Source organism: Bradyrhizobium lablabi (assembly GCF_001440475.1).
In the GTDB taxonomy this organism is placed as follows: Bacteria; Pseudomonadota; Alphaproteobacteria; order Rhizobiales; family Xanthobacteraceae; genus Bradyrhizobium; species Bradyrhizobium lablabi.
Genome location: NZ_LLYB01000123.1, coordinates 143,521 through 198,615 on the forward strand (window position 1 = coordinate 143,521; position 55,095 = coordinate 198,615).

Here is a 55,095-nt window from a genome sequence, read left to right on the forward strand (position 1 = left end):
CCAGCGTATATTGTGAAACCAGGGCCTACCGGGGCTCAGGGATACTTCGGTTCGCTCGGCGGAAATCGGAGAATGCCTTGGTTTTCAGGCGTTTCCGTCGTTCTCACCAGGCCGAAAAAGTGGCTAGACATCGAGTCGTGTGGTCCTGATGTCGCGGTTTTGGCATGAAGCTGCGCGGAGTTTTCTGCGTAGCGACGGTGGCAAAAGAGCCGTTCTCCGGGGAGCTCGTGATACGCCGTAAAACCATTGCGCAGGGAAAGCCGGAGTGTTTCCGCTGAACCTGCATGCTCGTGTGCGTTTTTATTTGCGCACATTCTACACGAGACCGCGGATGCAGCGCGCACCCGGTCTTCCCTTCGCCCTCTGAATCAGAGGGCGGACAAAAAAATGCAGGCCTCGGGCAGAACATGTCGCGAGAACGCGAAACTATATCAGCGTCATTGCGAGCGCAGCGAAGCAATCCATTGTCACCTCACGCGCGGAAAGATGGATTGCTTCGCTTCGCTCGCAATGACGTGGATGAACCGCGGCGCACTCGATCTGCCGCATGTACGGGGACGACACTTCATAATGCAGCGGCCGCGACACTGGCCCACTTCCCACTACTCGCTATCAGGATGCCATCTCGCCATAAAACAACCGGCGTCAACGTCGCGGTAACTAATTTCTTTTACCCTCTGCCAACCATAAGCCCCATGTGGCGGGCTTATGGCGAGTGGGTAGCGTGTCATGTTGCGTTTGAAAGTCCTGGTCTCCGTGGTTCCGCTGGCGATTGTCGCCCTGTTCGCGCGGAGCGAGCTTTTGGGCGGTCCGCGGCCCTGCATCGAAATTGCGGGCACTTCCGTCCAGATCGCCGCCCTCTCCTGGGAGGCGCACCACCACGTCAGCTTCACCAGCGATCCGTCCCGCGCGACGGTTCGGGTCCAGATCTCCGACAGCCCCGAAGCCGCCGACTTCACCGTGATCGACGACATCGATACGGCGGAGGCCGGTGCCTGCGAGAGCAACACGCCGCCGCGGCTGGTCGCGATTTCCCGAAAGCCCTCCGGCTCCGATCCGGTGATCTATCTCTCCCGGGACGGGCCGGCCGATTACCGCATCTTCGTATCCTCGAAGACCTTTTCGCTGCTCGATGCCGCCGCCCTGATCGTCGGCGCCCGCGGCGAGCGCCACCGCATCCAGGCAGCGGCGCTTTAACGTTTCATTCACCCTGTTCTCATCGCGGCCGTTTCGCGCTGAGCACCTCAAGCACTTTGCAACGTCGGCGACGCATCGTCTGTCTAAGGCATACGGCGCAGCGGGCCGGTTCAGTTCAAGCAGCAAGCTCAGGGTCATTGGCGATGGGGCGGACATTCCGGATCAAACTTCGCTTTCGCCGTTTTGGCCGGCGTCACCCCTGGCTCACCTTCGCGCTTCGCTCTTTCATGATCTTCTCGGTCGTGTTCGGCGCGGCCTATGGCTTCATCGCCGGAGCCCGGACGGAAAATTCCGGCTATGATCCGCACTCCTTTGCAATCGGGGTCGCCTTCCTGTTTGCGCTCGCCTGCGTCGCGCTCGCGGCCTTGAGCTTCCGGCTGCGGCTGCTGCGCAAGAAGATGCGCAAGGTCGCGCTTCATAATGAAGCGCTCGCCGACCGGAACTGGGAATTGCAGGAAGCCGAGCAGCGCGCCCGCCGCCTGTTCGAAGCGCAGGGCGACCTGATCGTGCTGCGCGACGCGGAAAGCCGCATCACCTATGCCAACGACGCCTATTGCGAGCTCGCGCAAATGCCGCGCGAGGCGCTGATCGGCAGCCGCTTCGCGCTCAGAGTTCTCGAACAGGGCGACACCGCGCTGGAGCCGAACGGCACCCGCGTTCACGACCAGAGAGTCGAGGGGCCGCTCGGCCCGCGCTGGATTGCGTGGCGTGAGGGTCTGGTCCGCAACGACGCCGGAGAGCGCGCGGAAATGCAAAGCGTCGGTCGCGACGTCACCGACCGCACCGAGAGCGAACGTGCGCTGACCGAGGCGCGCGACCAGGCCGATGCCGCGAGCCGCGCCAAGTCGCGCTTCCTCGCCATGGCGAGCCACGAGATCCGTACCCCGCTCAACGGCATCATCGGCATGAGCGGCCTGTTGATGGATACGCCGCTGACGCCGGAACAGACGACCTATGTCAAGGCGGTGAAGACCTCCGGCGACGCGCTGCTGTCGTTGATCGAGGAATTGCTGGACTATTCCAAGATCGAGGCCGGCAAGATCGATCTCGACCATCGTCCGTTCGCGCTATCCCGCCTGATCGAGGACATCACCGAATTGCTGGCGCCGCGCGCGGAGGCCAAGAAAATCGAGATGGCCGCCTATGTCGACGAGCGGTTGCCAAGCGAGGTGGTCGGCGACGCGGCGCGACTGCGCCAGGTGCTGCTCAATCTCGCCGGCAATGCCATCAAGTTCACCTCGACCGGCGGCGTCGCGCTGATCGTCGAGCCCGGCATCTGGCCCAATGAAATCAGTTTCCTGGTGCGCGACACCGGCATCGGCATCGCGCCCGAGGCGCGCGAGCGGATCTTCCGCGAGTTCGAGCAGGCCGACGACAAGATCTCCCGCAGCTATGGCGGCACCGGCCTTGGTCTCAGCATCTCCGACCGCATCGTCAAGCGCATGGGCGGCCGCATCACGCTGGAGAGCCAGTCGGGCGCCGGCTCGACATTCGAAGTCTCGATTCCGCTTGCCGCCGCGGCGAGCGAACAATCCTCGTTCGCCGCGCCGGATCTCTCCGGCCAGTCGATCATGCTGGTGTCGCCGCAGAACATCGAGGCCTCGCTGGCCGCGCGGCGGCTGCAGCGCTGGGGCGGTCAGACCTGCATGGTGGCGGACACCGATGTCGCCGAGGCCCTGCTGCCCGAGCGCGCCTGGCACGCCGTGCTGATCGACCACGCGCTGGGGCTCTCCGATATCCAGCGGCTCGGTGAAGCCGCGCGCCTGCACGCCACCCAGCGCATCGTGATGTTCACGCCGGCGACGCGGCACGAATTGCAGCCATCCGCCATTTCCGCCTTCACCGGCTATCTGGTCAAGCCGCTGCGCGCCGCCTCGCTCGCCGCACGCCTGATGGCAGCGCCGGAAGTGGCCTCGCCGAGCCTGGAGCCGGCCATCGACCCGAACGATCCGCCGGCCGCGTCCTCGGTCAAGGGCTTGTCGATCCTGGTTGCCGAGGACAATCAGATCAATGCGCTGTTGATCCGCTCGCTGCTCGGCCGGCTCGGCCATCAAGCCATGATCACCACCAACGGCGCCGAGGCTCTGGAATCCTGGCTGGCGGCGAAATCGGCAGGCACTCCCTATGACCTGGTGCTGATGGACATCCAGATGCCGCAGCTCGACGGCATCGAGACCACCAAGCAAATTCGCACGCTTGAGGCCGGCGAACCGGCAAGCCGGACGCCGATCCTCGCGCTCACCGCCAACACGCTGGTGGAAGACCGCTACGCCTGCTTCGAGGCCGGCATGGACGGATTCCTGATCAAGCCGCTCGACCGCGAAAAGCTTGCCGAGGCGCTCCTCGGCCTGATCGCGACACGGCATATCGCGGCGTGAGGTGAATTCGTAGGGTGGGCAAAGCGCAGCGTGCCCACCATTTCAGTTAGCTATCGGGAGAGCGAGATTACAGCCGCCGCAGCGCGACCGTCTCGACCAGATGATCGGCGCGCTTTTTCAGGATCAGCGTCGCCCGTGGACGGGTCGGCAAAATATTGTCCTCGAGATTGGCGAGGTTCGTGCGCTCCCAGATCGCGATCGCGGTAGCCGTCGCCTCCTCGTCCGAGAGCACGGCGTAGCGATGGAAGTACGATTTGGGATCGTGGAACGCGGTGTCCCTGAGCGCGAGGAAGCGCCGCACATACCATTCGCGCAGCACCGGCTCCTCGGCGTCGATATAGACCGAGAAATCGAAGAAGTCGGACACCACGGGCACTGCCTTGCCATCGCGCGGCAGGCGGCCGGTCTGCAGCACGTTGACGCCTTCGACGATCAGGATGTCGGGGCGGTCGACCTCGATCCACTGGTTCGGCACGATGTCGTAGACCAGATGCGAATAAACCGGCGCCCGCACCGGCCGGCGGCCTGACTTGATATCAGAGAGGAACGACAGCAGCATCGGCAGGTCGTAGCTCTCGGGAAAGCCCTTTTTCTGCATCAGGCCCTGCCGCTCCAGCACGGCATTGGGAAACAGGAAACCGTCTGTCGTCACCAGGTCGACCTTGGGCCGCGGCGACCAGCGCGCGAGCAGCGCCTGCAGCACGCGCGCAGTGGTCGATTTGCCGACCGCCACCGAGCCCGCGACGCCGATGATGTAGGGCACCTTGCGGTCACGGATGTCGAGGAACTGGCGCTGCGACTGGTAGAGACGATGGGTGGCGTCGACATAGATCGACAACAGGCGCGACAGCGGCAGGTAGATGTCCTCGACCTCCTGCATATCGAGGCGGTCGTGCATCGAACGCAGCCGCTCGAACTCGCCCGGCTCCAGCGTCATCGGCGTGTCGTCGCGCAGCCGCGCCCACTGCTCGCGGGNTAAAGATGCGGTAAGGGTTATATTGCTGGTCGGGAGCCCGGATATCCATCAGNCCATCCTCACGGTCAGTCGCGCTTGCGCGACGCCTTCTCCTCAAGCCCGGACATCGACGTCCGCTGCGCCAGCGCGGCCTCGACCTCCTCGAGCGTCACGCCGCGCGACTTCAAAAGCACCAGCAGGTGAAATACGAGATCGGCGCTTTCGGCGATCAGATGGCCGCGGTCGTTCTCGATTGCCGCGATCACGGTCTCGACCGCCTCCTCGCCCAGCTTCTTGGCGCAGTGCTCCGCACCCTTGTCGAGCAGTTTGCGGGTGTAGGACGCCTCTCCTCCCGATGCGGCCCGTGCATCGATGGTGGCGGCCAGATCATGGATCGTGAAACGCGACATCAACCGAACTCAACACTCGCACCTGGCCCAAGGCCGCGGCGCCGTCCCGAACAGGGACTTAGCACTTTTGTGACAGGGAGTCGTCAGGGATCGAGCCGCATCGGCAGGCCGGCGCGGATCATGTGCTCCTTGGCTTGGCGTATGGTAAATTCGCCGAAGTGGAATATCGAGGCGGCCAGCACCGCGGTGGCGTGGCCCTCGCGGATGCCGTCGACGAGGTGGTCGAGATTACCGACGCCGCCGGAGGCAATGACCGGTACGGGAACACTGTCGGCGATGGCCTGCGTCAGCGGCAGGTCGAACCCCTGCCGCGTACCGTCGCGGTCCATCGAGGTCAGAAGGATCTCGCCGGCGCCGAGCGACACCACTTCCTGGGCGTATTCAATGGCGTCGATCCCGGTGGAGTTGCGGCCGCCATGGGTGAAGATCTCCCAACGGTCCGAGCCGCCGCCGCGCTTGACCCGCTTGGCGTCGATCGCGACCACGATGCACTGCTCGCCGAACTTTTCGGCCGCCTGCTTGACGAATTCGCGGTTGGAGACGGCGGCCGAGTTGATCGACACCTTGTCGGCGCCGGAGCGCAACAGCGTCTTGATATCGTCGATGGTGCGCACCCCGCCGCCGACCGTCACCGGCATGAAGCAGGCCTCCGCCGTGCGCCGCACGACATCGAGCATGGTGCCACGGTTTTCGTGGGTGGCGGTGATGTCGAGGAAGCACAATTCGTCGGCGCCGGCGGCGTCATATGCAATCGCCGCTTCGACGGGATCGCCGGCGTCGCGCAGGTCGACGAAGTTGACGCCCTTGACCACGCGACCGTCCTTGACGTCGAGACAGGGGATCACGCGAACCTTGAACATCGCAAATCTCCCAAAGCGTTTTCAAGCGAAGTGGGTACCGGTTTGCTTGAAGAAAACGCGTCAAAACAAAAAAGAGGAAGAGCCATAGTTCTAACCATGGCTCTTCGTCGCGGCGCGCGCGTTGCGCATCAGCGTCAGCGCGGCGGCAGGATCGAGCCGACCGTCATAGAGCGCGCGGCCGGCAATGGCGCCGGCGAGTTTCTTGGCGCGCGGCTCCAGCAGCGCCTTGACGTCCTCGATGGACGCAAAACCGCCGGAGGCGATGACGGGGATCGAGATGCGCTCAGCGAGCGCAATGGTGGCATCGAGGTTGAGGCCCTTCAACAGGCCGTCGCGGGCGATGTCGGTGAAGATGATCGCGGCGACGCCGGCGTCCTCAAACCGTTGCGCGATCTCGAGCGCAGTCACCTGCGAGGTTTCGGCCCAGCCTTCGACCGCGACCTTGCCGTCGCGCGCATCGAGCCCGACAGCGACGCGGCCGGGGAATTTTTTCGCGGTGCTCTTCACCAGCGCGGGATCACGCACCGCCGCGGTGCCGATGATGACGCGGGCGATGCCCTTGTCGAGCCAGGCTTCCACGGTTTTGAGATCGCGGATGCCGCCGCCGAGCTGCACCGGCATGGTGACGGCTTTCAGCATCGCCTCGACGGCGAGCGCATTCATCGGCTTGCCGGCAAAGGCGCCGTCGAGATCGACGACATGGAGATATTCGAATCCCTGCTCGGCGAACGAACGCGCCTGTGCCGCGGGATCGAGGTTGAACACGGTGGCGCGTGCCATGTCGCCCTGCTCGAGGCGCACGCATTGGCCGTTTTTCAGGTCGACGGCGGGAAAGAGGATCACGGCTTCCACTTCAGGAAATTCGAGATCAGGGCCAATCCAAACCGCTGGCTCTTCTCGGGGTGAAACTGCGTGCCGATGGCGGTGTCCTTGCCGACCATCGCCGTGACCGGCCCGCCGTAATCGGCGCGCGCCAGCACGTCGGCGTCGTTCGAGGCGTTGAGATGGAACGAATGCACGAAATAGGCATGCAGGCCCTTCGGCCCGAGCGGCAGGCGTTCCAGCACCGGATGCTCGCGGAGCATGTCGAGCGTATTCCAGCCCATGTGCGGGATCTTCAGGTTTTCCTCGCGCGGCGAGATCTTCTCGACGTCGCCCGCGATCCAGTTGAAGCCGTCGGTCGTGACATGCTCCTTGCCACGCGTCGCCATCAACTGCATGCCGACGCAGATGCCGAAGAACGGCCGCGCCTTGACACGCACCGCTTCGGTCATCGCTTCCAGCATGCCGTCCACGGCATCGAGGCCGCGGCGGCAATCGGCAAAGGCGCCGACGCCGGGCAGCACGATACGGTCGGCGCGAAACACCGCGTCCGGATCACGCGTCACCATGACCTTCTGCGGCTCTTCCATGCTCCGCGCGGCGCGCTCAAACGCCTTTGCCGCCGAGTGAAGATTGCCCGAGCCGTAATCGACGATCGCAACGGTCATCGCGGCCCTCCCGGCTCCGGAAACAGGCCGATGATCCCGCCTTGCGGCAGGGGCGGCGGTGGTTTGGAGAACGGCTGGCCAGGGACGTTGCGGGTCGGCGGCGGTCCGCCGCGATCGACCGACCATTGGTCGTTGATCGGGCCGCGCGAACGGCCGGTCCAGCGTTCGAAGAAACGATGTTCGGCCGTCTCCTCATCCTCGGCGACGACGATATCGAGCTGGCGCCATTTGCGCCGCGACAACGTCCAGCGCCGCAGGGTGGCCGCCTCGAATCCCATCAGGATGGAAAGCAGAACGTCGACGAGAAAGATCGTGCTGCGGCTCGCGCCCAGCGCCGACAGCCCGAACTGCACGGCGACCAGCAGGACAATCCAGCCGAGCAACGCCAGCCACAGCCGATGCCAGAGCAGCCAGATCACGCCCGCGACCGCCGCCCAGAAATGGAAACCATCACGGACAAAGACGAACTTGTCGGTCGCCGAAGGATCGGCGCCGTTGGCCACGGGAGCATGCACTGTGTAGACCGGCATCGAACCTCTCCGCCGCGAACGAAAACGCGAACAAGAAATCAGCCGCCGAGCTGACCCTTGGTGGAAGGCACTTCGCCTGCGTTGCGCGGATCGATCGCAACCGCGGCACGAAGCGCCCTCGCCAGACCCTTGAAACAGGATTCGGCGATATGATGGCTGTTCTCGCCATATAAGGTCTCGACGTGCAAAGTCACGCCGGCGTTGATGGTGAAGGCGTTGAACCATTCGCGTACCAGCTCGGTATCGAACTGGCCGACCTTGTCGCGCGGAAAATCGACCTTGAATACCAGCACCGGCCGGCCCGAAATGTCGATCACGACGCGCGACAGCGTCTCGTCCATCGGCATGTGGATCGAGGCATAGCGGGTGATCCCGGCCATGGTGCCGAGCGCCTGCTTCACCGCCTGCCCGAGCGCGATGCCGACGTCCTCGGTGGTATGGTGGTGATCGACATGGAGGTCGCCGTCGGCCTTGACGGTGATGTCGATGCGGGAATGCCGGGCCAGCAGATCGAGCATATGGTCGAAAAAGCCGATACCGGTCGAAACCTTGGACACGCCTGACCCGTCGAGGTTCACCGCGACCTCGACGTCGGTTTCCTTGGTCTTGCGCTTGATGGACGCTGTGCGCATGAAAACTGCTTCCCTTGGGCCGCTTGAGGGCCGAAAACGCGGCCCTTTTAACAGGCCGATGTCACCTTCGCTACTGCGGGATGACGCTTACGGGACTGAACTTCGGCCTATGGTGACCGGAATCACGGTTGAAATGCCGCGATTGTAACCCTCCCCGCCAGCCCCTAAATCTGACGGGAACGAGGACAATCCATGCAAGCATCTGAAAGCAACCTGCCGATCTGGCACGGCACCACGATTTTGACGGTCCGCAAGGGCGGCAAGGTGGTAATCGGCGGCGACGGCCAGGTCTCGATCGGCCAGACCGTCATCAAGGCCAACGCCAAAAAGGTCCGGAAAATCGGCAAGGGCGACGTGATCGGCGGTTTCGCCGGGGCGACCGCCGACGCCTTCACCCTGTTCGAGCGGCTGGAAAGCAAGCTCGAGCAGTATCCGGGGCAATTGACCCGCGCAGCCGTCGAACTCGCCAAGGACTGGCGGACCGACCGTTACCTGCGCCGGCTGGAGGCGATGATGATCGTCGCCGACAAGGACGTGTCGCTGGTCCTGACCGGCACCGGCGACGTGCTGGAGCCGGAAGCGGGCGTGATGGCAATCGGCTCCGGCGGCAATTACGCGCTGGCCGCCGCCCGCGCCCTGGTCGAGACCGACAAGGACGCCGAGACCATCGTGCGCCGGGCGCTCGATATCGCCGCCGACATCTGCGTCTACACCAACCGGAACGTCACGATCGAAACGCTCTGAGGGAGCCGCCGGTCATGGCGCCGGACTATGCCTTCCGCCCGATGACGATGGCCGACCTGCCGCTCATTCGACGCTGGCTGGCCGAACCGCATGTCGTGCAGTGGTGGGGCGATCCTGTCGAACAGTACGACCTGGTCAGCGGCGATCTGAACGAACCGGCGATGGATCAGTTCATCGTCTCGGCCGGCGGCAGCGATTTCGCCTATCTGCAGTGCTACGACCTGACCGCCTGGAATTCCGGTTTTGGTCAGCACCCGAAAGGCACCCGCGGCATCGACCAGTTCATTGGAGCGCCCGACATGGTCGGACGCGGGCATGGTTCGGCGTTCATTCGCGCCTTCGTTGACGCGCGCCTGAGCAACGGCGCACCGCGCATCGTGACCGATCCCGATCCAGCCAACACCCGAGCCGTTCGTGCCTACGCGAAAGCGGGCTTTGAAAAAGCTGGTATGGTCGATACACCTGATGGCCCCGCTCTATTGATGGTCCGCAACGCATGAGCTCGACCAGCATCGACAAGGCATCCTTGCTCCGCAGCCTTTCAGGCTGGCAGTGGCTGTCAATCGCGATCGGCATCCTCGCGGCCCAGGCCGCGATCCTGTACGGGATGGGACGCCTGCCGATCTGCGCCTGCGGCTATGTCAAGCTCTGGCACGGCGTGGTGCAGAGTTCGGAAAACTCCCAGCACATCGCCGACTGGTACACGCTGTCGCACATCCTGCACGGCATCCTGTTCTATGGCGCGGCCTTCCTTGCCTTCCCTCGCCTCGCCTGGCAGGGACGCCTGATCCTTGCCATGCTGGTGGAGGGCGGCTGGGAACTGGTCGAGAATTCCGACTGGATCATCAACCGCTACCGCGCCGCCACGATCTCGCTGGATTACTTTGGCGATACTATCGTCAACTCGATCTCCGATTCACTTGCGATGATCGGCGGCTTCCTGCTGGCAAAAAAGCTGCCGGTGGCCGCCACCGTAGCGCTTGCACTGCTGTTCGAGCTCGTCATGGCGCTGCATATTCGCGATAATCTGACGCTCAACATCATTATGCTGATTCACCCCTTCGAGGCGATCAAGCTATGGCAAAGTGGGCCGCCGATCATCTGATCTGCCTCACCTCCGGCTTGTTCTCGCAACATTGGACGCTTACCTAGAACATATGACCGACTTTTCTCCCCGTGAAATCGTCTCCGAACTCGACCGCTTCATTGTCGGCCAGGCCGACGCCAAGCGCGCGGTATCGATCGCACTGCGGAACCGCTGGCGGCGGCTGCAACTCACCGGCTCGCTTCGCGAAGAAGTGCTGCCGAAGAACATCCTGATGATCGGGCCGACCGGCGTCGGCAAGACCGAGATCGCGCGACGGCTGGCGAAACTCGCCGGTGCGCCGTTCCTCAAGGTCGAGGCGACAAAATTCACTGAGGTCGGCTATGTCGGCCGCGACGTCGAGCAGATCATCCGCGATCTCGTCGAGGTCGCGATCATCCAGGTGCGCGAGCGCAAGCGCAAGGACGTACAGGCCCGCGCGCAGCTCGCCGCCGAGGAACGCGTGCTGGATGCGCTGGTCGGACCGGCGTCGAGCCCTGCAACCCGCGACTCCTTCCGCAAGAAGCTGCGCGCCGGCGAGCTCAACGACAAGGAAATCGAGATCGAGACGCAATCCTCCGGAGGCATGCCGATGTTCGAAATTCCGGGCATGCCCGGCGCGCAGATGGGCGCGATTTCGATCGGCGATATCTTCGGCAAACTGGGCGGACGCACCAAGACCCGCCGCCTGACGGTGGAAGGCTCGCACGAGATTCTCGTCAACGAGGAATCCGACAAGCTGCTCGACAACGACCAGCTCGTGCTGGAAGCGATCGCCGCGGTCGAGAACAACGGCATCGTGTTCCTCGACGAGATCGACAAGATCTGCGTGCGGGAAAACCGCCTCGGCGGCGACGTCTCGCGCGAGGGCGTGCAGCGCGACCTGCTGCCGCTGATCGAAGGCACGACGGTCATGACCAAGCACGGCGTGGTCAAGACCGACCACATCCTGTTCATCGCCTCGGGCGCGTTCCACATCGCAAAGCCCTCGGACCTGTTGCCGGAGTTACAGGGCCGCCTGCCGATCCGCGTCGAGCTGGAGGCGCTGAGCCGCGACGACATGCGCCGCATCCTGACCGAGCCGGAGGCGTCGCTGATCAAGCAATACGTCGCGCTGATGCAGACCGAGGGCGTCACGCTCGACATCACAGACGGCGCCATCGACGCGCTGGCGGACATCGCCGTCGCCGTCAATTCAACGGTCGAGAACATCGGCGCGCGGCGGCTGCAGACAGTGATGGAGCGCGTGCTCGACGAGATTTCCTTCGCGGCGCCGGATCGCCATGGCGAGACCATCAAGGTCGACGCCGACTATGTGCAGAAGCACATCGGCGACCTTGCCAAGAACTCGGATCTGAGCCGGTTTATCTTGTAGCCGAGGACTAACGCCGTAGCCCGGATGGAGCCAACGGGTCGCGCGAATGCGCGCCCGATGACAGCTCCGCGAAATACGGGACGGTGATTATACGGATTACGCCTCGCTTCATCTGGGCTACATTCCCCTGACCATAGGAATCTATTGTGGGCTTCGGCTGAGGCCGATATTCCGTTTGCGACCACTGCCGGTGGTTATGGGGGGCCCTGCGCCCGTGCGCAATTGCGCACCAGCCGGGGACAAGGGGCTGGGCGACTATGAACCTGCGCATCCGGGAAAAGCCGTGGCGCTTGATGCTTGTCATCAATGCCGCCGTGCTATTCGGGGTATTCCTGCACAAGATCTCGCTGCCGCCTTACGTCCCCTATATCCATCTGCTGGTCGATTATCATTTCGGCTTCACCAAGCGCGCGCTGATCGGCGCGATCGTCTCGCTGTTTACGGCGAAGGTGCCGCTGTGGCTGGTGTTCGGGCTCGGCGGCGCGGTCTGGCTGGTCACGGCCGGACTGTTCGTTCATCTGTTCCGGAGGACGTTCGATTTTGATGAGAAGCATCTGCCGCTGTTCGTGTTCATGGCGGGCTCGCCGTTCTTCCTGAAGAATTTCATGCACACGCTCGGGCATTTCGACATCTATGGCTGCCTGTTCGCGATCTGCCTGCTCCTGCTACCGGCGCGTTCGCTGGCCTATGTGCTGCTCGCGGCGACGTTCTCGGCCATCCTCATTCTGATCCACCACATTCATCTTCTGATGTATGTCCCGACCATCGCCGTCATCGTGGTGCTGCGCCACTATCTCGTTTACGGAACGCGCCGACAAAATGCGGCGGTTGGCATCGCTTCGCTGGCCGGCGTCGGTGCACTGTTCATCGCTGCGCAGTTCTACGGCACGATTCCGGTGCCGGAGGCTGAGTTCGTCGCGCATCTGCAGGACAGAATGGCCGACCCGTCGCAAACGAAGCTGCTGAGCTTTGGCTATATCTGGTACCAGCCGCTCGCGAAGGAGATTCTCGATACCTGGCAGCGCCTGCCGCACAATCTGCTCGGCATGCCGGTGTTTGCGCTCCTGATCTGGCTGCACACGCCGCTCTGGCGATATTTTCGCAATCTGATCGCCGTGCTTGCCGTCGACGCCCATCGCAACATTGTCACCGCCGCAATTATCGTGGTCAGCTTCGGCTATCTCGTCATGTTCGCGATCGTGTTCGATTATTCCAGGTGGATTTCGAATTGGGCAGTGTGCCTGTTCCTGATCCTGCATGCAGTGAAAATGCTGCCGACTTCAAAGGACACGCCGCCGATATCGGCTGACGATCGGAAGGCGGCTGTGTTCGGCTGGATCGTGACGCTGATCCCGCGCGTCGGCATCGTGCGGCCATTTTAACTCGACGCGTCTTCTTTACGCGAACCGGTATCCACTTCGCTCGAAAACGCTACGGCTTAGAACCGCGCCCGCCGCACCCGGACGTACAAGGCGCCCTCGCCGCCATGGCCGATATGGGCTTCCTCGAAGCCGACCACCAGCGAGCGGAATTCCGGCAGGCCGAGCCATTGCGGCACCTGGCGGCGAAGCACGCCGCGTTCGGATTCCGCGCCCATCTTGCCCTTGCCGGTAATGATCAGGACGAAGGTCAGCCCGTCATGATGGGCACGCTGCAGAAAGCCGAGCAGCGCGCGATGCGCCCGCGTCTGCGTCATGCCATGCAAATCGAGCCTTGCATCGATCTCCTTGCGGCCGCGCGACAGATGCGATCGCTCGCGGCGACCGATCGGCGCCAGCGGCGGTGGCTCCGGCTTTGCAGGCAGAACAATTCGCGCCGGCGCGACATGCTTTGGCGTCGCGGCGGGTTTGGGTGCGATTTTGGCATTGGCTTCGGTTGAAGCAACCGACGGCTTCGCGACGCGGTGGCGCTTGCGCAGCGGCTTGACCTGTTTGGCGACGCTCTCCCACAGCACGCGCTCCTCTTCGCTGAGGCTGCGCTTGCGTCGTGGCGGCTCCGGCAGTTCGGGTATCAAGCTGGAAGAACGGCGCTTCATCGACGGTGGCGATATCGGCGCAGGTGACGCGGATGCGGTGAAACGGCTTCAACTTTCGGCCGCGGCTCGGGAAGCGGTACCGGCGTTGCCACCACAGCCTGGACCGCCGGCGCTGGCGCGGTTGCGGGCGGTGTCGCCGCCGGGGCCGCGGGCCTGGCGTTAGTCGCGGCGGTAACGTCCGGCTGCCTTGCAGGATTCTTCAACGGATCGGTTTGCGGGAACAGCTTTGCGATCTGCGCCGACGGCCGCGGGTCGGGCACCGGCATCTTGCGGCCCCGCTCGCCGGGATCGAGGCTCTTCGGCACCAGCATCACAAAGCGCGCATTATGACGAAGACGGCCGGCAACCTTGCCGGCATCGAGACCGGCACCGAAATAAAGGTCCGCGCGTGCGGGACCGACGATGGCGGAGCCGGTGTCCTGCGCGATCATCAGCCGGCGGAACGGCGTCTTTGACAGCTCCGATTCGATCGGCAGCTCGCCTTCGATGAAGAACGGCGTGCCATAGACATGCAGCGCCTTGTCGACCGCAATCGACCGGCCCGGCGTCAATGGTACGCCCTGGGCGCCGACCGCCTCGTCCTTGTCGGAAAGCTGCACCTCGCGGAAAAAGACGTAGGACTTGTTCTGCCGCCGCAGTTCGTCGGCCTCGTTCGGATTCTGCTCCATCCACTCCCGGATCTTCTGCATCGACATCTGATCCTTGGGGATGATGTTGCGCTCGATCAGGATGCGGCCGACCGCCGTATAGGGAAAGCCATTATGGGCATCGTAATTGATACGAACGGTGGAGCCGTCGTCGAGGCTGACCCGCGCGGAACCCTGGATCTGCGAGAACAGCAGGTCGGTCTGTTCCTTCAGAAAACAAATTTCAAGTCCGCGGCCGGCAATCGCACCGTCCTCGATTTCGGCGCGGTCGTAGTAGGGCACGAGCTTGCGGCGGCCGATCTTGCGGAACACCTGGCCCTTGTTTGGCAGGCCGACCGAACCCTGCGTGGTGCCGCGGACGAACAGGTTGGATGGCCGGCGATAGACCGGCACCTTGTAGACCTCGTTCTCCGTTCGTGAGCCGTCGACGATGGGTTCGTAATAACCGGTGACAAAACCCTCGCCTTCGCCAAGCCGCGAAATGCGCACGGGAAGAAAGTGCTCCTCGAAGAACGCCTTGGCCTTCGCTCCATCGGATAGTTCGAGGCCCTTCGCGACGCGGCAGGGATCGCGCAGCGAGGCACCGAGCGCCTTCGGATCGGCCGGCGGCTTTTGCTGCGCCGCTATCGGCCTGCAGCTGATCCGAAATGCCTTGTAGGCGGCAAGATGATCATCCTCGCTCCAGCCCGCGATCTCGGACCAGGCGACGGGCGCATACTGGCCGCCGCTGACCTGAAACGGCAATTCAAGCTCGGGATATGGCAGGTGACGAACGGGCGGCGACGGCGGCGAAGGCCTTTGCGAACGCGCATGACGCGCGGCCGCGGCATCCACCGAAGCAAGTGACCACGCCAAAGCGATTACGCCAAACGCGAGCCTTGCAAGGCCCGGCGAATTAGCCCGCGCTTCCGGTGCCAACCAGCTTCCAGTTCGGATCGCGAGAACTCGTGTCGCGGGCGAATGTCCAGACATCGGTGATATCGGCGACCTTATCGGGGTTGCCATCGACGATGGCGCCGGTCCTGTCGCGGGTGACCGAAATCATCTGCGACACGAAGCGAACCGTCAGCTGCGCCGCGCGGTCGCGGGCTTCCGCGTTCACCAGCTCGGCCTTGTCGATCGAAACAAACCGCGTTTCGGTCTTCTGCTCGTGCTTCTCGCGATCCTTGATCACGGCCTCGAAGCTCTCATAGACCTCGCTGGACAGGAGATCCTTCAGTGCACGGCGGTCGCCATTGGCAAAGGCCAGCACGATCATCTCGTAGGCGCTGCGGGCGCCGGAGAGGAAGTGTTTTGGATCGAACGAGGAGTCCTGGGCGGCGATACCGTCCAGACCTGCGGCGAGCGGCGTGCCCGGCTCAGCAATGTCCTTCCAGCGATCGGCCGGTGCGACATCGGCGTTCGGCGCTATCGGCGCCTGGTCAATGACGGTGCCCGGCATCGGAACGACGTTATTATTGTCCTGCGTCCGTTGCGCGACATTGGGCGCGGCGCGGTCATAGGGCCGCTCGCTCCCGGTGCGCTGGCCGAGGACGCTGCGCAGGCGCAGGAAGATAAAGACCGCCAGCGCCAGGAAAATGATGGTGTAGATATCCACGTCGTATTCGCTTTCTGGTTCTAGCGCCGGCAACGGGCCCGGCGGTCGAGCGTTCCCTGATGAGAGGTTCTCTTGCGAGTTTCCCCTGGGAACGGGAGATTACATCATCGATTGAGACTGCTGCATGTAGGCATGAAACTAAGCCCGGCCAATGGCGCGTTTTGGCGCGGGGTAATTGTAGCGCGTTTTGGCCGCGAGGGGAAACCCGATCGTGCCCGGAAATCACGCATCTTCAATAATTTAGGGCGCGTATTGAGCCTCGGCGAGGCGGTATTAGGCATATCCGCCACAATTGACGGCCGGGCAGCTCCGCCGGCGAAGCGTCGTCCTTGTGGAACGAGCCGGGGCTATGATAGCCACTCGCTCCGGAAAACGCATTCAGACGAACCCGGGCCGCGCTCGCGAGCGCTTCAGGAGAGATTTTCATGACCAACGGCAACGGCGCGCCTTCCGAGCAGGCCCCTCCCCAGCTCAATGTGCTGGCCCAATACACCAAGGACCTGTCGTTCGAGAATCCGAACGCGCCCTCCTCGCTCGCGCCGCAACAGCAGCAGCCGGCGATCAACATCCAGATCAACGTTGCGGCGAACAATCTCGCGCAAAACGAGTTCGAAGTGACGCTCTCGATTGAGGGCAAAGCTGAAAATGGCGGCAAGGTGATGTTCAGCTTCGAACTCGCCTATGCGGGCGTGTTCCGCATCGTCAACGTGCCGCAGGAACAGCTTCATCCGCTGGTCATGATCGAATGCCCGCGGCTGCTGTTCCCGTTCGCGCGCGAGATCATCGCAACCGCCGTGCGCGATGGCGGCTTCCCGCCCCTGATGCTCGATCCCGTCGATTTCGTCGGCCTGTACCGCCAGAACATGGAGCGGCAGGCTGCGGCGCAGGCCGCTTCCGGCGCGAAGCCGAGCTGACCGGGCAAAGACGGCGCGCAAAACAAAATCGCGAAAACAACCCCATGCAAAGTAGGGTAAGCCCTGCTTTGCGGCGCTCGGGGATGCGAGATGGTCGCCTGAATTAGCCGGCGGCCAGCAGAAAATCGTTCCAGATCGGCTTGTCGCCCAAGGTGGCGACAAAGGCGCGATGGGCCTCGCGGTCCGCGTCGGTGATTCGCGGCGCCAGCGGCACATCGCGCTGCCGGCGTGGCGTATCGCCTGCTCCGCTGGTAATCGTGACGCGGGTTTCCGACGCCAGGATCAGCTGCGACTGCCGCGCCCCGATCAGGTCGATATAAACCTCGGCCAGGAGTTCGGCGTCCAGCAACGCGCCGTGCTTGGTGCGGCGGGAATTGTCGATCGAATAACGCGAACAGAGGTCGTCGAGCCGGTTCGACACGCCCGGATGCTTGCGCCGCGCCAGCAGCAGCGTATCGACCAGCCGCTCCCGCAAGATCGGCTGCCGCTTGATGCGATCGAGCTCGGCATTGATGAAGCTGATGTCGAACGAGGCGTTGTGAATCACCAGCGGCGCATCGCCGATGAATTCCAGGAACTCTTCAACCACCTCGGTGAACAGCGGCTTGCTGGCGAGGAACTCGGTGGACAGGCCGTGCACGTTGAATGCTTCGGCCGGCATGTCGCGCTCAGGATTGATGTAGCGGTGAAATGTCTGCCCCGTCGGCATGCGATTGAAGATTTCGATGCAGCCGATCTCGACCAGCCGGTCGCCGCGCAGCGGGTCGAGGCCTGTGGTTTCGGTATCGAGAACGATTTCACGCATGGATTTCGGGAACCGCAGCTTTGAGGCGAATCAAGCTCGCCGCTGCGGCATCTTAACGACCTCGGCCAGAATGTCGCGGATGGCGGTCCGCACCGGGTCAAGTCCATGCGAGGTATCCACCACGAAATCCGCGCGCTTGCGCTTTTCGGCGTCGGGCAATTGCCGCGCCAGAATGGCGTCGAGCGCCTCATTGGTCATGGTGCCGCGCGCCAGGATCCGTTCGCGCTGGGTCGCCGCATCGGTGGACACCACGACGACGGCATCGACGCGTTTCTCGCCACCGGTTTCGAACAACAGCGGGATGTCCATCACCACCACCGGCGCGCCGGCGCGTTCGGCCTCATCGAGAAATTTCTGGCGGGATGCGCCGAGCATCGGGTGAACGATTCCCTCGAGCTGCTTGATGGCGGCGGGATCATGCACCACCTTGGCGGACAATTTGGCGCGGTCGACCTTGCCGCCGACGGTCGTACCGGGAAATGCCGCCTCGATCGCCGGCGCCGCCTCGCCTTCATAGATTTTGTGAACGGCGGCATCGGCGTCGTAAACCGGCACGCCTGCCTCGACGAACAGCTTTGCGGTGGTGGATTTTCCCATCCCGATCGAGCCGGTCAGTCCGAGAATACGCATTCAGATCGCCGTTTCCGTTCTAGACATTGAGCAGGCCCTCGCCGCGCAGGAATGCCAGTAGCGGCAACAGCGGCAGGCCGAGAATGGTGAAATGGTCGCCCTCGATGCGTTCGAACAGATGCACGCCCAGCCCTTCGAGCTGATAGGCGCCGACACTGGTCGTGACCGCCTCACCCGCTTGATCAAGATAGTTTTCGATTTCGCTGTCGCTCAAACGCCGCATCGTCATTCTGGCGACGCTGACATCGCAAAACCCTATCTTGCCGTTGTGGGCAACCGCAACGGCGGAATGCAGCTCGTGCGTATGGCCGGCCAGCAGGCGCAATTGATCGGCAGCCTGCGCGCGGCCCGCCGGCTTGCTCAACAGCCGGCTTCCCAAAGCCAGGGTCTGATCGGCGCCGACGACATAGCGGCCGGGATTTTTTGATGACACGAACTGCGCCTTTTCGCGTGCCAGCAGGCCCGCAATCTCGCCAGGCGACGAAAGGCCGGAATTGGTCTGCAGCGCTCGCTCGTCGATATCGGCAGGAACGGCCTTGAACGGAATGCCGGCGTTGGCGAGCAGCGTTTGCCGTGCTCGGCTCTGCGAAGCCAGAATCAGCAGATCTTTTTCGCGCCAGATCGTCATCGTATCAGCTTCATTCCGGCAGCCGCTGCCGCTGTCGATCGGTGAATAGCTTCAGCACTGCGGCGGCAGTCTCCTCGATCGAGCGTCGCGTGACGTCGAGCTGCGCCCAACTGAATTTGGCACTCAGCTTCCGCGCATACGCCACTTCATCGGCCACGGACTGACGATCGATGTAATCATCATTGGGGGTATCGGCGCCCATGCTCAGCAGACGGTTTTGCCGGACCTGGATCAACCGCTCCGGCGTGGCATGCAGGCTGACGACCAATGGCTTCTTCAATGTCTCAAGCTGGTGCGGCAGCGGAATGCCCGGCACTAGCGGCACGTTCGCGGTACGCACCCCGCGGTTGGCGAGATAGATCGAGGTCGGCGTCTTAGAGGTGCGGGACACGCCGACCAGGACCACGTCGGCCTCCTCGAGGCCTTCGACGTGCTGTCCGTCATCGTGCATCATGGTGTAGTTCAACGCGTCGATGCGCTTGAAATATTCCGCGTTCAGAACGTGCTGGGCCCCTACCCTGCCCGTCGTTGCCGCGCCGAGATAAGCCTCGAACAGTTGCATCACCGGCCCAATGATTGAGAGGCTCGGGATGTTGATGTCCCTGCACTTGGCTTCGAGCCGGCCGACCAGATCTTTTTCCAGCAGCGTGAAGAGCACGATGCCCGGCGCCTCCTCGATCTCGTCGAGCACGCGGTCGAGCTGCTTCTGGCTGCGCACCAGCGGATAGACATGCTCGACTGCGGTCACGTTGGCGTACTGCGCAGCGACCGCGCGCGCCACTGTGATCAGCGTCTCGCCGGTCGAATCCGAGACCAGATGAAGATGAAAATAGTTGCCAGTCGTGGGCACCAGAACCCCTGTGTATTCCTGTGAATCCTGTGGAGCTTAACCCTGACATCAGGCCCTGGATCGTCGCCTCAGGGATAACCCTTGGTTTCTTCACAGGGCCTCACGCGAGGACAAGTCCCACCGCCTCGCGGCAATGATAGTGAGAAGATGTGGATTTGTCTCTTCATAAGCTGACCACAAAACATCGCAAGCGATTGATGCAAGTGGCGTTATCCGGACGATCCGGTGCCTGGCCAAAATTGGTGATGGATGTGAACAAGCCGCGCAAAAAGGCGGGACGGTTTTGTGTGAGTCCAAATCACCGTCACTTAGACTCAAACCTAAGATTCTAAAATTATTAGTTTAGAGAAGCGGAGCTTTGCGGATATGTCTTGCGTCCTCGGCTGGCAGAGCTTCTGCGGCAACGCCGGGATGATCCCAACGTTCCAGGGCGAGCAAGGTCGGGGCGACTGCAATGTACGAGTTCACCATCCTCACGGCGTATCCCTGGATAAAGGCGCTGCATGTGATTGCCGTCATCTCGTGGATGGCCGGCATGCTCTATCTGCCGCGGCTGTTCGTCTATCATTGCGAGGCCGAGGTCGGATCGAAGCAGTCCGAGACTTTCAAGGTGATGGAAAGGCGCTTGCTGAAGGCGATCATCAATCCCGCGATGATCGTCACCTGGCTGGCCGGGCTTTATCTGGTCTGGAGCGGAGATTGGTACCGGTACGGCTGGTTTCACGCCAAGCTGACGCTGGTGCTCATCCTGTCCGGCGTCCACGGGTTTTTTGTCCGCTGGGTCAAGGATTTCGCCGCCGACCGGAATACCAGAAGCCAGAAATTCTATCGTATTATCAATGAGGTGCCGACCGTCCTGATGATCTTCATCGTCATCCTGGTGATCGTCAAGCCGTTCTAGGACAGCTTTTCGCAGGTTCGACCGTTTCTCATCTGCTTGCGAAGCGGCGGCCGATTTTCTATATTATCGAAATCCCACCCCACGCAGGCGGATGTGGCTGCGTTCCGGTTTCTTCATTGGAGACCGGCCGCCGCATCAGGTTTGAAGCCTCACCCGGCGCTTTCCTTGCTTAGACCTGCGGACCTTCCATTTTTCGTGTCCGCTTTTTTCTAAAGCCACCTCGCACCCCTTCTCAAAAGACACTCCACAGGACCACCCCAATGCGGGAAATGAAACTCCAAGACCTCAAATCGAAAACGCCGGCCGAGCTCGTCACGTTCGCCGAAGAGAGCGGGGTCGAGAATGCCAGCACCATGCGCAAGCAGGAGCTGATGTTCGCCATTCTCAAGCAGCTCGCGATTCAGGAAATCGACATCATCGGCGAAGGCGTCGTCGAGGTTCTCTCCGACGGCTTCGGCTTTCTGCGCTCGCCTGATGCCAACTACCTGCCCGGCCCCGACGACATCTACGTCTCGCCATCGCAGATCCGCCGCTTCGGCCTTCGCACCGGCGACACCATCGAAGGCCACATCCGCAGCCCGAAGGAAGGCGAACGCTATTTCGCGCTGCTCAAGGTCAACACACTCAATTTCGAAGATCCGGAAAAGTCCAAGCACAAGGTCAATTTCGACAATCTGACGCCGCTGTTTCCGGACCAGCGCTTCCGCCTCGAACTCGAAGACCCGACGCGAAAAGACCTCTCTGCAAGAGTGATCGACATCGTCGCTCCCATCGGCAAAGGCCAGCGCGCGCTGATCGTCGCGCCGCCGCGCACCGGCAAGACGGTGCTGATGCAGAACATCGCGCACTCCATCACCGCCAATCATCCCGAATGCTATCTGATCGTGCTTCTGATCGACGAACGTCCGGAAGAAGTCACTGACATGCAGCGCTCGGTGAAGGGCGAGGTGGTGTCGTCGACCTTCGACGAACCCGCCGTGCGTCACGTCCAGGTCGCCGAGATGGTGATCGAGAAAGCCAAGCGCCTGGTCGAGCACGGCCGCGACGTCGTGATCCTCTTGGACTCGATCACGCGTCTGGGTCGCGCCTACAACACCGTGGTGCCGTCATCCGGCAAGGTGCTGACCGGCGGTGTCGACGCCAACGCGTTGCAGCGGCCGAAGCGATTCTTCGGCGCCGCGCGCAACATCGAGGAGGGCGGTTCGCTCACGATCATCGCGACTGCGCTGGTCGATACCGGCAGCCGAATGGACGAAGTCATCTTCGAAGAATTCAAGGGTACCGGTAACTCCGAACTGATCCTCGATCGCAAGGTCTCGGACAAGCGGACCTTCCCGGCGATCGACATCTCGCGCTCCGGCACGCGCAAGGAAGAGCTGATCACCGATCCGCAGCTCCTGAAGAAGATGTACGTGCTGCGCCGGATCCTCAATCCGATGGGCACGATGGATGCGATCGACTTCCTGCTCGACAAGCTCCGCAACACCAAGAACAACTCGGAGTTCTTCGACTCCATGAATACCTGAGCCGCCAAAGTAAAGCTTAGGGGAGGGCGCCTCGCACCGCGGGGCGCCCTTTTTCATGTTGCGGCGGCCGTTCCATTGCGGTGCAGCATGAAAAATCGGCTTTAGCGATTGGTTAACCATATAAGGTATTGAATTTTATACTATTTAGTTCTGCTCGGGGTTTGGGGCAGGGTACCTCGCTGGATTTCACAGCATTTTTGCCGCTTCTGCTAACGGTATCGCCAGTGCGTTCAGGCCTCGAGTTTGAATCGCGTTGCCTTTTCAAAACCTCCCGCGCAAATAGGCCATGCATCCGCGGGATCAGACTATCTTTGCGTTGTCATCAGGCCGGCCACCGAGCGCGATCGCCTTGGTACGGGTTTCGGGTCCGCAGGCCGGAAGGATCGTAACGACCCTTGCCGGCAAATTGCCGCCACCGCGAATGGCGACCCGCGCCTTGCTACGGGATGTCGGCCAGCGGCCGATCGACGATGCCGTGGTGCTTTGGTTTCCAGGTCCGGCCAACGCGACGGGCGAAGACGTCGCCGAGTTTCACGTCCACGGCGGACGTGCGGTGCTGGCCGCTTTGTTCGCGGCGCTGTCCGCATTCGCTGATGTTCGTAGCGCCGAGCCTGGCGAATTTACGCGCCGCGCTTTCGAGAACGGCAAGCTCGATCTCACCGAAGCCGAAGGCCTCGACGATCTCATCCACGCCGACACCGATCGGCAGCGGCACCAGGCGTTGCGTCAACTGAAGGGATTGCTTGGCGACCGGGCGCGCGACTGGCGTGCGCGGATCATCGAGGCGTCTGCCTTGATCGAGGCGGGCATCGATTTCTCGGATGAGGGCGACGTGCCGGCAGAGTTGATCGCGCCAGCGCTGGCAAAGGTCAAAGCACTTCTGTTCGAGATCGAGGAGGTCCTGGCGGGGCAGGGGCGGAGCGAGCGGCTTCGCGATGGCCTCGTCGTCGCGATCGCCGGCCCGCCGAATGTCGGCAAGTCGACGCTGATGAATCAGCTCGCGCGTCGCGAGGTCGCGATCGTGTCGCCGCATGCCGGCACCACGCGCGACGTCATCGAGGTGCAGCTCGATCTCGACGGCTATCCGGTGACCGTGATTGACACCGCAGGCATTCGTGAGACTGACGACCCGGTGGAGCAGGAGGGCGTTCGCCGCGCCCGGGCTCGTGCAGCGGATGCGGATCTCGTGCTGTGGCTCTCCGACTCTTCGCAGGCGGCGATCGATCACGACGGGAGCGCGCCAATCTGGAAGGTGCGAAACAAGATCGATCTTGGGGCGGCGGGTCGGCCATTGGCCGAGGGGCCGGGGCAGGGAAGCTTTCAGATTTCGGCGAGCCGGGGGGATGGCGTGCTGGAGCTGATCAGTGCCCTGGTCGAGTTCGCCCAAACCTACTTTGGTGGCAGCGAGAGCGGATTGATCGGCCGGACCCGGCAGCGGAAGTTATTGGAGGACGTCGCCGCCGGATTGCGCCGCTGCCTCACGGTAGTCGGGGAGGGCGAAGAATTGGCGGCAGAAGAATTGCGCACGGCGGCCCACTCGCTGGGTCGACTGTTGGGGCGCGTAGACGTCGAGGACATCCTGGACGTCATCTTCCGGGAGTTCTGTGTAGGTAAGTAAGACTTCCTTATCCATGTTTCACGTGAAACAGATCGGGGCGTGGGCGATGTTTCACGTGAAACAAAGACTCCTCAAAACTTCACTTCCGGGTTTTCCAACTCCGCGATAGAAGTCCCGGCATGATTTCCGAAGCGGACTCCTTCGACGTCATCGTCATCGGTGGCGGCCACGCCGGCTGCGAGGCTGCGAGCGCGGCTGCGCGCATGGGCGCGAAGGCCGCTCTGCTGACCCATCGCTTTGCGACGATCGGGGCGATGTCCTGCAATCCCGCCATCGGCGGTCTCGGCAAGGGCCATCTGGTCCGCGAAGTCGATGCCCTGGACGGTCTGATGGGTCGGGTGGCCGATGCCGGCGGCATCCAGTTTCGGATGCTGAACGGTCGCAAGGGTCCGGCAGTCCGCGGTCCGCGCGCCCAGGCAGACCGAAAACTTTATGCTGCGGCGATGCAGACCGCGATCCGGGAGACTGCAAACCTCGGCGTGATCGAAGGCGAGGCGGATGAGCTGATCGTTTCGAACGGCCGGGTGAGGGGTGTTCGACTGGGGGATGGGCGCGAGCTCGCGGCCGGCGCGGTCGTTATTACGACCGGCACTTTCCTGCGGGGTCTCATCCATCTCGGCGAAAAGAACTGGCCCGCCGGCCGCGTCGGCGAGGCGCCGGCGATGGGACTTTCGACGTCCTTTGAGCGTGCCGGATTTACGCTGGGACGGTTGAAGACCGGTACGCCGCCACGGCTCGATGGCACGTCGATCGACTGGTCCGCCGTGGAGATGCAGCCCGGAGACGATCCGCCGGAGCCGTTCTCGGTCATGACGGACCGGATCACGACGCCGCAGATCCAGTGCGGCATCACGCGGACGACGCCGGCGACCCATGAGGTGATCCGGGCCAACGTCCATCGCTCCCCGATGTATTCCGGTCAGATCAAGAGCAGCGGTCCGCGCTATTGTCCCTCGATCGAGGACAAGATCGTCCGCTTTGGCGATCGCGATGGGCACCAGATCTTCCTGGAGCCCGAAGGGCTCGACGACTCCACGGTCTATCCCAACGGCATCTCGACCTCGCTGCCGGAGGAAGTCCAACTCGCGATCCTCGCCACCATTCCCGGACTTGAGCGGGTGAAGATGGTCCGGCCGGGCTACGCCATCGAATACGACCATGTCGATCCGCGGGAGCTGGACCCGACCTTGCAGACCAAGCGTCTGCCGGGTCTCTTTCTGGCCGGGCAGATCAATGGCACGACCGGATACGAGGAGGCGGCGGCGCAAGGGATCGTCGCCGGCCTGAACGCCGCACTGATGGCTGGCGGCGCCGAGCCGACCGTGTTCGATCGCGCCGACGGCTATCTCGGGGTGATGATCGACGACCTCGTGACCCGCGGGATCACCGAGCCGTACCGGATGTTCACCTCGCGGGCGGAGTACCGTCTGACTCTTCGGGCTGATAACGCCGACCAGCGTCTGACCGACAAGGGCATCGCTCTGGGCTGCGTAGGGCAGGCGCGTTCGCAGCGGCATCGCGAGAAGATGGCTGCGTTGGAAGCTGCCAAGGCTTTGGCCAGGTCGCTGGCCATCACTCCGAACGAAGCGGCCAAGTATGGCCTCGCACTCAACCGCGACGGCCATCGCCGATCGGCATTCGAGCTGCTGGCCTATCCAGAAATCGAGTGGACGACCCTGCGAGGGATCTGGCCGGAGCTCTCGGTCATCGATCCGTCGATCGCCGTCCATCTTGAGATCGACGCCAAATACGATGTCTACCTCAAGCGCCAGACTGCCGACGTCGATGCCTTCCGTCGTGACGAGGGCCTGGTCCTGACCGGCATCGACTATGCCGATGTGCCCGGGCTTTCGAACGAGGCGCGGTCAAAGCTTCAGGCAGCGCAGCCACGGACCGTGGGGCAGGCGGGTCGGCTCGACGGATTGACGCCGGCGGCGCTGGGAATTCTGGCGGCCTATCTCCGGCGCGAAGCGCGGCGGAAGAACGCGAAGGTGACGACTTAAGAATCTGTTTCACGTGAAACGTTGATGTGGGATGGGTGGAGCGATAGCCATCTTCCGCACGCGAGCAATTGACGGGTATCGCTTCGCTTCACCCATTCGAGCCGCCCAACGGGACCGCCATGGCGAAAGCCGCCGCTCACACCCTCTCCTCGCCCCTGCTCTCCGACAAGGCCACTGGCCTAGCCCTCACCCCCGTTTCATCCGAAACGGAGGCGCGGCTCGATCGCTACGTCGCCTTGCTTCTGGAGTGGCAGATCAAAACGAATCTGGTGGCGCCATCGACGCTTCCGAATCTGTGGACGCGGCACGTCTCCGATTCGCTCCAGCTTTTGAGTCTGGTTCCATCGGCCAAGACCTGGGTCGATCTCGGCAGCGGCGGCGGTTTCCCTGGCGTGGTGCTGGCCTGCGCGCTGGCAGAAACACCCGGCGCCAATGTCCATTTGGTCGAGCGCAACGCCAAAAAAGCGGCCTTCCTGCGCGAGGCAGTTCGCGTAACTTCTGCGTCTGCGACCGTGCATTTGGCGGGAATCGGGGATATTGTGGATAGAATTGGAAGTCGCGTTGATTGCGTCACTGCGCGAGCGCTGGCTCCATTACATCAGCTCGTCGGCTTCGCGGAGCCGTTTGTGAGCAGCGGCGCGAAAGCGTTGTTCCTCAAGGGCCAAGATGTAGAGGCTGAATTGACCGAAGCCACTAAATATTGGAATATTCAACCGCGACTCCATTCCAGCCGCACGGGCGGGCACGGCTGGATCGTCGAACTCGATCGGATCGAGCGGCGCAACCCCTCCGCGATCACACATGGCGATCGGGCATGAGCGAATTAGACCAGTTATATCAAGAAGATAGAGATCAAACCCCACCGCCCCATCCACGCATCCTATCGCTCGCGAATCAGAAGGGCGGCGTGGGCAAAACGACCACGGCAATCAATCTGGGTACCGCGCTCGCGGCAATTGGCGAGCGCGTCCTGATCGTCGACCTCGATCCGCAGGGCAACGCCTCTACCGGTCTCGGCATCGATCGCCGCAACCGCAGCTGCTCGACCTATGACGTGCTGATCGGCGAAGCGCCGCTGCGTGATGCGGTGGTTGCCACCGCGGTGCCGCGGCTGCACATCGCCTCCTCGACCATGGATCTGTCGGGCCTCGAGCTCGAACTCGGCACGACGCCCGGCCGCGCCTTCCGCCTGCGCGACGCGATCGCGGCGTTGAACAAGAACGCCGCGCCGGACACCGACTACACCTATGTGCTGATCGATTGTCCGCCGTCGCTGAATCTTCTCACCGTCAACGCGATGGCGGCGTCGGATGCGATCCTGGTGCCGTTGCAATGTGAATTCTTCGCGCTCGAAGGTCTGTCGCAATTGCTGCAGACGGTGGAGCAGGTGCGCTCGACGCTCAATCCGAACCTGTCGATCCACGGCATCGTGCTGACCATGTTCGACTCGCGCAACAACCTGTCGAACCAGGTGGTCGCCGACGTCAGGCAGTTCATGGGCGGCAAGGTCTATGACACCATGATTCCCCGTAACGTGCGCATCTCCGAGGCGCCGTCCTACGGCAAGCCGGTGCTGGTCTACGATCTCAAATGCGTCGGCAGTGAAGCGTACCTGAAGCTGGCAACGGAAGTGATCCAGCGCGAGCGCGAGCTGAGGCATTAGTCAGGAATCGCAGGGTGGGCAAAGGCGTCTTCGCCGTGCCCACCATTGTTTGTCGCGACAATCGGTGGGCACGCTTCGCTTTGCCCACCCTACAAGTAACCGAATTCAGTTCCGGAGTAGCTTAAGTGAATCCTAGGGAGTTGGCGGCGATGGCCGACAAAACAGGTTCGCGACTGGGCCGTGGCCTCGCAAGTCTGATCGGGGATGTCGGTGGCGAGGCCGCGCACGCCGAACGGCCACGCAACCAGCGCAAGGTGCCGATCGAGTTTCTGAAACCGAATCCGCGCAACCCGCGCCGGACCTTTTCCGATGCCGAGCTCGGCGAGCTTGCGGCCTCCGTCAAGCAGCATGGCGTGATCCAGCCGATCGTGGTCCGCCCGGTGAAGGGCGCGCAGGACCGCTACGAGATCATCGCCGGCGAACGGCGCTGGCGCGCCGCGCAACTCGCCAGCCTGCACGAGGTGCCGATCGTCCCGATCGAAGTCAGCGACTCTGACGCGCTCGAGATCATGATCATCGAGAACGTGCAGCGTGAAGACCTCAATGCGATGGAAGAGGCGCAGGGCTATCACGCGCTGGCCGACGAATTCAAACGCAGCCAGGAAGACATCGCCAAGGAAGTCGGCAAGAGCCGCAGCCACGTCGCCAACATGATGCGGCTGACGAAACTGCCGACGGAAGTGCAGGCCCTTATCTCAAGCGGCGAATTGTCGGCCGGTCACGCTCGCGCGCTGATCGGCGTGCCCGATCCGCTGGCCGCGGCGAAGCGCATCGTCGCCGAAGGCCTCAACGTGCGGCAGACCGAGGCGCTTGCCCATGAAGAAGGCGTGCCGGAGCGCAAGCCGCAAAAGGCGAGGGGCGGCGGCAAGACGAAGGACCCCGACACGATCGCACTGGAGAAGCGCGTCAGCGATGCGCTCGGCCTCACCGTCACCGTCAACCACCGCGACCCCGGCGGCTCGGTTCAGATCAGCTACCGCAACCTCGAGCAACTCGACGAGGTGATGCGGCGGCTGGAGAAGGGGAAGTGACAAGCCTCTCCGCGTCATTGCCTGCGACAAACGCGAAGCGTTTGCGCAAGGGAGCGACAGCGACGAAGCATTCCATTCCTCCGCTTGGGGCGCGATGGATTGCTTCGCTTCGCTCGCAATGACGGAAGACGGACAGCGCGGCCTCAGCGAAATTCGTGGATGACTTCGATCTCGCCCACGATCGCCTCGTTGAAAGCGGCCATTTCCTCAGCCGGAATCCAATACTCCAGATGGGCTGAGCCGCCGGCTTCCTGAACGCCGTATTTATCCAAAAAATCCCGACGTACCTCAAAGCGTGTGACGTAACCGGAGCCGCTGGCCGGGACGTTCCAGTCGCGGGCGATCTTCACCGCGTATTCTTCTGAGAGCACCGGGTAGAAGATGGGCTGCTCCGGAAGCCGTGGCGGGAACGCCCGCATTCCACTCTTTCGGATCAATTCCAACTCGGCCGGTCCGACCGGGCGCCATAGCGTTGCGGCGTCTTCTGCCCCTTTCGACATGTCACCCCCGCCGCTTCGCATTCGCGGCAATCGAGAGCAGTGTCCGCAGCCCGATGGCCGATGCCAGCGAGGCCTGCTTGCGCATGTCGAGGGCGGCCGTCCCGAGCTGATCGATGATGGCGGCCAGTCGCGCCGCGCTGAAATTACGCAGCGCGATTTCGACGGCGCCCTTCCGCGAAAAGTGCAGGCGCGGATATCCGCTTTCCAGCAGGGTCGAGACGGGCGTGCCTTCAGCCACCGCGAGCGCCGATTTGTGCAGCCACGCCGCCTGGCGCTGTGCGGCGGAGATGATCACGCCGGGATAGGTGCCGGCGATCATCGCCTTGGCAAATTCGCCTTCGACCAGGTCCGGCTTGCCGGCAAAGGCGCCGTCCACGATTGGGTCGAGTTTCAGCTCGGAGGCGTCGGACACGACGGTCATGACATCGTCGAGCCCGATCTCGCCCTTGCCGTGGGAATAGAGCGCGAGCTTGCGCAGTTCATTGCGCGAGGCCTGGCGGTCGCCGCCGAGCAACGACATCAGGACCGCACGCGCATCGGCGGCGATGCGCAAATTCGAAGTCCGCAATTCCTCGTCGATCAGTCTCGCAAGGTCGCGCTCGGTGTCGGGATAGCAGGCGATGGCGACCGCGGTCTTGGCGCGCTCGCAGGCCTTGCGCAGCGGCGATTCCGGCCGCAGGTCACCGGCCTCGATCACGATGCGGCAATCCTTCACCGGCGAATCGGCCAGCGTGTCGACGCCGCTGGCGAAACTGCGGGAGCCGGCGCGCACGCGGATCGCCCGCCGGCCGCCGAACATCGGAATCGTCATGGCCTCGTCGACCAGCCGCGACGGCTCGGCCGCCAGCTCGTCGCCGTCGAGCCGCACCAGCGAGAAGGGATCGTTGGGGTCGTCGACCGCCGACGCAATCAACGCATCGGCGCGTTCGCGCACCAGACCGGCGTCGGGACCGTAAAGCAGGATGATGGGGCGGCCGGCATCAGGCCGGGCGAGAAAAGCGTCGATGTCTTTTCCGCGGAGCGCGACCAATGGCGGTCAGGTGCCGGCGTAGAAGAACGAGGCCAGCCGGGTCTGAATGTTTTCCGCGATCTCGTTGGCGGCGCGATCCTCGGCGTCGCGAAAGGCGCGGGCGCGAGCGAAGCGCTGCAGATTGCCCGGAATGTCGTAGGACACGCGCGAGAAGGTCGTGCCGGTCATGACCGACTTGTTGGTGGCAAGGTCGATCAGATTGTACTGCGCGTCGATGCCATAGTTTTCGCTCGAGGGCAGGGCGGTGGTGGGATCGATCATCAGCGAGTTGCGGGTGGTAGTGAAGCGCAGCACCAGGCGATGGGTCGGCGGCATGCCGGTAGCGTTGCCGTAAAGCTTGAACGCCAGCGCATTGCGGATCTCCACCTGGATTCGGGCTTCACGCGACGCGTTCGGCTTATCGACCGGCGGGACTTCCACGCCCATCAGCTTTTCGCGCAAGCCGGGCGTGCCGTCGGTACGTTCGGCATACATCGGCTGGAAGCAGCCGGCCGTGAGCGCCGCCAGAGCGGCGACGGCGATGAGCCGAACGGCGATCCGGGTCTTAGCCAACGACATTCACGATCCTCATGGGAACTACGATTACCTTGCGAACGGCCTTGCCGCCGAGAGCGAGTTTTACCGCATCGAGCGCCAAAACGGCAGCCTCAATTTCCGGATTTTGGGCGACCCGTGGCACGGTAACATCACCCCGTTTCTTGCCGTTGACCTGGACTACCAGCGTCACGGAGTCTTCAACCAGCAAATCGCGTTCGATTTGGGGCCAGTTGGCCTCCGAAATCAGCCCGGATTGCCCCAGGACCTGCCAGCATTCCTCGGCCAGATGCGGCATCATGGGCGAAACCAGTTGAACAAGGATGACGGCGGCCTCCCGGATCGCCCAGGCGACGTCGGGCGCCGGCTGGACGCCTTTGGCCAGCACCTCGGCCAGGGCATTGGTGAATTCGCGGATATGGGCGAGGCAGACATTGAAGTGAATCCGCTCAATCCCGGTAGAGACCTTGTCGAGTGCACCGTGGGCGGCCTTGCGCAGGGCGAGCGCTCCCGGGCCGAATGACGCCGGCCGCGAAGCGGGGGCGGATTTTGCGATCTCGGCCGATTCGTTGATCAGCCGCCACAGCCGCTGCACGAAGCGCGAGGCGCCCTGCACGCGCTCGTCGCTCCAGATCACGTCGCGGTCGGGTGGCGAATCCGACAGCATGAACCAGCGCGCGACGTCGGCGCCATAGGTGGCGATGATGTCGTCGGGGTCGACCGTGTTGCGCTTTGACTTCGACATTTTTTCAATCGAGCCGATTGTAACTTCTTCGCCGGTGTCGATCAGAACGGCGTGGCGGTGGCCATTCGGGTCGTTCTCGATCTTCACTTCAGCCGGAGCAGCCCAGCCGCCATCCGCTTTCCGGTAGGTTTCGTGCACGACCATGCCTTGGGCGTACTGACCGGCAAACGGCTCGTCGAATGCGATGTGGCCGGTGGCCTTCATCGCGCGGGTGAAAAAGCGGGCGTACAGCAGGTGCAGGATCGCGTGCTCGATACCGCCGATGTACTGGTCGACCGGCATCAACCGATCGACGACGGCACGCGTGGTCGGGGCCGCCTCGTTCCAGGGGTCGGTGAAGCGTGCAAAATACCATGCCGAATCGACAAAGGTATCCATCGTGTCGGTTTCGCGCTGCGCCTTGCCGCCGCATTTCGGGCAGGTGACGTGCTTCCAGGTCGGATGATGGTCGAGTGCGTTGCCGGGTTTGTCGAAGGTCACGTCCTCCGGCAGCACCACCGGCAGGTCGCTATCCGGGACAGGCACGACATCGCATTTCGGGCAGTGGATCACCGGGATCGGGCAGCCCCAGTAGCGCTGGCGCGAAATGCCCCAGTCCCGCAGGCGGAAATTCACCTTGCGTTCGCCGACCGGCGCATTGCCGCGGACCTCGGTTTCCAGCCGCTTCGCCACCTCTTCCTTCGCCTGCTCGATGGTCATGCCGTCGAGGAAGCGGGAATTGATCATGCGGCCTTCACCGTCATAGGCGGTATTGGTGATCACAAAGCTGTTGGGGTCCTGGCCTTCGGGACAGACCACCGGGGTGTTGCCGAGCCCGTATTTGTTGACGAAGTCGAGGTCGCGCTGGTCGTGTGCCGGGCAGCCGAAGATCGCGCCGGTGCCGTACTCCATCAGCACGAAGTTGGCGACGTAGACCGGCAGCTTCCAGTTGGAATCGAACGGATGGACTGCGCGGATGCCGGTGTCAAAACCCTGCTTCTCGGCGGTATCGATAATTTCCTGCGCGGTGCCGATCCGTTTGACCTCGGCAATGAATTCCGCAAGCTTCGGGTTCTTCGCAGCCGCGGCCTGCGCCAGCGGATGATCTGCTGCAATCGCCATGAATTTGGCGCCGAACAGCGTATCATGTCGCGTGGTGAAAACTTTCAGCTCGTTCTCGCCATTCGGCGCAGTTGCCGGATCGAGCGCGAAACGCACCAGCATGCCTTCGCTGCGGCCGATCCAGTTGCGCTGCATGACGCGCACCCGGTCGGGCCAGCGGTCCAGCGTGTCCAGCGCGTCTAGTAATTCCTGCGAGTACTTCGTGATCTTGAAGACCCACTGGCTCATTTCGCGCTGCTCGACAACAGCGCCCGAGCGCCAGCCGCGGCCGTCGATCACCTGCTCGTTGGCGAGCACGGTCATGTCGACCGGATCCCAGTTGAGCTTGCGCTTCTCGCGCTCGGCGAGGCCCGCGCGCAGCATGTCTAAAAACATCTTCTGTTGATGCTTGTAGTAGCTGGGATCGCAGGTCGCGAATTCGCGTGACCAGTCGAGCGACAGCCCGATCGACCGCAACTGCTTCTTCATCGCTGCGATGTTGTCATAGGTCCACGCCTTCGGCGCAACCTTGCGCTCGATCGCGGCATTCTCCGCCGGCAGGCCGAAAGCGTCCCAGCCCATCGGGTGCAGCACGTTAAAGCCCTTGGCGCGCATGAACCGCGCCAGCACGTCGCCGAGCGTATAGTTCCGGACATGCCCGATATGGATGCGCCCCGACGGGTAAGGGAACATCTCGAGCACGTAGTATTTCGGCCGCGGATCGTCGTTTTTCGAGGCGAAGATCGCCTTTTCGTCCCACTGGCGCTGCCAGCGAGGCTCGGAATCACGGGCGTTGTAACGTTCGGAGGTCATGGAATCGCAGGGTTTTTTGTGGATTCGGGTCCCGTCCAGAGGACGGCGGACTAGGCCACAAAAGCGGCTGCGGGGTCAACGGGTTGGGGAGGGGCAGAACGGTCATTTGGCCGGCGGCGTGGCGCGTCGGCTCACCCCGCCATCGCCATCCCGGCCTCGTCGACCAGCTTGGCAAAGCCGTGCTCGACCACGGTGTTGCGGCCGCGGTGTTTGGCGGCGTAGAGGGCGGCGTCCGCGGCCTCGATCAGGTCGCCGGGGGTTTGGGTGTCGCTGGGTAGCGTGGCGGCGACGCCGACGCTCACGGTGACGGTGAGATGGTTGGAGGTGATGTGGGGCAAAGCGAGGCCTTGAACGGTTGCGCGCACCGTTTCACCGATCTCGAGCGCCTTTTGCGGGCTGGTGTTCGGCAGCAACAGACAGAATTCCTCGCCGCCATAGCGGCCGGCAAAGCCCATGGTGTCGGCGGCGATCCCGGCCAGCGTTTCGCCGATCCGGGTCAGGCAGGCGTCGCCTTCCGGGTGGCCATAGGTGTCGTTGTAGAGCTTGAAGTGATCGACATCGATCATCAGGAGCGACAGCTCGCTATGATATTGCTGCGCCTTCAGCCATTCGAAATCGAGCCGGCTCTGGAAGCCGCGGCGGTTGGCGAGACCCGACAGCATGTCGATCGAGGCCATCACGGTGAGCCGGTCGTTGGTGGCAACCAGCTCGCGCTCGCGCTGGCTGAGCTGGGCCGCCATCGCGTTGAAGGCGCGGGCCAGCGGCATGAATTCCGAAGGCAGGCGGCTGCGCGCGACGCGGGCCGTCCAGTCGCCTTCGCCGAAGCGCCTGGCCATGCCGGTCATGACCTCGATCGGCTTGATGATGAGTTTCTCGGCGCCGATCAGCGCGCCGAGTAGCACGAACAGGCAGACGAATCCGAGTTGCAGATAGGCGGTGCGGATCTCGCGATTGATCGCTGCCGTCACCTTGGCCTCGTCGACGCTGACGATCAGGCGCGATTGCGTGCCGGGAATGCGCGCGAAACTGACGGCGCGCTTGGAGCCGTCGGTCGCGGCAAAGGAAAGCGAGCCGGTATCGGAGTTGGAGCTGAGCGCCTTGTAGGTGATGGCCGACAACAGCGGCACGTTGTCGAGTGGCTGGCCGATCATGCTGGCCTGGTCCGGCGGCGCCGCCAGCACCACGCCGGTGCTGTCGATCAGCAGCGCCGAGATGCCCGGCCGTCCGCCGAAATTGGCCATGATCTTCGAGAGCCAGTCGAGATTGATGCCGGCGACCGCCACCGATTCCTCTTCCCGGTTGATCGCGGCGACCGGATAGGCCGCCATCATGATTGGCCGGTTGTTGGTCTTGCCGAACAAATAGTCGCTGAAGACGAAATCGCGCGTCTCCTGCGCCTTCCTGAAATATTCGCGATCGCTGATGTTGAGGCCGACCTGGATGTTCAGCGTCGAGCACTGCACCGTGCCTTCCTTGCTCACGAGCATGATGCTGCGGATCCAGGGCAGGTTGGCAGGCAGGCTGGCGCGCAGGATTTCACAGCTGCGCCCGATGCCGCTGGAGGCACGGATATAGGCCGCCGATTTCAGCATGGTCTCGACGGAGGAGATTACCTCGCGCTGGGTCTCGGCGCTGTGATGGGTGATGTTGGCGTATTCTTCCGAAGCGGTCGCGATCTGCCTGGCGCGGGTGTCTTCGAGCGAGCGGACCCGCTCCAGCATCAAGGGCGCCACCAGCAGCACGGCCAGCATCGCAAGCCGCGCGCGGATTCCGAGCAGCTTCTTGAGTTTGACCCGCTTGCGGTTGAAAGTAACGCCAGACATCCTGCCCCCCACACCACAGGGTAGAGCGAAGGGTTCAAAAAGCCTTTCCCGAACTTGGTAAAATTCGAGGAAATGCCGTAAAATCTCCTCGCAGGAATCCGATACGATGCGAGAGAGATGACGACGCCGCTAACCAAGTCTTTACCAATTGGCCTGGCTCAAGTTGAGCAGGACATCGCGCGCGCGTGCAAGGAAGCGCGCCGCGAGCGTGCATCGGTGACGCTGATCGCGGTGTCGAAGACGTTCGACGCAACTGCCATTTCACCGGTCATCGATGCCGGCCAGCGCGTGTTCGGCGAAAACCGCGTGCAGGAGGCCAAGGCAAAATGGCCGGCGCTGGTGTCGTCCCATCCCGGGCTTGCCCTGCATCTGATCGGGCCGCTGCAATCCAACAAGGCGAAGGAGGCCGTGGCGCTGTTCGACGGCATCCATTCGGTCGACCGCCCCAGCATCTGCGAAGCGCTGGCCAAGGAAATCAATTCGCAGAACAAACGGCCGGAATTGTTCGTTCAGATCAACACTGGCGAGGAGCCGCAAAAGGCCGGCATCGCGCCCGGCGAGGCCGATGCCTTCATCGCGAGCTGCCGCGACAAATACGGTCTGGTCATTTCCGGCCTGATGTGCATCCCGCCGGTCAACGACGCACCGGCGCCGCATTTCGCGCTGACAGCCAAGATCGCCGCGCGGAACGGGCTGAAGAATCTATCGATGGGCATGAGCGCCGATTTCGCGGTCGCGATCCAGATGGGCGCGACGCATGTGCGCGTCGGCTCGGCGATTTTCGGGGCGCGGTAGATTTCCGTCATTGCGAGCGAAGCGAAGCAATCCATACCTCAACACGGGGATAGATGGATTGCTTCGTCGCTATCGCTCCTCGCAATGACGGCGGAGAGAGCTACTCGAACCCAACCGAAACCTTTCCAAGCGCTCCAAAATCAACCGCGAAAAAATCGCCCGATTGAATCGGCAGCGGCGGATGGCAGGTGCCCGTCGTCACGATACGGCCGGCTTTCAGCGTCACGCCAAGCTGGCGCAATTCATTGGCTAGCCATGTCAGTGCAACGCGGGGATCGCCAAGCACGTTCTTGCCGTGGCCAACGAATTTTTCGCCGCGCATCGTCATGACCGGCCGTTCCTCGACGAGGTCCATCGAACGCCAGTCGGCTGTTGCGGCAGGACCCAGCACGAACAGATGCGCGCAGGCGTTGTCGGCGATGAGCTGCGCTTCGCCGGCGGCGGCGAAATCGGCAAAGCGCGAGTCGGGAATCTCGATCGCGGGATGCAGCGTGTCGACGGCATCGAGCACCTGCTGGACCGTATAGGGTGTCGGTCGCGCCGGCAGATCGACACGCATGTGAAAAGCGAATTCGGGCTCGGCGACGCGCATGTCGTTGCCTGCCATCGAAGCCGTTCCGCCATCTGGAATGACGGTCTCGGCCAGAATGCGCCCGGCCATCGGCCCATCGACATTGATGTGCCTTTGTCCGGCTTCGCTGGTAGCTGCGATCTTCCAGCCGAACAGGCTTGCGGACGTATACTTTTCGATTGCCGCCTGGATCGCGTAGGCCTCGATCCGGTCGCGTGGCCGCAGCTTTTCGTCGAGGCCGGAAAGTTTGGTGCCGGCGCGCCAGTGGTCGTGCAGCGTCTTTGATGCGGAGGCTATTGCGTTCTTGTCGAGCATCGCGTGTGATTCCCGTCAGCCGATCATGATTTTGGTCTGCGGCCCCAGGCGCCGCAACAGCCGCAGCATGGCAGATTTCGTCATCGAGACGCATCCGGCCGTCGGCGAGAAATTGGTGCGCGCCAGATGCAGGAACACGGCGCTGCCGCGGCCGGCAATGCGCGGCGCGCTGTTGTGATCGATCTCGACGATGAAGTCGTAGAGATGGTCTTCGCGCGTCAGCCGGTCGCCGGGCTGATCGCGGACCAGGCGGATCGGCTGATTGTAATGGCGGTCGCGCGGGTCTTCGCACCAGGCGTCCTCGGGCCGGATCGGCCGGGCCGGCAGATAGGTCCGGGGTCGAGTATGGCGGTCGGCGCGCCACCACAATTGCAGCGGGTAATACGTGCCCCGTGGGGTGCCGCCGTCGCCCTCCCGCTTGTTGGCGAGGATGCCGCCGCGGCCAAGTGCCACCGGAACAGACCAGCCGTCTGCGCTCAGCCACCCCCGGCGCGGGTCGCCAGCGGCCCGTTGGACCCGGATCGCCGCAAGCGGCCGATCACGCGTAGCTGTCTTATAAGTGATTGAAATTGGGTTGTTTTCCATGCCAATGCCCAAATCCGGGGATTGCCTGCCCGGCCGCTGCTAATCTAATTGACGCCATTACAGGACATTCATCCAGACGTTCCTCAAATTTGGGATAGACTGTGCTCGGCTTGTGAATCTGTAACAATCTCTTACCTCAATACGAATCAGTGCCCTGATGACCCGGCTTGCTAGCGAAATTTGCCCGCGAATCAGGTTTGTCATCGACCAAGACCCGGCTTGAGACGCTCCCGCCTGTGTCCGCCGCCTGCCTCAAGAGGATCGTATCCTATGCCCAATGCCCGCAAGATCCTGATCGTGGATGACGATACCGATCTCCGCGATACGCTGGTGGAGCAATTGTCGCTGCATGAGGAGTTCGAAGCCTCCGCAGTCGATACCGGTGCCAAGGGCGCCAGCGCCGCCAAGGCTAACTCCCCCGATCTGGTGCTGATGGATGTCGGCTTGCCGGACACCGACGGACGTGAAGTCGTGCGCAGCCTCCGCAAGGGCGGCTTCAAGGCGCCGATCATCATGCTCACCGGCCACGATACCGATTCCGACACCATTCTGGGCCTCGAATCCGGCGCCAATGACTACGTCGCAAAGCCGTTCCGGTTCGCCGTCCTGCTCGCGCGGATCAGGGCGCAGCTCCGCCAGCATGAGGCCAGCGAGGACGCGGTGTTCTCCGTCGGTCCCTACAGCTTTCGGCCCGGCTCGAAGATGCTGACCGCCGCCAATGCCCGAAAGGTGCGGCTGACCGAGAAGGAAACCGCGATCCTGCGCTTCCTCTACCGCGCCGGCCAGTTGCCGGTATCGCGCGAGACGCTGCTGCAGGAAGTCTGGGGCTACAATTCGGGTGTTACCACGCACACGCTGGAAACCCATATCTACCGGCTGCGGCAGAAGATCGAGAAGGATGCGGCCAACCCGGAAATCCTGGTGACGGAAGCCGGTGGCTACAAGCTGGTTCCGTGATACGATCTCGCAGCCACGATTGGTAATTTTCCGCGCGTTCCGGTCACCGGTCCATGTCGATCGAAGATGATGTAGCCCTGCTCGAGCGGGTCCCGACATTGCGCCTGTTGGGGACGGCGGCGCTGCGCATGCTGGCGATCGGCTCGGAGCAGCGCGATTTCTCCCCCGGCGATTATCTGTTCAACTCCGGCGACGATGCGGATGCCGGCTATATCGTGCAGCGCGGTTCGTTCCGCGTCGAGGATGGCGGCGCTGAAGTCGTCGCCGGCCCCGGCTCCCTGATCGGCGAACTGGCACTGATCGTTGCGATGAAACGGCCGTCGAGCGCGGTCGCGCTCGATCATTCCTCGGTCATCCGGGTGGCGCGCAGCCTGTTTCAGCGCGTGCTCGAAAGCGATCCTGCCGCCGCGCGTCGCCTGCGCGACGAACTCGCCACACGCACCAGCCAGCTCGCCAGCGATATTCTGATGGCCGGCGCCAAGCTGAGTATCTGATCGCTACACCTCCAGCGTGACCGTCACCGGCACGTGGTCGGACGGGCGCTGCCAGCCGCGGGCGTCGCGGCTGATCCTGAAATCGCTGACACCGTCCTTCAGCGCGCGCGACACCCAGATGTGGTCGAGCCGACGGCCGCGGTCGCCGACCGTCCAGTCGGCGGCGCGGTAGCTCCACCACGTGTAGACCTTTTCCGACAGTGGAATCCGCTCGCGCGCGACGTCGAACCACTCGCCATGGGCCTGTGCCGCCAGGAGCTTCTCGCATTCGATCGGCGTATGCGAGACCACCTTCAGAAGCTGCTTGTGCGACCACACGTCGTTTTCATGCGGCGCCACGTTGAGGTCGCCGACCAGGATATGCCGGTCGTCACCGCGCGGGTGCAGCGGTTCGCAGGCCTTCATCTCGTCGAGGAATTTCAGCTTGTGATCGAACTTCGGATTGAGCGCGGGATCGGGAATGTCGCCGCCGGCCGGAACGTAGAAATTGTGCAGCACCAGCGGTTTTGCAAGCTGCGCCTTTTCGCCGAACGATACTGAAATGTGACGCGAATCGATCTTGTCGCAGAAGGTCCTGATATCGGTGGCCTCGAACGGCAGTTTCGAGACGATGGCGACACCGTGATAGCCCTTCTGCCCGTTCAGCGCGACGTGCTCATAGCCGAGACGCTTGAATCGCTTCAGCGGAAACGCGTCGTCGATGCACTTGGTCTCCTGCAGGCACAGCACATCCGGCCGCGCCGATTTAAGGAATTTGGCGACGATGTCGATGCGTAGCCGCACCGAATTGATATTCCACGTTGTCAGGGAGAAACGCATGAGGGCCGTGTATTACCACGGTTCCTGACGACGTCCTGCTGTTTGTCCACAGGCTGAATTTCGCAGGATGAGCAAAGGCGCACCTGCGCCGTGCCCAACATGCATCCCGATCTCGGTGAGGATGGTGGGCACGCTTGCGCTTTGCCCACCCTACGGCTCCGAGAAATGCGCGCCGCTCAGTTCGCGGGCGTGATGTAGTTGGTGAAGTCGATCTTGAACAGGCCGGGATCGACCTTCTTGGACGAGTCCAGATTGTAGACCGCAACCGTGGTGTCGTAGCCCTGCGGGTCGGTCACCGTCCACTGCTTGAGCTGGCCGTCCTTGGTGCCGACCATCAGCATCAGCCGGCTGGTGCCGATCAGGGCCTGCTTCTCCTCGATGGTGACGCTGATGAAGACGTCATCGGCCGTGACGCTGACGACATTGGTGTCCTTCAACAGATCGATCCTATCAGACAGCAGGAAACGCAGCGGCGTTTGCGACAGCGGATAGATGTCCTGGGTCGCGAGCTTGCGGTCACGCACCGCCAGCGACGAGCCGTCGGCGACGATCGCGATCGGGCTCGGGTCGTCATATTCGAAGCGCACCTTGCCCGGCTTCTGGATGTAGAAATCGCCCTTGGTCTTGCTGCCATCGGGCCCGACCTGGACGAAATTGCCGACCAACGTCTGCAGCGAAGACAGATACGAACTCACCCGGGCAGCCTGTGCCTTCTGGTTGGCATCGAAGGTGGCAAACACATTGGCCGGGACATTGCGGTTCGGGTTCGGGATCACCGGATTCGGCGGTGCCTGGGTGGCGCCCGTGGTCATCGGAACCTTGTCCTGCGCGCTCATCTGCACGCCGCCCTCGCGCGCCTTGGGCGCGGGCTTAGGAACCGGCACGTTCTGCGCAGACGTCGGCGTCGCGAAGCCGGCGATGGAGGTGGCGATCAAAAGGGCCAGTCCGGAGCGCAGCCCGCGATGGGTAGATTGTTCTGTCATCAGGTATTCGGATCTCTATTCGACGAGGCGTCCCGCTGGGGGCCAGTTTATCGTGCTTTCGACCAAAGGAGATATCGTTTTTCCGTGAAAATAGTTGCGCCAAATCCCCCCATTCGGCGCCCTGATCTAGAATCCGCCCTCTTCCTCCTCGACCAGAATTTCGCGTTTGCCGGCGTGATTCGCCTGTCCGACGATGCCTTCCTGTTCCATTCGTTCCATCAGCGAGGCGGCACGGTTATAGCCGATTTGCAGCCGGCGCTGAATGTAGGAAGTCGAGGCCTTGCGGTCGCGTTTGACGATCGCAACCGCCTGCGCGAACAGGTCGCCGCCGCCATCGGCGCCCATGCCGGTAGAATCGAATACCGCGCCGTCTTCCTCGGTCGGTTCCTCCGCGGTAACAGCTTCCAGATATTCGGGCGCGCCTTGCGTCTTCAGGTGACGTACCACCTTCTCGACCTCCTCGTCGGAGGCAAAGGGACCGTGCACGCGGCTGATGCGGCCGCCGCCGGCCATATAGAGCATGTCGCCCTGGCCGAGCAGTTGCTCGGCACCCATCTCGCCGAGAATGGTGCGGCTGTCGATCTTCGACGTGACCTGGAAGGCGATGCGGGTCGGGAAGTTCGCCTTGATGGTGCCGGTGATGACGTCGACCGACGGACGCTGCGTGGCGAGGATGACGTGGAGACCGGCGGCGCGCGCCATCTGCGCCAGACGCTGCACCGCGCCTTCGATGTCCTTGCCGGCCACCATCATCAGGTCGGCCATTTCGTCGACGATGATGACGATATAGGGCAGCGGCTCGAGCTCAAGCTTTTCTTCCTCGTAGATCGCCTTGCCGGTTTCCTTGTCGAAGCCGGTATGCACCGTGCGCGTCAGCTCCTCGCCCTTGCCCTTGGCTTCGACGAGGCGCTGGTTGTAACCGTCGATGTTGCGCACACCGAGCTTGGCCATCTTCTTGTAGCGCTCTTCCATTTCGCGCACGGCCCATTTCAGCGCGACAACCGCCTTCTTCGGATCGGTCACGACCGGCGTCAGCAGATGCGGGATGCCATCATAGACGGAGAGTTCGAGCATCTTGGGATCGACCATGATCAGGCGGCACTGATCCGGCCGCAGGCGGTAGACCAGGCTGAGGATCATGGTGTTGATGGCGACCGATTTGCCGGAGCCGGTGGTACCGGCTATCAGCATATGCGGCGTGCGCGCGAGATCGATGATGATGGATTCGCCGCCGATGTTCTTGCCAAGGCAGAGCGGAAGTTTTGCGTGCGACTCGTCCTTCGTGGTCAGCAATTCGCGAAGATAAACCTTTTCGCGATGCACGTTCGGCAGTTCGATGCCGATGGCGTTGCGGCCGGCGACCACGGCAACGCGGGCCGAGAGCGCGCTCATCGAGCGGGCGATATCGTCGGCGAGACCGATGACGCGCGAGGATTTGATGCCGGGCGCCGGTTCGAGTTCGTAGAGCGTCACGACCGGGCCGGGGTTGGCCTTGACGATCTCGCCGCGGACGCCGAAATCGCCGAGCACGCCTTCCAGCGCGCGCGAATTGGCTTCCAGCTCGGCCTTGCTGAGCGGCTGCCGGTCCGACGCCTTGGGCGCCGTCAGCATCGAGACCGAAGGCAGTTCGAACTTGTCCGATTTGCGCGCCGAGGCACGCGGCGCGGGTTTCTTGCGTGGGGTACGGGCGGCGGGAGCCTCTTCCTCCTCCTCCTCGTCTTCCTCTTCTTCCTCGTCCTCGAAGTCCTCTTCCTGTGGAGCCAGTTTTGGCGCGGCGCGACCGCTGAGGCTTGGTTCCTGACGTTCGAACGAGGCCTTGCGAGGCGGCGGCGAACTCGACACCAGTGATCGGTAGGCCGCGCTCATCAGCCAACCGAGCCGCGCCTTCAAGCTCATCAGCGCATGATACACCCATCCGAGCGAGACCGAACTGCGATCCCCTTCTTCCTCGAAGGGCGTGTCATCGTCTTCGATCGGCGTCAGCTCTTCATCGCGCGGGCGCGAGCCCCAGCCGCTGGCAAACAGAAAGGTTATGCACATCGCCGCAAACAGGATGATGCCGAGCACGAGACGATAGGTGAAGCCGGCCGGACCGAATACCACCGCGGGCGCGCGTACCAGCGCGTCACCGACGACGCCGCCAAGACCGGTCGGCAGCGCCCAGGCTCCGCCATGCGGCCAGCAGCTTGCAAAGCCGGCCGCGATCACCGTGCAGAGGATCCAGCATCCAAGGCGCAGCGCTTCGCGGTCGAAGGTGCGATGGGTCAGCATGCGCCAACCCCACACCGCGACCGTGAGGGTCAGCATGATCGCGCCGAGACCGAGAATCTGCATCAAGAGATCGGCGCCGATTGCACCGGGATAGCCGAGAACGTTGCGGATCGGGCGCGACGTCGCATGGCTCAGGCTCGGGTCCTGCACCGACCACGTCATCAACGCCGCCGCCGCCACGCCGGACAGCGCGATCAGGCAGACGCCGGCGAGCTCGCGCAGGCGCCGCGCCAGCGCCTCGCGGATCGAGACCGGCAGATGGCCGACCAGGGGAATAACACGTTCGATCGCTGGCATGCTCATGAGGCCCTGCGATTAATCCAGAATTTCGACCAGCCGGTGCAGCGCCTCGGCCGTTGATTCGCTATCAGAGACCAGCGCGAGACGGATGTAGCCCGCGCCGGGATTGAAGCCGTCGTTCTGCAACCGCGACAGATAACTTCCCGGTATCACACGAACCCCTGCATCTCTGTAAAGCTTCACCGCCGTCGCCTCATCACCGCCGCGATCGGAGACGTCGAGCCAGACGCAAAAGCCGCCGGCCGGCCGCACATAGCCGTAGCGGCTGCCGAGAATCTGGTCGGCAAGATCGAACTTGATGCGGTAGAGCCTGCGGTTCTCTTCGACATGGGTTTCGTCGCTATAGGCGGCAACCGCGACATGCTGCAGCGGCACCGGCACCTGAGGGGCGGCGACATTGCGCAATTCGTGAAAGGCCGCAAGGAATTTCCGGTCACCGGCGGCAAAACCGACGCGCATGCCCGGCAGGTTCGAGCGCTTCGACAGTGACTGGAACGCAACGACGTTGGTGAAATCGGGCCCGGCGCATTCCAGCGCGCTGCCCGGCGCCTGCCTGGTGTAGATTTCCGAATAGCACTCGTCGCTCAGGATCATGAAGCCGTAGCGGTCGGCGAGGCCCTTCAGCCGCGTGAAGTAGTCGCGCGAGGCGACCGAGCCCTGCGGATTGGCGGGTGAGGCGATGAACATCGCAACGGTTCGGGCCAGCGTCGCCTCATCGAGCGAATCGAGATCCGGCAAGAAGCCGTTGGCGAGCGTCGTCGGCAGGTAGATCAGTTCGCAACCGGCCGCGCGCGCGCCCGCACCATAAGCCGGATAAAACGGGTTGGGCATCAGGATCGCGGGCCTGCCCTTGCGCGGGCCGACATAACGGGCGGCAGTGATCGCCGCGAAAAACAGCCCCTCGCGGCTGCCGCTCAGCACCAGGATTTCGCTCTCGGGGTCGACCGGGCGGGGAAGCTGGAACCGGGTCGAAAGCCAGTTGGCGGCGGCGCGGCGGAACGGCTCGATGCCCTTGGCAAGCGGATAGCGGCCGAATTCGGCAATGTGTTTGGCCAGGACCGGCCCGACGAAATCGGGCACCGGGTGCTGCGGCTCGCCTAAGGACAGCGTAATCAATGGTTTGGCAGGCTGATAGGGTGCCAGCAGCTCGGTCGTGCGCAAGAACGGTGAGCGCTCGGCCTGGCCGGCAGGGCTTGCACTGCCGGCGCCCTGCGCCACGCCGGAAGAGGCGGTCATTGCCATGTCTGAAACGCCAGTACTCTCAAAAGCGGTCAAGGGGCTGAAGCGAGCCCCGGAAACCCATCAAATCACCATAGATACGGCGGGGTTAAGACGCGATTAACCATCGGTGCCGCCAGCGATTTTACAGCCTTCTCACCAGTGGACGGCATTTTCGCTTGGGATCGTCCGGGATGGCCGAATGATGGTTCCAGGCGAGGCCGTGGCCTGGGCAACTGGATCCGGCGCGGCGCAAGGGCACCGCGCCAATTTCCGGACGTGACGGCTTCGCTACCGCTGCGGCAACCGTTCAAAACTCGGCATGCCCTCGGGCACATGGTGGAAGGCCTGCTTGTCGCAGGTGTAGATCGCCAATTGCGGATTGAAGAGCGCGGGATCGTCGAAGGTTCCGACCTTCAGGACCACGGCGGGCAGGCCGGGGACCTTGGTCACCATGTGGGTCCCGCATTCCGGGCAGAATTCGCGCGTTACCGCGCGCTCAAGGTCGCTGCGGGTGAACTGCTTCGGCTGGCTTGCGGTGTATTTGAAGCCGTTGACCGGCATCGCCACGAACATGTTCGGTCCGCCGCCCGAGATATATTGGCACTCGCGGCAGTGACACTGCGCCTTCATCATCGGCTCGCCCTCGGCCTCATAGCGCACCTTGCCGCAATAGCATCCGCCTTCGAGTTTCATGACGTCCTCCCGGTTGTGTTGCCCCATTCCGCCGCCGCGGCCACGCTTTGGCAATCTTTTTTTGACCGGTCGCCCGTTTTGACATCGATCCGACGTTTCCTGGGTTAGGGTGCTGGTTCTACCGAAGGGTGAGACGAAGAAAGATCCAATCAAAGGGCGAGGCATGCCGCGGGGAGAACATGTGATGGACGAAACCGGTTTCTGGAAAATCGTTCAGGATGCGAACGACGCTGCAGGCGGCGACATGGCTCGCAAATGCAACGTGCTGAAGCAAAAAATCGCGGCGCTGCCTGCGGCTGATGCGATTGAATTTGCGCAACTGTTCGACGCCATGATGGGCAAGGCCTATAGCCACACGCTGTGGGGCGCGGCTTACGTCATCAACGGCGGATGCAGCGACGATACTTTCGACGATTTTTGTGCCTCGTTGATTTCCCGGGGCCGTCAGGCATTCGAGCGTGCCTTGTCAGACCCCGATTCGCTCGCCGACGAACCTGACGACGAGGAGGATTGGTTCTACGAAGGTTATCAATACGCCGTAACCGACGGCGTCGTCGCGGCCGCCGGCGATCGGCCGCAACGGAGAATGCCGGATCAACCCGAGGGGACCGAGCAGGACGAGGACGAGCTGGACGTCCTGTTTCCGAAACTCAGCGCGAAATATGGATGGCTCTCGGGTAAACCGGCGTGATGGCGTTTTGCCTCTCTGGCAAAAAGAAAGGGGCCCCAGCTTGCGCTGGAGCCCCTCAACGGTCAGGGCATTGCCGGGTATGTGCCCGAACCGGAGTTGTGGATGCGACCCCTTAAAGGATCGCATCCCGGGAGAACTTACATGTTGTAGGCGCGTTCGGTGTGCTCGGTGACGTCGAGGCCCTCACGCTCGGTCTCGACGTTGACGCGCAGACCGACGATTACGTCGACCACCTTGTAGATGATCGCCGAACCGATGCCCGACCACACCAGCGTGGTGCAGACGCCCCAGACCTGCGAGGTCATCTGGGCAACGAAGTCGTAGTCGGCGACCTTCGGCGGAATGGCGGTGTAGTCGATGACGCCGGCACCACCGAGGGCCGGATTCACCAGGATGCCGGTGCCAATCGCGCCGACGATGCCGCCGATGCAGTGGACGCCGAACACGTCGAGCGAGTCGTCATAGCCGAGCGAGTTCTTCACCACGGTGCAGAAGAACAGGCAGACGACGCCGACCACGAGACCGAGCACGATCGCGCCCATCGGACCGGAGTAGCCGGCTGCCGGCGTGACCGCCACGAGGCCGGCCACCGCGCCCGACAATGCGCCGAGCACGGAAGGATGGCCCTTGACGATCCACTCCGCGAACATCCAGGCCATCGCCGCCGCTGCGGTTGCAACGAAGGAGTTGGTCATGGCGAGCGCGGCGCCGCCGGAGGCTTCGAGGTTCGATCCGGCGTTGAAGCCGAACCAGCCGACCCAGAGCAGCGAAGCGCCGATCATGGTCATGGTCAGCGAGTGCGGGGCCATCAGCTCCTTGCCGTAGCCGACGCGCTTGCCGATCAGGAGCGCACCGACGAGACCGGCGATACCGGCGTTGATGTGCACCACGGTGCCGCCGGCGAAGTCGATCGCGCCCTTCTTGAAGATCCAGCCGGCATCGGCGTTGATCTCGTCGAGTTTGGCCTGCGCCGCGGTCTTGGCCGCACCGTCAGCCGCCGCGGCAAGCGCCTTGGCCGCATCCTGGATCGCGTCCGGGCCGGGCCAGTACCAGACCATGTGCGCGATCGGGAAATAGATCAGCGTGACCCAGAGCGGGATGAACAGCGCGATCGCCGCGAATTTCATGCGCTCGGCGAAGGCGCCGACGATGAGGGCCGGGGTGATTGCCGCGAAGGTCATCTGGAAGCAGATGTAGACCAGCTCGGAAATGTTGGCGTCGACGCTGAAGGTCGCCACCTTCGAATCGGTGGTCACGCCCATCAGGAAGGCCTTCGAGAAGCCGCCGATGAAGTCGGAGCCGCCGGTGAAGGCGAGGCTGTAGCCGTAGAGCGCCCAGAGCACGACGACGATGCAGACGGTGTAGAAGACCTGCATCAGCACCGAGAGCATGTTCTTGGAGCGGACGAGACCGCCATAGAACAGCGCCAGGCCCGGGATGGTCATCAACAGCACCAGCACTGTCGATGTCAGCATCCAGGCATTGTCGCCCTTGTTGACGGTTGGCTCGGCGTAAGCCGCGGTCGCGGCGAACATGCCGACTGCGAGGGCCGCCAGTCCCGCGCTATAGGGACGTTTAAACGTCATTGATTTTACTCCTGAATGGTAAGGTTTGAGCGCGAAATCAGAGGGCCGCGGCATCCGCCTCACCGGTGCGGATGCGAACCGCATGGTCGAGGTTGATGACGAAGATCTTGCCGTCGCCGATCTGTCCGGTTTTGGCGGCTGACGTGATGGCGTCGATGGTCTTGTCGACCTGATCCGAGGCCACTGCGACCTCGATCTTGATCTTGGGCAGGAAGCTCACGGCGTATTCAGCGCCGCGATAGATTTCGGTGTGGCCCTTCTGCCGGCCGTAGCCTTTGACTTCCGTCACCGTGAGGCCATGAACGCCGATGGCGGTCAGGGCGTCGCGGACTTCTTCCAGTTTGAATGGCTTGATGATCGCCATAACAATTTTCATGGGTATTGGTCCCCGCTTGGGCCCGGCTCGGTGGGACCGGGCGTTCTAGACTGAGATCACCACGCGGAGATGTTCACTACGCGGGCACAGCCGGGACCCTTAGAATCAAATGCCGTGCCAGATCGGGACCGCTCCCTAACAGATTATGAATCCGGCCCTTTTCGCATTGTGCGGGGATTGCACCTTCCTGCGCCATTCCGTCGCGCCCAAAGTGTAATCAGACATGCTCAAAACGTGAGCATGTCTGATGGCCGACACAATCCTGCTTAGCGGCAGGGCAAGAAAACGGTAACGGGATGGGCAGTCTATTGCAGCGCTTCGCCGTGCTGCGAGATGTCGAGCCCTTCCAGCTCCTGCTGCAGCGACACCCGCAGCGGTGCGAACACGCCCACCAGCTTTAGCAGCACGAAAGTGATGCCGCCGGACCACACCAGGGTGGCGACGATCCCGTAGAGCTGGGTCACGACCTGTTGCGGATTGCCCTCGATCAGGCCCGCGGTGCCACCGATCGCGTTTACGGCAAAGACGCCGGCGAGCAGCGTGCCGGTCAATCCGCCAATGCCGTGGACGCCGAACACGTCGAGCGAGTCGTCATATTTGAGGCGCTGCTTGAGCCAGGTGCAGGCCCAGAAGCAGAGCGTTCCCGCGACAACACCGATCACGACGCCATGCCACGGCGCCACGAAGCCGGAGGCCGGCGTGATGGTGCCAAGCCCCGCCACCGCGCCCGAGATCATGCCGAGCACCGACGGCTTGCGCCGCGTCGCCCATTCGATCGCGGCCCAGGTCAGCGCGCCGGCGCAGGCGGCCAGATGCGTCGCGGTGATCGCCATGACCGCGCGCGAATTCGCCGCCAGCGCCGATCCGCCATTGAAGCCGAACCAGCCGACCCACAACAAGCCGGTGCCGATCACGGCAAGCGACAGGTCGAACGGCGCAAGGTTCTCGCTGCCATAGCCGTGACGCCGGCCCATCACGGTCGCCGCAACCAGTCCGCCGATGCCGGCGGAAAGGTGCACGACGAGACCGCCGGCGAAATCGATAACGCCCGCGGTTGCCAGGAAGCCACCGCCCCATACCCAGTGCGCGAGCGGCACATAGACGAACATGAACCAGCCGACGGAGAACAGCAGATAGGCCGAAAACCGCATCCGGTCCGCCACCGCGCCCGCCACCAGCGCCACCGTGATGATCGCAAACGTCATCTGGTACAGCATGAAAAGCGCTTCCGGGATCGTCTTGGCCGCGGGGTTGACGCTCTCCATCGTCATTCCGATGAGGAACCAGCGGTCGAGGGTGCCGATCCAGGCGCCATCGCCGACGAAGGCCAGCGAATAGCCGAACGCCACCCAGAGTATCGAGATGAGCGCAACGGCAGCGAGGCTCTGCGCCATCGTCGCCAGTACGTTCTTCTTGCGCACCATGCCGGAATAGAACAGCGCCAGACCCGGTATCGTCATCATCAGTACAAGGGCGGTGGCGACGATCACCCACGCGGTGTCGGCGGCATTGATGGTGGAGGTCTCGGCGAAGGCCGGCGTGGCGAGCGTGAAACTCGCTGCAAGCGTGATGAGCGCAGCATGACCTGCTGCACGATACGATGGTGCCCCCATGGAATCCCCCGGCGTGTTGTCGTGTCGTTGTCGTTTCTTGGCTTCGCGCGTCCGGCGTTGGTGCCGCCGCGCCTTGAATTCAGCGATGTCTCAGAGCGCGTCGCTATCGGTCTCGCCGGTGCGGATTCTCAGGGCATGGTCGATCGGCGTGACGAAGATCTTGCCGTCGCCGATCTGCCCGGTGCGCGCGTTGGCGGTAATGACCTCGACCGCCTTGTCGGCAACGTCGGAGGCGACCGCGATTTCGATTCTAAGCTTGGGCAGGAAGTTCACGACGTATTCGGCGCCGCGATAGATTTCGGTGTGGCCCTTCTGGCGGCCGTAACCCTTGACCTCGGTCACCGTCATGCCGTGGACGCCGATGGCCGTCAGCGCCTGGCGCACCTCGTCAAGCTTGAAAGGTTTGATGATCGCGACGACAAGTTTCATGATCAGGCCTTCATTTCCCTGGACAATTTTTGAGCACGCGGCTGGCTGTCCGCCAGCATCTCACCGCCAATACAAATCTGGCATCTTTCTAGGCAAATGGCACAAAAAAGTTGCAGGTAGAAGGGGAAAACATTTCAAGCTGGTGACGTCAATCACTGTACAGGCGGCAGGATCGTCCGCCAAAATGCTCTCTCCCTCAGCCGCCCGCCGGCTATCTCCATTATTTTTCCACGGCTCAAGGAAATAAAATGTCGAACCGATCGTGGTTTTATGCCGCCAATGGCCAGCAACAGGGCCCTTATCCAGAGGCCCAGCTTCGTGATCTCATTACCCGGGGGGCGGTTGGAGCGGATACGCTGGTCTGGACCGAGGGGATGTCGGGCTGGCAGCGGGCCGGAGAAATCCCGGGGCTGATGCCCGGCGGATCGGGCCCGCCCGCTTACGCGCAGGCCGGTGGCCCACCTCCGGTTACAGCCGGAGGCTACGCCGGCGGTGCGCTCTCGATCGACGTCAGCATTTGGGAACTGCTCTGGCGCAGCATCGTGTTCATCATCGGCATGGTGCTGGTGATTCCGGCGCCTTGGGTTGCGACCTGGTTCTATCGCTGGATCTTTTCCCGGCTTTACGTGCCGGGCCGGCCGAACCTCGCCTTCACCGGTCAGCCCCTCGACATCTGGTACGTCTTCATTGCGATCGGCGTTCTGACTTATGTGGGCTCGGCCGACCTCTACTACCTGCAATACCTCTCGATTCCGATTCAGGCCGTGCTGGCCTGGATGGTAATCCGCTGGATCGTTGCGAATCTGAGCTCCAACGGCCAGCAGCTTCCGATCGCCTTCAACGGCAGCGCGCTGGGCTATGTCGGCTGGCAAGTGCTGCTGTATGTGTCGTTCATTACCATCGTCGGCTGGGCTTGGGTGATCACGGCCTGGATGCGCTGGGTCTGCCGCAACATCGATGGCACGCGTCGCGAGGTCATCTTCACCGCGTCCGGACTGGAAGTGCTGTGGCGAACCATCGTGTTTGTGATCGCCTGCTTCTTCATCATTCCGATTCCGTGGATGCTGGGCTGGTACGCGCGCTGGTATGCGTCGCAATTCGCGCTCGCCGAACGCGGCACGATGGCGAACGCCTGAGGAGGAGCGCGGCCTGGACAACAGCGCACTCCTTCTCCTCGTAGGGCAGGAGGAGCCAGCGCTCACTTGCGCTGGCGCACCGAGCCTTCCTGGGCGACCGACGCCACCAGCGTGCCGTCGGGCTTGAAGATCAGGCCGCGGGTCAAACCGCGGCCGTCCTGCGCGCTCGGCGAGTCCTGCGCGTAGAGCAGCCATTCGTCGGCGCGGAATGGCCGATGAAACCACATCGCGTGGTCGAGGCTCGCCGGCATCATCCGCTTGTCGAACAGCGTGCGGCCATAGCGCGCCATCACCGCATCCAGCAGCGAGAAATCCGACGCATAGGCCAGCGCGCACAAATGCAGCGCCGGATCGTCGGGCAATTTGGCCGCGGTGCGAATCCAGACATGGATGCGGCCGTCGTCGATCTTCTGGCCGAAATAGCGGCCGAGCTCGACCGGACGCAGCTCGATCGGCCGGTCAGATTCGTAATAGCGGCGAATGAATTCCGGCATCTCGCGGAACATCGGCTGCTTTGCCACTTCCTCCGCGGTGAGCTTTTCCGGCGGCGGCACGTCGGGCATCTTGTCCTGATGGTTGAAGGCGCCTTCTTCCTCGGCGTGAAACGACACCATGATGGAGAAGATCGCGTTGCCGTGCTGGATCGCGGTGACGCGGCGGGTCGAGTAGCTCTTGCCGTCGCGCAAGCGCTCGACCTGATAGATGATCGGAATCTGCGGATCGCCCGGCAGGATGAAATAGCAATGGATCGAGTGCGGCAGGCGGCCCTCGACCGTGCGGCACGCCGCCACCATGGCCTGCCCGATCACCTGTCCGCCGAACACCCGCTGCCAGCTCGTCTTCGGGCTGTTGCCGCGGAACAGATTCACCTCCAGCGGCTCCAGATCGAGAATGGAAATCAGGTCAATCAGGCCTTTGGACATGGTCGTGCTTTCGGTTGGGTGACATAACCCTTGTTTCGGGCCCTGTTTCGCCCAGCTAATATGAGGTAGCAAGCGTAGTCTGACGCAGGAACCGGGTAAGGATCGCATGGCGACACAGCGAAGCATTGTCATTTGCGGCGGCGCCTTTGCCGGACTGGCGCTGGCGCTGGCGTTTCGCCAGGGCCTTGGCGCCGACATTCCCGTTGTCGTGGCCGATCCGGCCCTTGCCGCGCGGCCAAGCCGGGACCCGCGGGCGACCGCGATCGTGGCCGCCTGCCGGCGATTGTTCGAGACGCTGGGCGTCTGGGAGAAGGTTTCGGATTCGCAAGCCATCCTCGACATGGTCGTCACCGATTCCAGGCTGGAGGACGCCACCCGTCCGGTATTCCTGACCTTTGCAGGCGAAGTAGAGCCCGGCGAACCTTTTGCGCACATGGTTGAAAACCGGCGCCTGATCGACGCGCTGGTCGAGCGCGCCGAGGCTGAAGGCATCGATCTCCGCGCCACGGCGGTTTCGACCTATGATTCGCGCGCCGATGGCGTCACCGTGACGCTCGCCGACGGCGGCGTCATCGAAGCAAGCCTGCTGGTTGCCGCCGACGGCGCGCGCTCAAAGCTGCGCGAGCGCGCCGGCATCGCCACCCATGGCTGGGACTATGATCAGTCCGGCATCGTCGTCACCGTCGGCCACGAGCGCGATCATCACGGGCGCGCCGAGGAGCATTTTCTTCCCGCAGGGCCATTCGCGATCCTGCCGCTGACCGGAAAACGCTCGTCGCTGGTGTGGACCGAGACGCGCGTCGAGGCCGCGCGCATCACCGCACTTGGCGAGGCGGAATTCCACGGGGAGCTCGAGAAGCGCTTCGGACTGCACCTCGGCGAGATCAAGGCGCTCGACAAGCCGCGCGCCTTTCCGCTCGGCTATTTCGTCGCGCGCTCGTTCATCGCCGAGCGGCTGGCGCTGGTCGGCGACGCCGCGCATGTGATTCATCCGATCGCAGGTCAGGGCCTCAACATGGGCCTGAAGGACGTCGCGGCGCTGGCTGAAGTCGTGGTCGATGCAGCCCGGCTCGGCATCGATCCCGGGCAGGCCGACGTGCTCGACCGCTACCAGCGCTGGCGGCGCTTCGACACCATGGCGATGGGCGTTGCCACCAACTCGCTGAACTTTCTGTTCTCCAACGAATCGACGCTGCTGCGCACCGTGCGCGACATCGGCCTCGGCCTGGTCGATCGCGCGCCGCCGCTGAAGAACCTGTTCATCCGCCAGGCGGCGGGATTGTCGGGCGAAGTGCCGCGGTTGCTGAAGGGCGAGGCGTTGTAAGGCGCTATCTATCGGCGTCATTGCGAGGAGCAAAGCGACGAAGCAATCCATCTTTCCCCGAGTGGAGAGGTGGATTGCTTCGCTTCGCTCGCAATGACGCGGAGGGGGCCGGTGTGGCCTCTCACTCGATCTTCCGCGCCTCTTCCGGCAGCATGATCGGAATGCCGTCGCGAATGGGGTAGGCGAGTTTCGCCGAACGCGAGATCAGCTCCTGTCGGCTTGAATCGAATTCGAGCGGACCCTTGGTCACCGGACAGACCAGGATCTCCAGCAATTTCGGATCGACGGTGCTGTCGAGGCGTTCGGACGGGGCGTTCATGTATCGTCTCCGGATTGCGTGGTCCTTAGCATACAAGATCGCGCGATGTCATGACGCCGACATCCGCACCAGTTCGTCGACCACGGCCTGTTGTCGCGCCTTCGGCAACGGTTGATCCGATAGCGCAAAGCCGAGAAACGCCCAATAGAGAATTTGGGCGCGGGTACGGGCAATTTCCGCCGGCAATCCGGACTGCGCCAGAAGGCCCTCCACATAATTCAGCCGGCGCCGGTCGATGGCCTGCACCGCGGTGCGGGCGGCGGGATCGACGCTGGCCCAGGTGCGGACCGCCCGTTCCAGCATCAGCCGCTCGCCGAACACGCGGCGCAGCAGCAGCGCCAGCGGGTTCTCGTCCCTGGAGGCCGCCTCGACATTGGCGATGATCTGCTCGGCGGCGACTTCGTGCCAGCGCGACAGGATCGCAGCATGAAACGCGGCGATATCGGCAAAGTGCCAGTAGAAACTGCCGCGCGACACGCGCAGCGCCTTCGCCAGCGGTTCCGCCTTCAGCGCGGTGAAGCCGCGGCTCGCCAGCGCTTTCAGGCCCTGGTCGACCCAGTCCATTGCCGAGAGTTGATCGCTCATGTTCCCGCCACCATACACTACTGTATTGACAGGCGCCAGAATGCGGCGCATAACCATACAGTAGTGTATGGAGACGTTCCGATGCGCGATCTCATTCTGCAGTGTGCCGGTGTCGCCGGCATAATAGTGGCCCTGATCCACGGGGTGCTGGGAGAAACCAAGGTGTTCGCCAAGGCGACGATCCAGCCGGAGAGCCTGCGAACACTGATCCGGCTGGTCTGGCAGGCCGGTACCGTGGCGTGGATCGGCGGCGGCGTGTTGCTGATCGCCGCGCCGTCGATGGGGTCGGAGAGCGCGCGGCACTGGATCGTGGTGACGATCGTCGCGGTCTATGCTTTCGCCGCCGCGGCCAATGCCTGGTGGTCGCGCGGCCGCGGCTTCGGCTGGAAAGCGCTCGGCGCCGTCGTCGTGCTGGCGGTCGCGGGGTACTGAAGCGCTACTGCAGCCCGGTGTCGCCGCTGGTGCGCTTCTTGGCGAGGTCCATTTCGGTTACCGCGATCAGGATTTCGGCGCGGGTTTTAAGGTCAGGCGCTTCCAGCATCGCCTGCTTCTCCGCCGGGCCGTAAGGCGACATCATCGCCAGCGCGTTGACCAGCGCCTCGTTCGGTGCGCTCTCGATACCCTCCCAATCCACCTTCAGGTTGTTGGCGTTGAGAAAATCGGTCAGCACGTCGAGCAAGGCCGTTCGGTCCACGGCCTCCTCGCCCTTGCGCGCGACGAAATCGTCGACATAGGGGAAGAAATCCACCTTGCACTGCCGGTAGGTGGTAAGGGCCCTGATTTCCTCCACGACCTTGAAGCGGGCGACGCCGGTCAATTCGAGGATGTAGCGCCCGTCGCCGGATTCGGCGAGCTGGGTGATACGGCCGACGCAGCCGACCCGGAACAGCTCCGGCCTTGCCTCGTCTCTGCTGTGGGAAATATCCGGCTGGATCATCCCGATCAGCCGGTGGCCGTCGCGCAGCGCGTCGTCCACCATGGCCAGATAGCGCGGCTCGAAAATATTGAGCGGCATCTGGCCACGCGGCAGCAGCAACGCGCCCGGCAACGGAAACACCGGAATGATCTCGGGAAGCTCGCC

General features: G+C 63.1%; 56 protein-coding genes (1 of these 56 only partly in view). 22 read left to right on the forward strand and 34 right to left on the reverse strand.

Translation table 11 applies throughout. From position 1 onward, the window contains the following. Nucleotides 1-729: 729 nt before the first annotated feature. Together CQ14_RS34595 and CQ14_RS34600 are read left to right on the forward strand one after the other, a co-directional pair. Nucleotides 730-1,197 (forward strand): hypothetical protein, encoded by a 468-nt coding sequence (locus CQ14_RS34595; RefSeq protein ID WP_057862231.1) that lies wholly within the window; start codon nt 730-732, stop codon nt 1,195-1,197. A gap of 143 nt (nt 1,198-1,340) precedes the next feature. Next, nucleotides 1,341-3,575, forward strand: coding sequence for a PAS domain-containing hybrid sensor histidine kinase/response regulator (locus CQ14_RS34600; protein WP_057862232.1), 2,235 nt, complete (start codon nt 1,341-1,343; stop codon nt 3,573-3,575). 67 nt (nt 3,576-3,642) lie between these two features. Here CQ14_RS34600 and coaA read toward each other — a convergent pair. From coaA to hisB, 7 genes are all read right to left on the reverse strand, one after another. Further along, nucleotides 3,643-4,550 (reverse strand): type I pantothenate kinase (gene coaA / locus CQ14_RS34605; protein ID WP_245320751.1); only part of this gene is annotated, 908 nt, incomplete at its 5' end. 66 nt (nt 4,551-4,616) lie between these two features. Continuing rightward, nucleotides 4,617-4,940 (reverse strand): phosphoribosyl-ATP diphosphatase, encoded by a 324-nt coding sequence (locus tag CQ14_RS34610; protein ID WP_057862233.1) that lies wholly within the window; start codon nt 4,938-4,940, stop codon nt 4,617-4,619. 83 nt (nt 4,941-5,023) lie between these two features. Continuing rightward, entirely contained in the window at nt 5,024-5,800 is a 777-nt protein-coding gene (hisF, locus tag CQ14_RS34615) for an imidazole glycerol phosphate synthase subunit HisF (protein WP_057862234.1), read from the reverse strand. 90 nt (nt 5,801-5,890) lie between these two features. Further along, nucleotides 5,891-6,652: a 1-(5-phosphoribosyl)-5-[(5-phosphoribosylamino)methylideneamino]imidazole-4-carboxamide isomerase gene (gene hisA, locus CQ14_RS34620; RefSeq protein WP_199805693.1), complete on the reverse strand. Its 762-nt coding sequence runs from the start codon at nt 6,650-6,652 to the stop codon at nt 5,891-5,893. Beyond that, the gene (hisH, locus tag CQ14_RS34625) at nt 6,640-7,290 is read right to left on the reverse strand and encodes an imidazole glycerol phosphate synthase subunit HisH (protein WP_057862235.1); all 651 of its coding nucleotides are present in this window, start codon (nt 7,288-7,290) and stop codon (nt 6,640-6,642) included. The genes hisA and hisH overlap by 13 nt, the downstream gene beginning before the upstream one ends. Further along, nucleotides 7,287-7,820 carry a DUF2628 domain-containing protein gene (locus tag CQ14_RS34630; protein WP_057862236.1) on the reverse strand — a complete coding sequence of 178 codons (534 nt, stop codon included), beginning with the start codon at nt 7,818-7,820 and terminating at the stop codon, nt 7,287-7,289. Before CQ14_RS34630 ends, hisH begins: the two co-directional genes overlap by 4 nt. 38 nt (nt 7,821-7,858) lie before the next feature. Then, on the reverse strand, nt 7,859-8,452 hold the full coding sequence (gene hisB, locus CQ14_RS34635) for an imidazoleglycerol-phosphate dehydratase HisB (RefSeq protein WP_057862237.1): 594 nt from the start codon (nt 8,450-8,452) through the stop codon (nt 7,859-7,861). Nucleotides 8,453-8,644: 192 nt separating this feature from the next. Here hisB and hslV point away from each other — a divergent pair, with 192 nt between their 5' ends. From hslV to CQ14_RS34660, 5 genes are all read left to right on the forward strand, one after another. Next, a complete protein-coding gene (gene hslV, locus CQ14_RS34640) occupies nt 8,645-9,196 on the forward strand; it encodes an ATP-dependent protease subunit HslV (RefSeq protein ID WP_057862238.1) in 552 nt (183 codons plus the stop codon). A gap of 14 nt (nt 9,197-9,210) precedes the next feature. Beyond that, nucleotides 9,211-9,696, forward strand: a complete 486-nt coding sequence (locus CQ14_RS34645; RefSeq protein ID WP_057862239.1) for a GNAT family N-acetyltransferase — start codon at nt 9,211-9,213, stop codon at nt 9,694-9,696. Further along, a complete protein-coding gene (locus CQ14_RS34650) occupies nt 9,693-10,301 on the forward strand; it encodes a DUF2585 domain-containing protein (RefSeq protein WP_057862240.1) in 609 nt (202 codons plus the stop codon). Before CQ14_RS34645 ends, CQ14_RS34650 begins: the two co-directional genes overlap by 4 nt. A gap of 52 nt (nt 10,302-10,353) precedes the next feature. Next, on the forward strand, nt 10,354-11,655 hold the full coding sequence (hslU, locus tag CQ14_RS34655; protein WP_057862241.1) for an ATP-dependent protease ATPase subunit HslU: 1,302 nt from the start codon (nt 10,354-10,356) through the stop codon (nt 11,653-11,655). A gap of 257 nt (nt 11,656-11,912) precedes the next feature. Then, nucleotides 11,913-13,037 carry a hypothetical protein gene (locus CQ14_RS34660; protein WP_057862242.1) on the forward strand — a complete coding sequence of 375 codons (1,125 nt, stop codon included), beginning with the start codon at nt 11,913-11,915 and terminating at the stop codon, nt 13,035-13,037. A gap of 56 nt (nt 13,038-13,093) precedes the next feature. On the opposite strand, the gene CQ14_RS34665 is transcribed toward CQ14_RS34660, so the two are convergent. Genes CQ14_RS34665 through CQ14_RS34675 form a run of 3 tightly spaced genes read right to left on the reverse strand, consistent with a single transcriptional unit; the run spans nt 13,094 to nt 15,934 of the window. Further along, on the reverse strand, nt 13,094-13,690 hold the full coding sequence (locus tag CQ14_RS34665; RefSeq protein WP_057862243.1) for a Smr/MutS family protein: 597 nt from the start codon (nt 13,688-13,690) through the stop codon (nt 13,094-13,096). Next, nucleotides 13,687-15,255 (reverse strand): murein transglycosylase A, encoded by a 1,569-nt coding sequence (gene mltA / locus CQ14_RS34670; RefSeq protein WP_057862244.1) that lies wholly within the window; start codon nt 15,253-15,255, stop codon nt 13,687-13,689. Before mltA ends, CQ14_RS34665 begins: the two co-directional genes overlap by 4 nt. Then, a complete protein-coding gene (locus CQ14_RS34675) occupies nt 15,233-15,934 on the reverse strand; it encodes a Tim44/TimA family putative adaptor protein (RefSeq protein ID WP_057862245.1) in 702 nt (233 codons plus the stop codon). The genes mltA and CQ14_RS34675 overlap by 23 nt, the downstream gene beginning before the upstream one ends. Before the next feature lie 425 nt (nt 15,935-16,359). Here CQ14_RS34675 and secB point away from each other — a divergent pair, with 425 nt between their 5' ends. After that, nucleotides 16,360-16,848 carry a protein-export chaperone SecB gene (secB, locus tag CQ14_RS34680; RefSeq protein ID WP_057862246.1) on the forward strand — a complete coding sequence of 163 codons (489 nt, stop codon included), beginning with the start codon at nt 16,360-16,362 and terminating at the stop codon, nt 16,846-16,848. Nucleotides 16,849-16,951: 103 nt separating this feature from the next. Here the strand turns inward: secB and dnaQ are convergent, their stop codons facing one another. From dnaQ to CQ14_RS34700, 4 genes are read right to left on the reverse strand one after another with little or no spacing between them, the layout of a single operon-like run. Continuing rightward, on the reverse strand, nt 16,952-17,653 hold the full coding sequence (gene dnaQ, locus CQ14_RS34685; protein WP_057862247.1) for a DNA polymerase III subunit epsilon: 702 nt from the start codon (nt 17,651-17,653) through the stop codon (nt 16,952-16,954). Nucleotides 17,654-17,683: 30 nt separating this feature from the next. Then, complete coding sequence (coaE, locus tag CQ14_RS34690) at nt 17,684-18,283, reverse strand: dephospho-CoA kinase (RefSeq protein ID WP_057862248.1); 600 nt, start codon at nt 18,281-18,283, stop codon at nt 17,684-17,686. 19 nt (nt 18,284-18,302) lie between these two features. After that, nucleotides 18,303-18,911 carry a Maf family protein gene (locus CQ14_RS34695; RefSeq protein ID WP_057862249.1) on the reverse strand — a complete coding sequence of 203 codons (609 nt, stop codon included), beginning with the start codon at nt 18,909-18,911 and terminating at the stop codon, nt 18,303-18,305. A gap of 10 nt (nt 18,912-18,921) precedes the next feature. After that, nucleotides 18,922-19,761 (reverse strand): pyruvate, water dikinase regulatory protein, encoded by an 840-nt coding sequence (locus tag CQ14_RS34700; protein WP_057834502.1) that lies wholly within the window; start codon nt 19,759-19,761, stop codon nt 18,922-18,924. Nucleotides 19,762-20,215: 454 nt separating this feature from the next. On the opposite strand from CQ14_RS34700, the gene hemJ reads away from it, so the two are divergent. The 7 genes from hemJ (at nt 20,216) to CQ14_RS34735 (ending at nt 28,503) form a co-directional block, all read left to right on the forward strand. After that, nucleotides 20,216-20,662: a protoporphyrinogen oxidase HemJ gene (gene hemJ, locus CQ14_RS34705; RefSeq protein WP_057862250.1), complete on the forward strand. Its 447-nt coding sequence runs from the start codon at nt 20,216-20,218 to the stop codon at nt 20,660-20,662. A gap of 260 nt (nt 20,663-20,922) precedes the next feature. Continuing rightward, nucleotides 20,923-22,188: a transcription termination factor Rho gene (gene rho / locus CQ14_RS34710; RefSeq protein ID WP_057834504.1), complete on the forward strand. Its 1,266-nt coding sequence runs from the start codon at nt 20,923-20,925 to the stop codon at nt 22,186-22,188. A gap of 286 nt (nt 22,189-22,474) precedes the next feature. Then, on the forward strand, nt 22,475-23,806 hold the full coding sequence (gene mnmE, locus CQ14_RS34715; protein ID WP_057862251.1) for a tRNA uridine-5-carboxymethylaminomethyl(34) synthesis GTPase MnmE: 1,332 nt from the start codon (nt 22,475-22,477) through the stop codon (nt 23,804-23,806). Between the two features lie 119 nt (nt 23,807-23,925). Continuing rightward, nucleotides 23,926-25,809 (forward strand): tRNA uridine-5-carboxymethylaminomethyl(34) synthesis enzyme MnmG, encoded by a 1,884-nt coding sequence (gene mnmG / locus CQ14_RS34720; protein ID WP_057862252.1) that lies wholly within the window; start codon nt 23,926-23,928, stop codon nt 25,807-25,809. Between the two features lie 119 nt (nt 25,810-25,928). After that, nucleotides 25,929-26,627 carry a 16S rRNA (guanine(527)-N(7))-methyltransferase RsmG gene (gene rsmG, locus CQ14_RS34725; RefSeq protein WP_057862253.1) on the forward strand — a complete coding sequence of 233 codons (699 nt, stop codon included), beginning with the start codon at nt 25,929-25,931 and terminating at the stop codon, nt 26,625-26,627. After that, nucleotides 26,624-27,472 (forward strand): ParA family protein, encoded by an 849-nt coding sequence (locus CQ14_RS34730; RefSeq protein WP_057834508.1) that lies wholly within the window; start codon nt 26,624-26,626, stop codon nt 27,470-27,472. The genes rsmG and CQ14_RS34730 overlap by 4 nt, the downstream gene beginning before the upstream one ends. A gap of 149 nt (nt 27,473-27,621) precedes the next feature. After that, entirely contained in the window at nt 27,622-28,503 is an 882-nt protein-coding gene (locus CQ14_RS34735; protein ID WP_057862254.1) for a ParB/RepB/Spo0J family partition protein, read from the forward strand. Between the two features lie 143 nt (nt 28,504-28,646). Here CQ14_RS34735 and CQ14_RS34740 read toward each other — a convergent pair whose 3' ends face one another. The 5 genes from CQ14_RS34740 to CQ14_RS34760 all read right to left on the reverse strand — a co-directional run bounded on the left by CQ14_RS34740 (nt 28,647) and on the right by CQ14_RS34760 (nt 35,028). After that, nucleotides 28,647-29,003, reverse strand: a complete 357-nt coding sequence (locus tag CQ14_RS34740) for a hypothetical protein (protein WP_057862255.1) — start codon at nt 29,001-29,003, stop codon at nt 28,647-28,649. A 1-nt stretch (nt 29,004) separates the two neighbouring features. Then, on the reverse strand, nt 29,005-30,033 hold the full coding sequence (gene holA / locus CQ14_RS34745) for a DNA polymerase III subunit delta (protein ID WP_057862256.1): 1,029 nt from the start codon (nt 30,031-30,033) through the stop codon (nt 29,005-29,007). A gap of 6 nt (nt 30,034-30,039) precedes the next feature. Continuing rightward, nucleotides 30,040-30,591 (reverse strand): LPS assembly lipoprotein LptE, encoded by a 552-nt coding sequence (lptE, locus tag CQ14_RS34750; RefSeq protein ID WP_057862257.1) that lies wholly within the window; start codon nt 30,589-30,591, stop codon nt 30,040-30,042. Next, entirely contained in the window at nt 30,578-33,205 is a 2,628-nt protein-coding gene (leuS, locus tag CQ14_RS34755) for a leucine--tRNA ligase (RefSeq protein WP_057862258.1), read from the reverse strand. Before leuS ends, lptE begins: the two co-directional genes overlap by 14 nt. Before the next feature lie 131 nt (nt 33,206-33,336). After that, nucleotides 33,337-35,028 carry a diguanylate cyclase domain-containing protein gene (locus tag CQ14_RS34760; RefSeq protein WP_057862259.1) on the reverse strand — a complete coding sequence of 564 codons (1,692 nt, stop codon included), beginning with the start codon at nt 35,026-35,028 and terminating at the stop codon, nt 33,337-33,339. A 117-nt stretch (nt 35,029-35,145) separates the two neighbouring features. On the opposite strand from CQ14_RS34760, the gene CQ14_RS34765 reads away from it, so the two are divergent. Further along, nucleotides 35,146-35,823, forward strand: coding sequence for a YggS family pyridoxal phosphate-dependent enzyme (locus tag CQ14_RS34765; protein WP_057862260.1), 678 nt, complete (start codon nt 35,146-35,148; stop codon nt 35,821-35,823). Nucleotides 35,824-35,923: 100 nt separating this feature from the next. On the opposite strand, the gene CQ14_RS34770 is transcribed toward CQ14_RS34765, so the two are convergent. Continuing rightward, entirely contained in the window at nt 35,924-36,709 is a 786-nt protein-coding gene (locus tag CQ14_RS34770) for a 2-keto-4-pentenoate hydratase (protein WP_057862261.1), read from the reverse strand. Nucleotides 36,710-36,724: 15 nt separating this feature from the next. Continuing rightward, nucleotides 36,725-37,294 (reverse strand): L,D-transpeptidase family protein, encoded by a 570-nt coding sequence (locus tag CQ14_RS34775; RefSeq protein WP_057862262.1) that lies wholly within the window; start codon nt 37,292-37,294, stop codon nt 36,725-36,727. A gap of 270 nt (nt 37,295-37,564) precedes the next feature. Between CQ14_RS34775 and CQ14_RS34780 the strand changes: the two genes are divergently transcribed. Both CQ14_RS34780 and CQ14_RS34785 read left to right on the forward strand, forming a co-directional pair. After that, on the forward strand, nt 37,565-38,251 hold the full coding sequence (locus CQ14_RS34780; protein ID WP_028348340.1) for a response regulator transcription factor: 687 nt from the start codon (nt 37,565-37,567) through the stop codon (nt 38,249-38,251). A 53-nt stretch (nt 38,252-38,304) separates the two neighbouring features. Beyond that, on the forward strand, nt 38,305-38,745 hold the full coding sequence (locus CQ14_RS34785; protein ID WP_057862263.1) for a cyclic nucleotide-binding domain-containing protein: 441 nt from the start codon (nt 38,305-38,307) through the stop codon (nt 38,743-38,745). A gap of 3 nt (nt 38,746-38,748) precedes the next feature. On the opposite strand, the gene CQ14_RS34790 is transcribed toward CQ14_RS34785, so the two are convergent. The 5 genes from CQ14_RS34790 to CQ14_RS34810 form a co-directional block, all read right to left on the reverse strand. Beyond that, complete coding sequence (locus CQ14_RS34790; RefSeq protein ID WP_057862264.1) at nt 38,749-39,564, reverse strand: exodeoxyribonuclease III; 816 nt, start codon at nt 39,562-39,564, stop codon at nt 38,749-38,751. A 176-nt stretch (nt 39,565-39,740) separates the two neighbouring features. After that, nucleotides 39,741-40,547, reverse strand: a complete 807-nt coding sequence (locus CQ14_RS34795; RefSeq protein ID WP_082650158.1) for an outer membrane lipoprotein carrier protein LolA — start codon at nt 40,545-40,547, stop codon at nt 39,741-39,743. Between the two features lie 126 nt (nt 40,548-40,673). Then, complete coding sequence (locus CQ14_RS34800; protein ID WP_057862265.1) at nt 40,674-43,121, reverse strand: DNA translocase FtsK; 2,448 nt, start codon at nt 43,119-43,121, stop codon at nt 40,674-40,676. A gap of 12 nt (nt 43,122-43,133) precedes the next feature. Continuing rightward, nucleotides 43,134-44,360 carry an aminotransferase class I/II-fold pyridoxal phosphate-dependent enzyme gene (locus CQ14_RS34805; RefSeq protein WP_057862266.1) on the reverse strand — a complete coding sequence of 409 codons (1,227 nt, stop codon included), beginning with the start codon at nt 44,358-44,360 and terminating at the stop codon, nt 43,134-43,136. Nucleotides 44,361-44,627: 267 nt separating this feature from the next. Then, nucleotides 44,628-45,032: a GFA family protein gene (locus tag CQ14_RS34810; protein WP_057862267.1), complete on the reverse strand. Its 405-nt coding sequence runs from the start codon at nt 45,030-45,032 to the stop codon at nt 44,628-44,630. 184 nt (nt 45,033-45,216) lie between these two features. Between CQ14_RS34810 and CQ14_RS34815 the strand changes: the two genes are divergently transcribed. After that, the gene (locus tag CQ14_RS34815) at nt 45,217-45,723 is read left to right on the forward strand and encodes a DUF4240 domain-containing protein (RefSeq protein WP_057862268.1); all 507 of its coding nucleotides are present in this window, start codon (nt 45,217-45,219) and stop codon (nt 45,721-45,723) included. Between the two features lie 137 nt (nt 45,724-45,860). On the opposite strand, the gene CQ14_RS34820 is transcribed toward CQ14_RS34815, so the two are convergent. The 4 genes from CQ14_RS34820 to CQ14_RS34835 all read right to left on the reverse strand — a co-directional run bounded on the left by CQ14_RS34820 (nt 45,861) and on the right by CQ14_RS34835 (nt 49,727). Beyond that, a complete protein-coding gene (locus CQ14_RS34820; RefSeq protein ID WP_057862269.1) occupies nt 45,861-47,309 on the reverse strand; it encodes an ammonium transporter in 1,449 nt (482 codons plus the stop codon). 37 nt (nt 47,310-47,346) lie between these two features. Further along, nucleotides 47,347-47,685 carry a P-II family nitrogen regulator gene (locus CQ14_RS34825; RefSeq protein WP_008142813.1) on the reverse strand — a complete coding sequence of 113 codons (339 nt, stop codon included), beginning with the start codon at nt 47,683-47,685 and terminating at the stop codon, nt 47,347-47,349. A gap of 305 nt (nt 47,686-47,990) precedes the next feature. After that, nucleotides 47,991-49,298 carry an ammonium transporter gene (locus CQ14_RS34830; RefSeq protein WP_057862270.1) on the reverse strand — a complete coding sequence of 436 codons (1,308 nt, stop codon included), beginning with the start codon at nt 49,296-49,298 and terminating at the stop codon, nt 47,991-47,993. A gap of 90 nt (nt 49,299-49,388) precedes the next feature. Beyond that, the gene (locus CQ14_RS34835; protein WP_028348351.1) at nt 49,389-49,727 is read right to left on the reverse strand and encodes a P-II family nitrogen regulator; all 339 of its coding nucleotides are present in this window, start codon (nt 49,725-49,727) and stop codon (nt 49,389-49,391) included. A gap of 248 nt (nt 49,728-49,975) precedes the next feature. Here CQ14_RS34835 and CQ14_RS34840 point away from each other — a divergent pair, with 248 nt between their 5' ends. After that, nucleotides 49,976-50,863, forward strand: coding sequence for a GYF domain-containing protein (locus CQ14_RS34840; protein WP_057862271.1), 888 nt, complete (start codon nt 49,976-49,978; stop codon nt 50,861-50,863). 62 nt (nt 50,864-50,925) lie between these two features. On the opposite strand, the gene tesB is transcribed toward CQ14_RS34840, so the two are convergent. Next, nucleotides 50,926-51,786 carry an acyl-CoA thioesterase II gene (tesB, locus tag CQ14_RS34845; RefSeq protein WP_057834525.1) on the reverse strand — a complete coding sequence of 287 codons (861 nt, stop codon included), beginning with the start codon at nt 51,784-51,786 and terminating at the stop codon, nt 50,926-50,928. A 106-nt stretch (nt 51,787-51,892) separates the two neighbouring features. On the opposite strand from tesB, the gene CQ14_RS34850 reads away from it, so the two are divergent. After that, nucleotides 51,893-53,110, forward strand: coding sequence for a ubiquinone biosynthesis hydroxylase (locus CQ14_RS34850; RefSeq protein ID WP_057862272.1), 1,218 nt, complete (start codon nt 51,893-51,895; stop codon nt 53,108-53,110). A 121-nt stretch (nt 53,111-53,231) separates the two neighbouring features. Here the strand turns inward: CQ14_RS34850 and CQ14_RS34855 are convergent, their stop codons facing one another. Next, nucleotides 53,232-53,429 carry a Trm112 family protein gene (locus CQ14_RS34855; protein ID WP_057862273.1) on the reverse strand — a complete coding sequence of 66 codons (198 nt, stop codon included), beginning with the start codon at nt 53,427-53,429 and terminating at the stop codon, nt 53,232-53,234. A 48-nt stretch (nt 53,430-53,477) separates the two neighbouring features. Beyond that, nucleotides 53,478-54,014 (reverse strand): TetR/AcrR family transcriptional regulator, encoded by a 537-nt coding sequence (locus CQ14_RS34860; protein ID WP_057862274.1) that lies wholly within the window; start codon nt 54,012-54,014, stop codon nt 53,478-53,480. 81 nt (nt 54,015-54,095) lie between these two features. Between CQ14_RS34860 and CQ14_RS34865 the strand changes: the two genes are divergently transcribed. Beyond that, nucleotides 54,096-54,446, forward strand: coding sequence for a hypothetical protein (locus CQ14_RS34865; RefSeq protein ID WP_057834529.1), 351 nt, complete (start codon nt 54,096-54,098; stop codon nt 54,444-54,446). A 4-nt stretch (nt 54,447-54,450) separates the two neighbouring features. Here the strand turns inward: CQ14_RS34865 and CQ14_RS34870 are convergent, their stop codons facing one another. Next, nucleotides 54,451-55,095, reverse strand: partial view of an LON peptidase substrate-binding domain-containing protein gene (locus CQ14_RS34870; protein ID WP_057862275.1) — the 3' portion only. 30 nt of this gene lie beyond the right edge of the window; 645 of the gene's 675 nt are visible here — the last part of the coding sequence; its start codon lies off the right edge, out of view; its stop codon occupies nt 54,451-54,453.

Excerpts from the sequence above, each read along its gene's own strand:
- CQ14_RS34795 (WP_082650158.1), bottom strand. The coding sequence starts at position 40,547 with ATGACAGAACAATCTACCCATCGCGGGCTGCGCTCCGGACTGGCCCTT.
- CQ14_RS34800 (WP_057862265.1), bottom strand. The coding sequence starts at position 43,121 with ATGAGCATGCCAGCGATCGAACGTGTTATTCCCCTGGTCGGCCATCTG.
- CQ14_RS34780 (WP_028348340.1), top strand. The coding sequence starts at position 37,565 with ATGCCCAATGCCCGCAAGATCCTGATCGTGGATGACGATACCGATCTC.
- rho (WP_057834504.1), top strand. The coding sequence starts at position 20,923 with ATGCGGGAAATGAAACTCCAAGACCTCAAATCGAAAACGCCGGCCGAG.
- CQ14_RS34730 (WP_057834508.1), top strand. The coding sequence starts at position 26,624 with ATGAGCGAATTAGACCAGTTATATCAAGAAGATAGAGATCAAACCCCA.
- CQ14_RS34860 (WP_057862274.1), bottom strand. The coding sequence starts at position 54,014 with ATGAGCGATCAACTCTCGGCAATGGACTGGGTCGACCAGGGCCTGAAA.
- rsmG (WP_057862253.1), top strand. The coding sequence starts at position 25,929 with ATGGCGAAAGCCGCCGCTCACACCCTCTCCTCGCCCCTGCTCTCCGAC.
- CQ14_RS34600 (WP_057862232.1), top strand. The coding sequence starts at position 1,341 with ATGGGGCGGACATTCCGGATCAAACTTCGCTTTCGCCGTTTTGGCCGG.
- hisF (WP_057862234.1), bottom strand. The coding sequence starts at position 5,800 with ATGTTCAAGGTTCGCGTGATCCCCTGTCTCGACGTCAAGGACGGTCGC.
- CQ14_RS34825 (WP_008142813.1), bottom strand. The coding sequence starts at position 47,685 with ATGAAAATTGTTATGGCGATCATCAAGCCATTCAAACTGGAAGAAGTC.
- CQ14_RS34810 (WP_057862267.1), bottom strand. The coding sequence starts at position 45,032 with ATGAAACTCGAAGGCGGATGCTATTGCGGCAAGGTGCGCTATGAGGCC.
- CQ14_RS34855 (WP_057862273.1), bottom strand. The coding sequence starts at position 53,429 with ATGAACGCCCCGTCCGAACGCCTCGACAGCACCGTCGATCCGAAATTG.
- mnmE (WP_057862251.1), top strand. The coding sequence starts at position 22,475 with ATGCATCCGCGGGATCAGACTATCTTTGCGTTGTCATCAGGCCGGCCA.
- CQ14_RS34790 (WP_057862264.1), bottom strand. The coding sequence starts at position 39,564 with ATGCGTTTCTCCCTGACAACGTGGAATATCAATTCGGTGCGGCTACGC.
- hslU (WP_057862241.1), top strand. The coding sequence starts at position 10,354 with ATGACCGACTTTTCTCCCCGTGAAATCGTCTCCGAACTCGACCGCTTC.
- tesB (WP_057834525.1), bottom strand. The coding sequence starts at position 51,786 with ATGTCCAAAGGCCTGATTGACCTGATTTCCATTCTCGATCTGGAGCCG.
- hemJ (WP_057862250.1), top strand. The coding sequence starts at position 20,216 with ATGTACGAGTTCACCATCCTCACGGCGTATCCCTGGATAAAGGCGCTG.
- CQ14_RS34740 (WP_057862255.1), bottom strand. The coding sequence starts at position 29,003 with ATGTCGAAAGGGGCAGAAGACGCCGCAACGCTATGGCGCCCGGTCGGA.
- CQ14_RS34695 (WP_057862249.1), bottom strand. The coding sequence starts at position 18,911 with ATGACGATCTGGCGCGAAAAAGATCTGCTGATTCTGGCTTCGCAGAGC.
- CQ14_RS34735 (WP_057862254.1), top strand. The coding sequence starts at position 27,622 with ATGGCCGACAAAACAGGTTCGCGACTGGGCCGTGGCCTCGCAAGTCTG.
- CQ14_RS34760 (WP_057862259.1), bottom strand. The coding sequence starts at position 35,028 with ATGTCTGGCGTTACTTTCAACCGCAAGCGGGTCAAACTCAAGAAGCTG.
- coaE (WP_057862248.1), bottom strand. The coding sequence starts at position 18,283 with ATGCGTATTCTCGGACTGACCGGCTCGATCGGGATGGGAAAATCCACC.
- CQ14_RS34785 (WP_057862263.1), top strand. The coding sequence starts at position 38,305 with ATGTCGATCGAAGATGATGTAGCCCTGCTCGAGCGGGTCCCGACATTG.
- CQ14_RS34835 (WP_028348351.1), bottom strand. The coding sequence starts at position 49,727 with ATGAAACTTGTCGTCGCGATCATCAAACCTTTCAAGCTTGACGAGGTG.
- lptE (WP_057862257.1), bottom strand. The coding sequence starts at position 30,591 with ATGTCGTTGGCTAAGACCCGGATCGCCGTTCGGCTCATCGCCGTCGCC.
- mnmG (WP_057862252.1), top strand. The coding sequence starts at position 23,926 with ATGATTTCCGAAGCGGACTCCTTCGACGTCATCGTCATCGGTGGCGGC.
- CQ14_RS34805 (WP_057862266.1), bottom strand. The coding sequence starts at position 44,360 with ATGGCAATGACCGCCTCTTCCGGCGTGGCGCAGGGCGCCGGCAGTGCA.
- CQ14_RS34815 (WP_057862268.1), top strand. The coding sequence starts at position 45,217 with ATGGACGAAACCGGTTTCTGGAAAATCGTTCAGGATGCGAACGACGCT.
- CQ14_RS34595 (WP_057862231.1), top strand. The coding sequence starts at position 730 with ATGTTGCGTTTGAAAGTCCTGGTCTCCGTGGTTCCGCTGGCGATTGTC.
- CQ14_RS34665 (WP_057862243.1), bottom strand. The coding sequence starts at position 13,690 with ATGAAGCGCCGTTCTTCCAGCTTGATACCCGAACTGCCGGAGCCGCCA.
- CQ14_RS34775 (WP_057862262.1), bottom strand. The coding sequence starts at position 37,294 with ATGGAAAACAACCCAATTTCAATCACTTATAAGACAGCTACGCGTGAT.
- CQ14_RS34630 (WP_057862236.1), bottom strand. The coding sequence starts at position 7,820 with ATGCCGGTCTACACAGTGCATGCTCCCGTGGCCAACGGCGCCGATCCT.
- CQ14_RS34840 (WP_057862271.1), top strand. The coding sequence starts at position 49,976 with ATGTCGAACCGATCGTGGTTTTATGCCGCCAATGGCCAGCAACAGGGC.
- CQ14_RS34610 (WP_057862233.1), bottom strand. The coding sequence starts at position 4,940 with ATGTCGCGTTTCACGATCCATGATCTGGCCGCCACCATCGATGCACGG.
- CQ14_RS34650 (WP_057862240.1), top strand. The coding sequence starts at position 9,693 with ATGAGCTCGACCAGCATCGACAAGGCATCCTTGCTCCGCAGCCTTTCA.
- hisB (WP_057862237.1), bottom strand. The coding sequence starts at position 8,452 with ATGCGCACAGCGTCCATCAAGCGCAAGACCAAGGAAACCGACGTCGAG.
- CQ14_RS34850 (WP_057862272.1), top strand. The coding sequence starts at position 51,893 with ATGGCGACACAGCGAAGCATTGTCATTTGCGGCGGCGCCTTTGCCGGA.
- hslV (WP_057862238.1), top strand. The coding sequence starts at position 8,645 with ATGCAAGCATCTGAAAGCAACCTGCCGATCTGGCACGGCACCACGATT.
- secB (WP_057862246.1), top strand. The coding sequence starts at position 16,360 with ATGACCAACGGCAACGGCGCGCCTTCCGAGCAGGCCCCTCCCCAGCTC.
- CQ14_RS34765 (WP_057862260.1), top strand. The coding sequence starts at position 35,146 with ATGACGACGCCGCTAACCAAGTCTTTACCAATTGGCCTGGCTCAAGTT.
- hisH (WP_057862235.1), bottom strand. The coding sequence starts at position 7,290 with ATGACCGTTGCGATCGTCGATTACGGCTCGGGCAATCTTCACTCGGCG.
- dnaQ (WP_057862247.1), bottom strand. The coding sequence starts at position 17,653 with ATGCGTGAAATCGTTCTCGATACCGAAACCACAGGCCTCGACCCGCTG.
- CQ14_RS34645 (WP_057862239.1), top strand. The coding sequence starts at position 9,211 with ATGGCGCCGGACTATGCCTTCCGCCCGATGACGATGGCCGACCTGCCG.
- CQ14_RS34660 (WP_057862242.1), top strand. The coding sequence starts at position 11,913 with ATGAACCTGCGCATCCGGGAAAAGCCGTGGCGCTTGATGCTTGTCATC.
- CQ14_RS34830 (WP_057862270.1), bottom strand. The coding sequence starts at position 49,298 with ATGGGGGCACCATCGTATCGTGCAGCAGGTCATGCTGCGCTCATCACG.
- CQ14_RS34820 (WP_057862269.1), bottom strand. The coding sequence starts at position 47,309 with ATGACGTTTAAACGTCCCTATAGCGCGGGACTGGCGGCCCTCGCAGTC.
- leuS (WP_057862258.1), bottom strand. The coding sequence starts at position 33,205 with ATGACCTCCGAACGTTACAACGCCCGTGATTCCGAGCCTCGCTGGCAG.
- CQ14_RS34770 (WP_057862261.1), bottom strand. The coding sequence starts at position 36,709 with ATGCTCGACAAGAACGCAATAGCCTCCGCATCAAAGACGCTGCACGAC.
- CQ14_RS34865 (WP_057834529.1), top strand. The coding sequence starts at position 54,096 with ATGCGCGATCTCATTCTGCAGTGTGCCGGTGTCGCCGGCATAATAGTG.